Raw genomic sequence first — 57,671 nt, 5'->3', positions numbered from 1 at the left:
CCACCATGCGCTTCCACCACGGCATTCCAACACCTTTGGTGATGCGGCCGATAAAGTCTCCCAGACCACCAGCTTGCTGCAGGCATTGCGGGCCGAACTCTCTGGTGTCCCGGGTAATCGCGCCCCATTGCGGCGGTGCTGAGGGCGCAGCCCAGCGGCGGGCCGTGGCGTAGGGGATACCGTTATAGACCTGAATGTCCGGGTTATCAGCGTCGATGCCGCCCGTGATGACCCCTTGATTGATGCGCAACGGCTCAGTCTGCGCCATGGGCTCTTTTGGCTGGTTCAGCTGAAACCAGCCCCACACGGCTGCACCCAGCAAAACAAAGAAAACAACTATACTTACACGCTTCATGGATAAGACCCCGCCCATACAGACATGAACGCTATACTAGTTGAGTTAGAAAGTCACTTATCGCGACTGTTGCTCAGCGCAAAGTATCCAGCGCTTTTTCCGTTGCAATAACAAGGTCTTCTGTGGGCTCGATACCGCACGCCATACGCACGAATCCCTCCGCCACCTGATCGCCCCAGCGGATTCTGCACTCGGCAGAGGTATGGACCCCGCCAAAGCTGGTCGCCGGAACAATCAGTGGGTTGTTTTCAATGAACATTTCCGCAGACTTGCGGTCCTTCAGGGTAAAGCTGACGATCGGGCCATACTCCCGCATCTGGTGAGACGCGATGGCATGGCTCACGTCACGGGGCAGGCCGGGATAGCGCACAGACTGCACGGCTGGGTGCTTTTCCAGCATTTGCGCTACGGCGAGTGCATTCTCGTTTGCCCGAAAAACGCGCAGTTCTAGCGTCTCAAGCCCGCGATGCAGCAGCCAGGCGTCAAACGGGCTGACGATTGCCCCGCCCAATCGCCGATAGGTCCGGATCTGGTTGATCAGCGCCGTATCCCGGCTGGCCACATGCCCGCACAGCACATCGGAGTGCCCGGCCATGGCCTTGGTATCGGCCATCAGCACCATGTCTGCGCCGAGATCCATCGGCTGCTGGCAGATCGGCGTGGCGGTCGTATTGTCAGCCACCAGCAGGGCGCCCTCCGCCTTGGCCCGGTCCGCCACGGCGGCAATGTCGCAGACATCCAGCCCCGGATTTGACGGCGTCTCGATCATCACCAGCCGGCAGCCTGTCATGTCGGCCTCCGCCATTTCGGCGGTCGGGCAGGTCTCCACAATCACGCCGCGGGGGACGAAATGCTCCTCCAGCAGGGCGCGGACATTGTAATAGCCATCGGCATGGACCAGCACCTTGTCGCCGGGCTTCAGCTGCGTGTGGAGGATCGCCGCCACAGCCGCCATCCCGGATGGGAACAGCACCGCTTCGGCATTCTCCAGCAGGCCGATTTCCGCTTCGACGCTTTCCACGGTCGGGTTGCCATTACGGCCATAGAAATGGCTGCCATCCGGATCGCCGGGCAGCAGGAAGGTCGAGCTTGGCAGGATCGGCAGCGCTACAGGGTCTCCCTTGGACAATCCTCTCGCGCGGTGGTGCAGCAATTCGGAAATGACAGAGGGTTTCCAGGTCATGGGCAGTCTTTCGTTTGGACGAGTCAGGTCAGTTGGATGCGCCGGACTGTGCGCTGTCTTCCAGCGGGAGGAAATAGAAATCCTGCATCAATCCATCGGAAATCCATGGCGTCTGGGTCTTGCGGGATTCGAAATAGACGGTCCGCTGCGCCGTCTTGAACACATCCGTTGCGTCCATGCCAGGCTGGCTCAGTGCATCTGCCAGCGCCTTGGCATAGGGGCCGACCGTTTCTTCGGGCGCATCGAACGCGGTCTCGCCCGGCGCGGTGGCATAGGCGACGAGTGCGCCGCCGACCCAGTCCACACGCGACAGGCCCTTGCTGGCGCTGACGCTTTTGGTGCCACCCGCTGCGGGCAGGCCCGGATCATTCCGGCAGGCATCCAGCACATAGAACGCAAAGGAGGGTTCAAAGGCCTGCACATATTCAATCACCTTCTCAATCGAGAGGGCGCGGATCAAATCCGTTTCCGAGGTCAGCTTCATCCCCACCGGCGCCAGATAGTTCGGCCCGGTCGGGTCGGGTGCAAATCCGTGTCCGGAATAGTAGAAGAAAACCGTTGGCGGCATCTCCTTGGGCTCCTTTGACAGGCGCGTTGCCAGACTGGAGAGGGACAGCCCCATCTGGTCCGGATCTGCATCCCGGTAGAGAAACACTTCAAAGCCCGCCTCTGTCAGCCGGTCCTTCATGAGGAGAACATCATTGTGCGGATTGGTCAAATCGCTGAGGTTTGGTGCATAATTCCGGTTGCCGATGAGCAGCGCGATCCGGGCCGGGCCGTCCATCTTGCGGGCAGGCATGTAATGCTCAAACCCCGCTTGCGGCTTGGGCTCTGTGGGCGCGCGCTGGCTGAGAGCTTTCAGGCGCAGCCTTGCCTGGTCAATCAGAACACTGTCAGGGAACTTCTCGATAAAGTCCGACATTGCCTCAATCGAGTTGAGGCTGACAGCTGACTGCCAGACGGCGAGTTCCAGGGCGAGGTCCTGAGACAGGCTTTCGGCCCGGGGCGCACCGGAGGCGCTGGATTGCACGAGCGGAACAGATTTGGTCGGCGCGGCCTCACTGCCTGCATCCTTTTCCCCTTTGCCCTCATATAGGATGAGGGGGCGGGATGTGCTGATGATCGCCTCAGGGAATTGCTGGCCCTCTGACGCCTCGATGGTTTCCGATTGCACGCGCGCGAAGATCTCCGTCACGGTCAGCCCTGGCTCGCGCAGCGCGTCTGCCAGCGCCTGGCTGAAATATGAGCCCTGCGGCGTCTCATAGGCATAGTCACCAATGCGCGTGGCCCACAGCTGATAGATCTCCGGCTGCTTCATGTCTTCCGCGCTGGCCTGCTTGCCTATGCCTTTGGATCGCTGGCCGATATAGGCGCGGTTCGTATCAAAGGCGAGCACCAGCTGGCGGCGGCCACCAAACACCATTTGGGCCAGTGCCTCCTCCACCGACACGCTCTGCGATGTCATGTCTTGGCCCTGGCTGAACAGGTCAATGTTCAGGTCAATTGGGATAAAATAGTCCTGTCCCGCGCCACTGCCGATGCCGTGGCCTGTGTAATAGATAAAGCCAGTCGAGTCCTCCGGAGCGTCGGCCAGCCTTCGCCGGAAATCCGCAAATGCCGCATGCATTTGCGCCTGCGTGCCATCGGCCAGAACGGTGACATCAAAGCCGATCTCTTTGAGGGCGGTCTCCATCTTTTCCTGGTCGTGCGGTACGCCGGGCAGGGTGCCGACATAATCATCCAGATATGCCGAATTCGCGATCAGCAAGGCCAGCTTTTCAGGCGCGTCGTCTTCTGAAATGGCGGGCCCCGCCAGCAGTAATAGCGCGCCGACCAGGCTCACGGCCCAGCGTCTTAATATCTGCAGAGTACGACTCATGCCTCGTATCCTCCGTCCCCCAGGAGAAGGGAAACTATACGCGGCTTGTCGTGCAAATCCAGAGGCGGGCTTATCCCGCGCCAGCATCCAGGATCGCCGCGTTCGGGCCGATCAGCTCCGCCGCCTGTTCGCGCGTCGCTTCGTCCAGCCGGTGCCACGCTGCCCGTAGGGTCTGCAGGCATTTTACCTGATATTTGAACACGCCTTGCTCATAGCGGCCGCCTTCGATCTCCAGGGAGAAACTGTCTTCTTCGGAATTCAGCGCGTCTTCATTGGCCTTCAGGAAGGGCAAATAGGTGTCGCCCACAATGGCCATCAGTTGTTGAACGGGCTGGCTGATACCTTCAGTCCAGTCGCCTTCAATGCCGCTGGTATCATCGGCATGGTCCAGCCAGCGATAGAGATATGGCGTCTCCGCACGAAGCCACGCCATCGGCGTCGGGTCCACGCTCATCACTTTCAACTGTCCGTAAAAGCCAAGATCGGCCAGCGAGATGCGGTTGCCGAACAGAAAGCGGGTTGGTCCGGTCGCCATGGTTTCCAGAAGTGTGCAGACCCGCTCCCAGCTCGCTTCGATCAGCGGCCCGGTGGCAGGTGTGCATCCGACCAGTGCCATACGGCTGATCTGCCGCTCACGGATCGTGGCGGCGGCATCCTCCACGCCTGAGCGGCCTGCATTGGGCAGGCTGTCAAACATCAGCCAGTTGGCGCACCATTCGGCGTCTTCCTCATACGCCCAGCGATAATGGAACATTGCCTTCATGAACCATTCGTCCGCCATATCTTCCAGCAGCAGACAGGCAAAATGCTGAAGCGGTTCTGGCGGCAACAGGCCTCTGCCTTCCTGTTCAATACCCAGAAGAAACGGAGTGGAGTCATTGGTCCAGCTGCCATCCGGGCGCTTGATGACGGGGATCACAGGTGCCTTCACATTTGGCATCACCTGCTGGCGGTCTTCCGCCGTCATGCCTGCCCATGTATGCACCAGCCGTTTGGCGCGCATCGCACCGCGCACCTTCATGGAATAGGGGGAGCCAAGTGCTCCGTAGACTTCATAATGGTCCATGCGTCCCTCCCGTTTTTATTTTATAGGGCTTTTGCCAGATCGATCAGTTTTGTGACCGTATTGATATTGCGCGCTGATCCTGCTGCTGCGGCGGGCACGGACAGCTTTGTGCGGGCCTGCCCATCCGGATAGTGGATATAAACTTCGCGCTGTCCTGCCGAAATCTCCTCGCTGGCCTGGTTCTTTACGCCGTCCATCACATCGCCCGGCGCTGTGGCCAGAAACACGGCGACCACCTTGTTGGGCGCGCCATCCGGGAACGGGTTAGCCGCGAGGATTGCCACCATCTCTGGCAAGGTGCGCACGAAGACGGGGACAGGCTTGCCAAAATAGGCTTCAACGCGTGCCTCCAGCTCGGCCTTTACCGCCTTGGCCGTCAGGTCGCTTTTGAAAACCACATTGCCGCTGGCGATATAGGTTTTCACGCTTTCAAAGCCCGCATCCTCGCACAGGGCTTTCAAATCCGTCATCGGCATCTTGCCCGTGCCGCCAACATTTATTGCTTTCAACAGGGCAATATACGCCGTCATTTTGTAAAGCCTTCTGCGCGTTCAACCCGTGTTGTAATCAGTTCCTGGCACAACAGGCCCGCCTCCCGGTGCCGGGCCATGGACTGGTAATCCTTGTGGTTCAGCGTGGCGATGAAGGCCTGCCGGTTCGGAAAGTGCATCACCATCACAGCGTCCCAGTCGCCATTGCCGATGAAATAGCGCTCTGCCTTGCCCATCAGCAGGCAGGCGCCCCCCACTTCCGCCGCCGCAACGCCAAACGCATCGGCATAACGCTGATAGGCGTCACGCCCGGGCTCGTCATTGCCGTATTCCGGATCGTCCTTCTGGTATTCCGCTTTCACCCGGAACTTCAGCAGATTTACCTGCGCGATGGGGCCATCATACGGATCATCGCGAAAGGCGCGGAACTGGTCGGCGGTTGGCTGGAAAGCAGGCATGTGGCGCTCCTTTAGGGTCTCAGATGAGGATGTTTCCCGAAATACCGCTCGGTGTAAAACAATGCCGCCGCGTGAAGCGCATGCTGGGCATCCAGATTTTCATAGGCCAGGAAGTCCTCATAGGGCATCTCGACCACTTCGATTTCCTCGTTCGGGTCCAGCGATTGTCCATGTGTCAGCGTGCAGCCCAGCGCCAGGAAATAGTGCAACTGATTGTCCTGCACCGCAGGGTTCGGATAGCAGGTGCCGACCGGAAGCATCTCGCGCGCCGTATAGCCGGTCTCCTCCCGCAGCTCGCGCACCGCCGCGCCTTCCGGGTCGGTTTCGCCAGGGTCCATCACGCCGCCCGGTATGCCCAGCAGAACCACTTCGCCCGCATGGCGATATTCCTTTATCAAAACGATATTACCTTCATCCGTAATGGGAATGATTGTCGCCCAGTCGGTAAACTCCAGCACATGATAGGCGGGTACGATGTGGCCATCCTCGCGCTCGCATTTATCTGTGCGGACCGACAGGAACTTGTCCTTGAAGGTCTGCCGGCTCTCCAGAATTTTCCACGGCTTGATCATTCTGCGTCTACCTTCAGATAGCGGTTCAGGAATTCCATACGCGTCTTCATCAGATGGACCTGCAGGGCTTCTCCACGAATGCCGTGGCGTTGGCCCGGATAGGTCATCAACTCGAACAGTTTCCCTTTTTCCTGCAGCATCGCCATCATGCGCGTGGCATTGTCAAAGGTGACATTGTCATCCGCCATACCGTGGACCAGCAGCATCGGCGTCTCCAGATTGTCGACATAGGGAAACACGCTGGAGGCGTCATAGCCGTCCGGATTGTTTTCCGGCGTGCCCATGTAACGCTCCGTGTAGAACGTGTCATACAGGCTCCAGTCGGTCACGGCGGCGCCTGCGACCGCGGCGGCGAAGGTGCCTTCCGGGGCCTGCAGAATGGTCATCAGCGTCATGTAACCGCCATAGGACCAGCCCTGAATGGCAATCCGGTCCGCATCCACAAAGGGCTGCGCCTTCAGCCATTTCACGCCTTCCAACTGGTCCGCCACTTCAGGCTTTCCGGTCCGGTGATAGATCACGTCCTCGAATTTCTTGCCGCGGTTCCAGCTGCCACGATTGTCCAGGCGGAACACGATATAGCCCTGCCGGGTGAGGTATTGGTCAGACAGGCTCTCCCAGTCCCGGTCCACCGTCTGCACGTGCGGGCCGCCATAGACTTCGACAATCACCGGATACTTTTTCGACGCATCGAAATCGGGCGGCGTCTGGATGGAATAATACAGCGTCTGCCCGTCATCGGCGGTCAGCGTGCCATAGTCAGGTACGGTATGTTGCTCCAGATACGGATAATAGGGGTGGCTCTCGTCGAGTTTGTTCTCCAGCAGCCAGGTGATCAGCGTGCCGTCTGCCTTGTAGAGGCCGGTCTGCGGCGGCTGGTCTGGGGAAGAGGATGTGCCGACAAAGCTCTTGCCGTCTGGCGCCATAGTGATGGACCAGCTCTTGCCTGCTTCGGTAATACGTGTCGGCTCGGGGCATTCCGCCTTCAGTAGGGCCGCCTCCGGCATCAGGTCCACGCAATTACTGTCCGGCAGAGGGCGGGGCCTGGCGTCCGTGTCGACCTCATCGTCATGTGTTGCCATCGGGATGCTGTAGAGATGCTTTTCCAGCGGCGTGTCGGCAAAGCCGGTGAAATAGACAAGGCCCGCATCGGCATCGACGCCCTCAATCGCACTTACCACCCATTTGCCACGTGTTAGCGGGATCAGGTTTCCACCCTTTTCGGGCAATTCATAGATCTGCCGGAAGCCTGTCTTCTCAGTAGTCTGAAGAATACGATCCTTCAGGGGCAGGAAATCGCTGGACAGGTTTACCCATGTGTCCTGCGTCTCCTTGAAGGGGCTCGAAACGCGCCAGTGCTTTCCGTCGGAGCGGTGATAGAGGATCTCGGTCTGGTCGCGGTTGACCGTCTGGAACCAGATGCCGTCATCGGTCCAGTTGACCCGTGCCAGATAGGTATCCGGCCCCACGGAATAGAGCTTCGTTGTCTCGCCTGTTTTGATGTCCAGTACGAACAGGTCGACGATCGCGTTGGGCCGGCCCGCACGCGGATAACGCTGTTCGATCACCGTCACATCATCTGCGGAAATGTCGAACCGGGGCACGATATCCACCGGGCTCTCATCGACGCGAGTATAGGCGACATAGCGGTCATCCGGGCTCCACCAATACCCCGTGTAGCGGCTCATCTCTTCCTGTGCGACAAACTCCGCGACGCCATAGGAAATGGCCTTCTCGGGCTCGGCTTCGGGGGAGAGGCGTTTTTCTTCCCCGGTCGCCAGATCGATCATCCACAGGGCGCCATCGCGAATGAAGCTCGCATATTTGCCGTCTGGCGAGATATTGGCGTCATATTCGAATGTGTCGGTCTCGGTCAGCTGACGGGTCTGCGGGCCGTTCGGCGTCAGGGTGACCAGGTGCAGGTCGCCGCCCAGCGGGATCAGAATGGTGTCCGCCGTGCCCCAGGAATAATTCAGAATGCCTTTCTTGCCAGCGGTCCGCTTGCGCTCACGCAGGGCCTTTTCCTCTTCTGACAGTTCGACATCTTCCGGCTCCAGCAGTCGCGAGTCGACCAGCAGTGATTGTTCGCCGGTTGCCACATCGAATTGCCACAGATCATAGCGGGCCTGATCGGTTTCCTTGCCTTTCAGGAACGTCACACGTTTGCCATCCGGGGAATATTTCACCCCCATCGGAGAGGGGCCATTCAGCGATGGCGAGGCGTAAAGACGTTCAAGGGTCAAATCTGTCATGGGCTGGGAAACTGCCTTGGCGGGAGGGGATTCGGCGAAAGATGGCGCGGCGGCCAGGCTGGCAAAAATGGCCAATCCTGTAGCCGTAACACCACTAAGAGCGATATTTCGAAGCGATATTTTCATGAGGGGAACTTAGCCGTCTGGATTGTCCTGTCATCTGGTCTGATGACACGATTTAGCTTTTTTAGCGGTAAAACTGCGAATACGCGCTAGGCAAAAGCTCTGTTTTCCATATCGTGCTCCTCATGGTGGATGGGCAATCTCTGTTTGAAAAAGCCTTCGCCTTGCTGATTGACGGCGAGGGCGGCGAGAGTTTGCTGAAGGCTTCGGCACTCATGCGCAAGGCCGCCGATGAAGGCCATGCCGCCGCTGCCAATAATTTCGGGGCCATGCTGCATCATGGGCGCGGCGTCCATCAGGATTTTGCTGCAGCCCGGGCGTATTATACGCAGGCTGCTGAAGCAGGCCTCCCAACAGCCATTTTCAACCTCGGCTTCATGTATCTCCACGGCCTCGGCGGTGCGAAAGATGAAGAGAAGGCCCGCGAACATTTTGTGCGCGCGGCTGAAATGAGCGTTGTTGATGCCATCACCTATCTGGGTGCCATGCTGATGACCGGGGCCGGTGGCCCGCAGGCTCATGATGCGGCGCGCGAATGGTGGGGCAGAGGCGCCAATCTGGGGGACAGCCGCTGCGCCTTCAATCTGGGCATCGCCAATGCTGGCGGACATGGGCAAAAGCCGGACTATGTTGAAGCCTGGCGCTGGTTCTCCCGCGCGCATGATATGGGCAGCCATGGTGCCGCGACAGAGCTGGAGCGTCTGGCCATCGTCATGACGGAAGAAGAGCGCCGCCGCGCCGACGTGTGATGACTTCGTAAATCTGTCTATTCAGGTTCTGTAATGGGGGCTGGCTCGCCGGGTATTTCGGTCGCCGTAGCCGTCTCCTGCTCATGAAGTTCATCCAGCGTCCGCCCCACATCCTGGCCGACCCAGAAACCTGCCACTGTAGATGCGGTTGTCGGCGCCAATATACCGACGATTGAGGTTGCAAAGCCAAGAAGCAGGGCGCGCCAAAGCCTCGCCCCTTTTGTATGAACAGACTTCAGTCCGCGCCATGTGGTCAGGGAGTCGAACAGGAAGGCGACCAGCAACGACCCGGAAGCAATGATCATCATCAGGGAAAAAGGCAATTTGGCTGTGGTGATCATCATAATGGTCAGCAGGGTTGTGCTGGGAATGATGGCCGCAAAGAACAGGCGGATCCGTGTGATAGTGGGGGTGCCTTTGCCCCAGATGCGCATCAGCAGCGCTGTCAGCGTATACCAGAAGCCTACGGCAAACGGATAGATCAGCCAGTTCTTCTCCATCATGTCGTCCACCATGTCATCAAGATCCAGTCGCGTATCCAGCTCGCGAAGCCCTTCCGCTGTGGTCTCAAAGGCGATTTGCATCATCGAATTGTCACTGGCCCAAAAGAATTTGAACAGGAACAGGATGGCGATCAGGGAAAAGTAGACGCGGAATGAAGGTGTGTAAGCGCCGTTCATCCAGTCAGGGGTTCGGGCTGCTGAGAAGACTTTGGCGGGTCGGCGAAACAGGTCCCAAACCGTCTTGCCCGCGCGGATATTCAATCCGAACACGTCTTCCATCATGTCGTCCAGGTCAGGTTGCCTGCTGGAGTCCGTCTGGTCCGGCTTGGGGGCGTGAAAGTCTGACATCTGCGCTCTGCCTTATGAACAGTTCACCTGTCGGAGTACAGCGCATCGGTGCCGTAATCCACAAATCATCTCAAATGCAGGATGTCTTCACCGCGGACGGGTGCATCCTGCGGGAAATTCGGGCAGGCTGGTCACCCGCATACGAAAGAAGGGCACATAGATGAAACTGTTTACCCACGAAAATCGCGATCAGAGCCCAGAGACGCGGCAGGCGTATGCGCTGTACGAAATCCTCCACACGGCAGTCGACTTCATCGCCGCGATCTGCTTCCTCATCGGCTCTGTGCTGTTCTTCTGGTCAGACACCTTGTTCGCGGGGACCTGGCTGTTCGTCATCGGGTCCATCTTCTTCACGATGAAGCCAACCATACGCCTCGTGCGGGAGATACGCCTCTATCAGATGGGAAAGAAACAGCGCCTGGCGGACCAGGTCGAGGCCTAGGTTGCGTCTGCCCGCTTGATTTTCCCCCGCGCCCGCGTAACTGAGGCGACGTATTCCCCCTAAGTTTCAGGAGACGCTTCCAATGGCCGGTCCCCAATACGTTTATCACATGCAGGGTCTCTCGAAGACCTATCCCGGCGGCAAGAAGGTGTTCGAGAACATCCACTTGTCCTTCCTTCCGGACGCCAAGATCGGTGTCGTCGGCGTCAACGGTGCCGGTAAGTCCACCCTGCTGCGCATCATGGCCGGTCAGGACAAGGAATTTAACGGCGAGGCCTGGGCCGCGGATGGCGTGAAAGTCGGCTACCTGCCGCAGGAGCCGCAGCTCGACCCCTCCAAGAACGTGTTCGACAATATCGCCGCCTCCTGCCCGGAAAAGCAGATGCTGGACAAGTTCAACGAAATCTCCGGCAAGCTGGGCGAGGATTATTCCGACGAACTGATGGAAGAGATGACCGCCCTGCAGGAGCAGATCGACGCGGCAGATGCATGGGACATCGATTCCAAGATCCAGATGGCGATGGAGGCCCTGCGCTGCCCGCCGGACACGGCGGACGTGAACAATCTTTCCGGGGGTGAGATTCGCCGCGTTGCGATCTGCGCGCTGCTGCTGTCCAAGCCTGACATGATCCTGATGGACGAACCGACCAACCACCTCGACGCCGAGACGGTTGCCTGGCTCCAGAACTATCTGATCAACTTCAAGGGCTGCGTCATCCTCGTGACCCACGACCGTTACTTCCTGGATGACATCACCAGCTGGATTCTTGAGCTGGACCGCGGCCGCGGTGTGCCCTTCCAGGGCAATTATTCCGGCTGGGTCGAGCAAAAGGCCAAGCGTATGGAGCAGGAAGCCCGCGAAGAGCGTGGCAAGCAACGCTCCCTCGCCAAGGAACTGGAATGGGTCCGTTCCAGCCCGAAGGCCCGTCAGGCAAAATCCAAGGCGCGTATCCAGTCCTACGAACAGAAGGCTGCCGAGGCCGAGAAGGAAAAGGTCTCAACCGCTCAGATCCGCATTCCCCCGGGCCCGCGTCTCGGCAACCTGGTTCTGGAGGCCGAAGGCCTGCGCAAGGGCTTTGGCGACAATCTGCTGATCGAGGATCTGGAATTCAGTCTGCCGCCAGGCGGCATTGTCGGCGTAATCGGTCCGAACGGTGCGGGTAAGTCCACCCTGTTCAAGATGATCCTCGGCCAGGAAGAGCCGGATGCCGGCGCGCTGCGGGTCGGTGATACGGTGAAGTTCGGCTATGTCGACCAGAGCCGTAACAAGCTCGACGACAACAGGAATGTCTGGGAAGAAATTTCCGGCGGAACGGACGTCATCGATCTCGGCGGTGTGGAAGTGAACTCCCGCGCCTATGTCGGCGCCTTCAACTTCAAGGGCTCTGACCAGCAGAAGAAAGTCGGCCTTCTCTCCGGTGGTGAGCGTAACCGCGTGCACCTCGCCAAGATGCTGAAACAGGCCTCCAACGTCCTCCTGCTCGACGAACCGACCAACGACCTCGACGTGGAAACGCTGCAGGCGCTGGAAGAGGGCCTCGACGCGTTTCCGGGCTGCGCCGTGATCATTTCGCACGATCGCTGGTTCCTGGACCGTATGGCAACGCACATCCTGGCTTTTGAGGGCGATTCCCACGTAGAGTGGTTCGAAGGTGACTTTTCCTCCTATTTGGAGGATAAAAAACGTCGCCTCGGAGAGGACGCTGTCAATCCTAAGCGCTTGAAATTCAAGAAGTTTGCGCGATAGAGCAGAGTCCGGCGCTCCCATGGGCGCCGGAAATTCTCCAAAATGGAGCAATCTCGAATTAACACATTTTCTGTATCAGATTGGTCAGGGTAGGGGTTATCAACCGACGCGGCCGAAGGGGAGGTCGTGCCAAAGTTACGGTGACCCGCATTGGCTCAGGCACAGGCGATACAGAAAATGGACGCTCCATCCGCGGCAGATCGCCCGGTTAGGGCGGCGCCGTCTGATGCAGATCTGGTCCATCAGGAAGGGCCGTCCTCTTCCAATTTCGACAATATCATTGCGTTGCTTCGCAGCATGTTGATGGTCGAAACGGTCACGATTTCCATTGCGTATGGCCAGCATGAGCACCTTCTGGCATCCTCGGCCCTGCCGCAGGACGATATTTACAGCAATGTCCAGTTCTTCGCCGGTGTCCCGATCTATTCCTATGAGAAAGAGATCATCGGCACATTGTCGGTGATGGATTCCCGCCCGCGTGAATTGACGCCTAACCAGTTGACCTCGCTGGAGGATGTCTCACGGGTTGCGGCAGACCTGTTTGAGCTGCGCAAGCTCGCCTCGATTGACGGCCTGACCGGCCAGATGACCCGCCGCGCCTTCGAGCAGGAAGCCTCCCGTGTGCTGCAGCTGTCTTCGCGCCACAAGCACAAGGTTTCGATGATCGGGCTCGACGTTGATCACTTCAAATCGATCAATGACACCTATGGCCACGCTGCGGGTGATGAAGTGCTCAAGAAAGTCGCCCAGACCTGCGCCGAAACGCTACGGACCAGCGACATGTTGGGCCGGCTTGGCGGCGAGGAGTTCGCTGTTCTCCTGCAGGAAACGGATCATGAAGGCGCCACCCAGGTGGCCGAAAAGCTGCGCAAGGCCATCTCTCTGCTGCGCTTCGAATTCGACGGAAAGACTGTCGGCGTCACCGCCAGCTTCGGCATCAGCTCCAACGCGCATGCCGATTACGATCTTTCAAAGCTGTTGGAGCAAGCCGACGCGGCAATGTACAAGGCCAAGCAGACGGGCCGGAACCGCTGTGTGGCCTATGGCGACGAAAAGCTGCCTGAGCGTGTTGTCCGCCGCCGCGTGTTGAAATCCGGCCAGATCCAGTTTGCCGGAAACGCAGCCAACATTGACTGCACCGTCCGCCAGCTCGGCCAGGATGGTGCGGGGCTGGATCTGGTGACCACCGCGAATGTGCCGAATGAGTTTCGCCTGCACATTCGTTCCGATGGCCTGACGGCGAATTGCAAAGTGATAGAGCGTACCCAGACGCATCTGGACGTCGTCTTTCGCTAGCGCGGCAAACACCGTTTCCTATTCGACCGGGCGGTTCTCATCCAGCAGGTCGCCTTCCTTGCTCTCGGCGCGCTCCTCGGCGACTTTCTGGTCGATATGCTCGTCCGGTTTCACATCTGCTGCTTCGGTCGTATCGACCTGTACGGATGATTTCGGCTTTGGCTCAGGTTTGGGCGTTGTCACCTGGCCGCTCGTCAGGTCCGCACCATTGTCAAAACGCAAACGATAAATTGGCTCGGGCAGGGTGAAGCCTGCGTCTTCAAGCACATCCTTGGCTGCGCTGATGGCCAGTCCGCGCGCCTTGGCGAAATTCGTCTCCCTCTGGTCCACCCAGCCCATGAAACGCAGCACAATATTGGAATCGCCCACTGTCTGGATAAACGCCTCCGGGTCTGGCGTCGCCAGAACGAAGGGCAGGCCCTTCAGCGTATCAAGGCCCAGCTGCATGGCCGCTACCGGATCATCTGCGGCGTCCACGCCCAGATCAAACTCGAACCGGCGTTCCGGATTGCGCGTATAGTTCAGGATCACGGCCTTGAAGACAGTCGAGTTCGGAATGCGCAGATGGTTGCCGTCCAGTGTCATCAAAACGGTGGAGCGCGATGTCAGGCGCACCACCTTGCCTTCGTGCTGGTCGATCACGACATGCTCATTCGCCCGGAAGGGCTGGCGTACGCTCAGCATGATGGACGAGATATAATTCTCCAGCGTATCGCGCACCGCAAAGCCGACCGCGATGCCTATGACGCCTGCGCCGCCCAGCACGGTGCCCATAATGGCTGTCGCGCCCAGAAAGTTCATTGCCACGACGAGGCCGACCAGCAGCATGATGATGCGGAACGCCCCCGCGACGAGTTCCGACAGGAACGGGTTTGGCATGATGACGCGCCAGAACGCCTTCCACGAGGCCAGCAAATGGCCGATTAGGCCGATCAGAAGGAACACGGCCAGCGCCACGCCATAGAGGGGCAGGGCGCGGTAGAAATTCTTCAGGCGGCTGGACGTGGAATCCAGAAAGGGGCTGACATTGTCCTGCACGGCCAGCGTGCGCTGTATCTGGTCTTCCACCGTCACGACGCCCTGCAGGCGCAGGGCAATCTGCTCGGCCCGGTTGGCGGCGGCGGCATTGGCCACATCCCCGCGCAGCGTCACGACGCCTTCGCGTACCTCCACGGTGACGGCCTTCAGCGTGTCGATTTCCTGAAAGATCGCCGTGATCCGTTTCTGGATGTCGGCGTCAGTCGCTGCCGGGTCTGGCGTCTGAATGATGGGGGCCGGGTCTTCCGGCGCGGCCTGATCCGGTGACTGCGCCAGCGCGTTCGGCGCAGACATGACAAGACAGAGCGCCAACAGTGCCCGCCCCAGCCAGTTCTTCAAATGGTTGGATCTCATACAGTCAGCCTCCCCGGGGTTCTGGCCTAACAACCTAGCTTGACCGCATCAGTTCCCAAAGCCCGGTATATGTTTCAGCAAGAGCGCCCCAGATACCAACCTATCCTGAGCGAAGTCGTATGCTTCGTAAATTCCGGGATGACGCGAATGGCCACTTATCCCACAAAAAATCCGCCCCAATCTGCAGCAAACATTGACGCGAAAATAAACTTGTCCGACACCCTCCGTTCCCGGTGTATATTGGGAACATGACTGATCCGCGCTTTGCCCCGGCTTTTGCCTATGTCCACCCGGTCTTCTGGCCGTGGCTTTGGCTGCAGCTTTGGGCCATCGCGAAATATCAGAAAGAGACCGGGCAGCACTTCCTGTTGCGCATCACACGCTACGGCTCCGTCCATTTGAAATACGCGTCCGACCGGCCAAAACCAAAGACCCTTTATAAATACGAGGCGCCTGCTGTTCCCGCATGGGAACGCCCGGCGCTGGGCAGCGATATGCCGGCCGAGTTGGCAGAGGATGCGCAATCGTACATCTTGAGCGCGCTCGCGGATGTCCTGCAGTCTGATCTCGCAGACTTGCGTGTCGTTCACTCTGCGCCCGCTATCGACACGTCCTGATACGGAACTTGCAACCAGAACCCAGCTCCCTCAACCGGATGGCCCTCGCCATGCCGGGCAAAACTGCTGGCCGAAGTGAACATGTCCGGCCACTTAACGTCCCGCATGTCTCTGTGCGCCTGATATTGCTGATCAGACTTCGCGAACGGGTTCGTAAGTCAGTCTTGTAAATTTCAACCTGTCATGCCCTAATCATTGTTTGCCTGGTGAGAGAATCCAAAGCGCAGAGCCGGATATCTGGCCGCCGGGCAGCAAATTCTGAATTCAGGGGAGATCATGACGGACCAACCACCCGCCACGACGCAGAAGGGCTTTCTGGGCTTTGTTGAGCGCACCGGAAATCGCCTGCCAGACCCGGTTTTCCTGTTCTTTTACCTAATCCTCGGCTTGATGGTCGTCTCCCAGATTTGTGCCTGGGCCGGGGTGTCGGCCTTCCACCCGACCCAGGTGACAGATCAGGGCGTGCCGCTGCAGATTGAATCGCAAAGCCTGTTCTCGCCGCAGAACATCCAGCGGCTGTGGGTCGATATGCCGGCCACATTCACGCACTTCCATCCGCTCGGTTATGTTCTGGTCGTGATGCTGGGCGCGGGCGTCGCAGAACGCTCGGGCCTGTTCTCCAGTGCCATTCGCGCGGCCGTGCGCGGGGCCCCGAAAGCCTTGCTGACGCCGCTGGTTGCCCTTGTGGCTATGCTGTCAAACCATGCTGCTGATGCGGGCTATGTGGTGATGATCCCGCTGGCAGGTATCCTGTTCGCCTCGGCGGGCCGTCATCCGCTGGCTGGCATTGCCGCGGCCTTTGCGGGCGTGTCTGGGGGCTTCTCGGCCAATATCTCGCCGGGCCAGCTTGATGCGCTTCTCTTCGGCATTACGGAGTCTGCCTATGAGGCCAGCGGTATTGATGCCGGCTGGACCATGAATATTGCGGGCAATACTTTCTTCATCATCGCGTTGCTGGCCATCTATCTGCCCGTGATCTGGTATGTGACGGACAGGATCATCGAGCCGCGCCTCGGCAAGTGGACGCCCTTTCCAGGAGCCGCCGTTCAGGCTGGCGATGAAGACAAACCGCTGACAGACGATCAGCGCAAGGGCCTGCGTAATGCCGGCCTTGCCTTGTTGGGGGTCTGTGCCCTGTGGGCGCTGATGACGTTCGGTCCGGGCACGCCCTTGCTGGCGGATGGGCCGGGTACCGAAGGCAATCCCTGGTACCAGAAGGCCGGGCCGTTCTTCCGGTCGCTCGTGGCTGCCTTTTTCGTCCTGTTCCTTGCGGCAGGCTGGGCCTATGGCGCCGCAGCCAAGACGGTCAATAATCACCGCGACCTTGTGAACATGATGACCGAGTCCATGAAGGATCTGGGCTATTACCTCGTGCTCGCCTTCGCTGCGGCGCACTTCGTCGCCATGTTTGGCTGGTCCAATCTGGGGCTGATTTCTGCCGTCCATGGCGCTGACGCGATCCAGAATAGTGGATTGCCATTACCCATCGTGCTCGGCCTGATGGTGCTGCTTACGGGCTTGCTCAATCTGTTTGTCGGGTCGGCCAGTGCGAAATGGGCGCTTCTGGCGCCGGTGCTTGTCCCGATGCTGATGCTGCTGGGCGTCAGTCCGGAAGGCGCCACGGCGGCCTATCGTGTGGGCGATGGCGCGACAAATATCATCACCCCGCTCATGGTCTACTTTCCGCTGATCCTGGTTTTCGCCCAGCGCTGGCAGAAGGATTTCGGCCTTGGCAGCCTGACGGCGATGATGATTCCCTATTCGCTGTGGATGCTGATTAGCGGTGTCGCCTTGATGATGCTCTGGATTTTCCTGGCTCTCCCGCTTGGGCCGGGCGCGCCGGTGCATATCGAGCTGCAGGAAATCGCTACCCCATAAACCAAAGCGCCCCCGGATCTGCATCCGGGGGCGCTGTTTTTCTGGGTCAGGAGCGGCCGTTTATTTGCGCTTCTCGTTGTCCAGATTATCCGTCATGCTTTGGATCTTGTTGATCAGCGCATCGGCAGATCCATTCGTACGGTCCAGCAGGGCCAGGAACTGGGCGCGCTGTTCAATGGCCAGCCAGATCAGATTGCCATCCAGGTTCAGGGCCACATCGACGACCTGATACTTGCCGTCACGGGTCAGAACGCGCCAACGGACATCCATGTCCTTGCCGTCCTGACGCTTGATCACGGTATTCACAATGGAATCAGTAGGGGAGCGGTCTACAGAATCCTTCACGACCACGGCTTCGCCGCGATAGTCGTCGAGTTCGTTTTCATACACGGCCAGGGCGTATTCGCGGAAAACCTTGCGATAGCGAGCCAACTCGTCATCGGTGAAACGACGGGCATATTTGCCGATGGCAAAGTTCGACACCGCCGTCATGTCGGTGAATTCGTCCATATAGGCGTTGAACTTCTCCGTCCGCTCTTCAGCGTTTAGCGACGGATCGTTCAGTGATGCCAGCACTTCACTGGCATTCTTCTGGACGTAAGCTTCGGTTTTGGCATCCGCAAAGGCGGACGGCACGGTCATCATCACCACCGCGCCGGCCACAGCGAGGTGTCGGAATAGGTGAGTCACTTCATTGCTCCTGTATCTGGGCTGATGCCAGAGTTAGTCTTCATATTCGTCAAAATCAGGGAGATCTTCGTACGCTTCTGCCTCATTCAGACGACCATTACGGATTTCCGCCTGACGCTGAGATGAATAGATGCGACGAAGCGCGACATAAGGTTCGGGCTGGGCGTTCAATTGTTCGATCTGATCGTCCAGGGCAACACGGGCATTCAGACCGCCAAGAACGCCGCGTCCGATGGCGATATGGTCATCCAGGTCCGGGTTATCGGCGAACTCGGTCCATGTGAGGGGATCCATTGCCCGGTCCACGCCGCTGCCGAACAGGTCACGCGGTGTGGTAGGCCCTAACAGCGGCATGACGAGGTAAGGGCCGCTATCGACCCCCCAGACGGCCAGCGTCTGTCCGAAATCCTCACTATGGCCTTCGATGCCATTATAGCCGGCGACGTCCCAGAGGCCGGCAATGCCGAAGGTTGTGTTGACCATGAAGCGGCCCAGCGTGGTGCTCGCACGGTCGCCTTCGCCTTGCAGCAAATCATTCACGAAGATGACGGGGGACTTCAGATTCTGGAGGAAATCGCCCACACGATCACGCGCAAATCTTGGCGTCACGGTTTCATACGCGCTTGCTGCGGGGCCCAAAGCGTATTTGTCGACTTCATTGTTGAAGGCGAACATCTGGCGATTGAACCCTTCATAGGGGTCATTCACCACACCTGTTTCTGCAGTCTGTGTAGAGGCGCAGGCGGTGAGACCGGCAACCATGGCGCATGCTAGAATCCGCTTGGACATATCGTTAACCCCGCTGGTGGAAATCGCTAAATGGTTGCTTTGAGTATCACCTTCAACACTTAATTTTCTAATGTGTAATTAAAATTACATATGCAAACTGCTGTTGCCAGAACATATAAATCAATGTTTATATCATTAAATGAGTTCTCGGCTTTTCCCTTTGATAGACTGTCTTCGCGCGGCAGGCGAACCTACGCGTCTGAGAATACTGGCTTTATTGCGCCAGAGAGACCTTTCTGTCGGGGAATTGGTACAGCTTCTGGAGCAAAGTCAGCCCCGCTTGTCGCACCATTTGAAGGCGCTGACAGCTGCCGGTCTGGTCGAAAGATTACCCGAAGGCTCCTTTGTTTTTTACCGATACGCAACGCAGGGCATGGGCAAAACCTTCCTTGATTCGCTCTTCTCACAGCTTTCGGAAGACGATGTGGAGCTCTCAAAGGATGCCGAGCGCCTGGAAGAGGTCAGTGCTGCGCGCGCCACCTCGGCTGAGGCTTATTTCTCGTCCATGGCAGAGAATTGGGACCGGTTGCGCTCAATGCACTCGCCAAGCGAGGCCATTGAAAAGGCGCTGCTGGAACTGGCCGGACCGGGCCCGTTCGCACACATGCTGGATTTCGGCACCGGCACGGGCCGGATGCTCAGCCTGTTTGCGCCTCTGGCGGAGGAGGCTGAAGGCATTGATCTCAGCCACCACATGCTGACCGTCGCCCGCGCCAATCTGGAGCGTGACGGCGTCGAGACCGCACGTGTGCGCCAGGGCAATGTCACCTCTGTTCCCTTCGAGACAGCGAGCGCAGACCTCGTGATCATCCATCAGGTGCTGCACTATATGGACGCCCCGAATCGCGCGATTGCCGAGGCAGGCCGTGTACTGAAGCCCGGTGGGAAACTGCTGATCGTGGATTTTGCGCCCCATGACCTTGAATTCCTGCGCGCCGAACATGGCCATCACCGTCTGGGCATGTCGCATGAAGCGATGTCGGCCTGGGCCAGTGATTCCGGCCTGGCGATTGATCCCCCGCTTTCCTTCGCGCCGCCTTCTGGCGAGGAGGAAGGCCTTACCGTGAATATATGGAAAGCCGTAAAACTGGCCACTTCCGTGGAGAATGCTGCATGAGCCCGCTGTCATCTACCGCTAAAGGGGAAGCGCCGAACGTTTCCTTTGAATTCTTCCCGCCCAAGAGTGAGGCCATGGCCAACCGCCTGTGGGAAACTGTTGAGCGCCTGCAGCCCATGGCTCCGGACTTCGTTTCTGTCACCTATGGGGCCGGTGGCTCTACGCGGGAGCGGACGCATGATACCGTGCGCCGGATCGCTCAGGAGACCAGTCTTCGCCCCGCAGGCCATTTGACCTGTGTTGGGGCGACCAAGGAGGAAGTCCTCTCTGTTGCTGAAGACTATTGGGATGCCGGCGTGAAGCACATTGTTGCCCTGCGCGGGGACCCGCCAGCCGGCATGGGCGAAAAGTTCGAGCAATACCCGGGCGGCTTCCAGGATTCGATTGATCTGATCCAGGGCATTCGCGAACACCGTCCGGAGCTGGGCCGCTGTTTTGAAATTTCCGTTTCCTGTTATCCGGAACTCCACCCGGAAAGCCAGGGCTGGGACGCCGAGATTGCTTTCCTGAAAGCCAAACAGGATGCCGGCGCAGACCGGGCGATCACGCAGTTTTTCTTTGAGCCCCAAATCTATCTGAACTTCCTGGAGAAGGCGCGTGCGGGCGGTGTGATCATGCCGATCGTGCCGGGCATCATGCTGCAGCCAAACTTCAAAGGCCTGAAGCGCATTGCCAAGCTATGCGGCTCCAGCCTGCCGGACTGGCTGCATGAGCTATATGATGGCCTGGATGAGGATGAAGAGACGCGGGAGTTGGTCACGGCAAATGTCGCGGCCGATCTCTGCCGTCAGTTGTCGGATGAAGGCGTGCGTAATTTCCACTTCTATACGCTGAACCGGGCCGGGCTGGCGCTGTCCACATGCCGCCTGCTGGGCCTGAAACCCAATTCCGCAAAGGCAGCCTGACCATGGCAGACAATTCGATCCATATCACGCTGGTCACGCTCGGCGTGGCAGATGTGCAGGCGTCTGCATCTTATTACGAGGCGCTGGGCCTGAAGCGGGCCGAGGCTTCTCAGGAGGCTGTTGTCTTCTTTGACATGGGGGGCGTTGCCCTCAGCCTGTTCGGAAGGGACCCTCTGGCAGAGGATGCCGGTGTGCCGGCAGGTGGCGTCGGCTTTCGCGCCGTGACATTGGCCTGGAATCAGGCTGACGAGGCCTCTGTCGACGCAGCGATTGACCGCGCAGTGGCAGCTGGCGGAACGCTGGTAAAGGCCGCCGAGAAAGTCTTCTGGGGTGGCTATTCCGGCTATTTTGCCGACCCGGACGGCCACCTCTGGGAAGTGGTCTACAACCCGTATGCGCCTTTGCGCGACGACGGATCAATGGAGCTTTAGACGATGAATAGACAGGACCGTATTGCAGCGCTGAAGGCGGCTGCAAAGGAACGCATTCTCATTCTCGATGGCTCATGGGGCGTGATGATCCAGCGCCGGGGGCTTGAGGAGGCTGACTATCGCGGCGACCGCTTTGGGGAGGCTGAATATCCCGGCCAGATGAAGGGGAATAATGACATTCTCTGCATCACGCGGCCAGACATCGTGACGGACCTTCACAATGCCTATTATGGTGCGGGTGCGGACATTTCGGAGACGAACACGTTCTCCGCCACCGTCATTGCGCAGGATGACTACAAGCTGGACCCGCAATCGGTCTGGGATATCAATCTGGAAGGCGCGAAGCTGGGCCGGGCAGCGGCAGATGCATGGACCGAAAAGGAACCGCACAAGCCGCGCTTCCTCGCCGGCTCCATCGGGCCGCTGAACAAGATGCTGTCCATGTCGTCCGATGTGAACGATCCGGGCGCGCGCTCTGTCACCTTTGATGAGGTGTATGAGGCGTATCGCCAGCAGATCCGTGCGCTGAATGAAGGCGGCGTGGACCTCTATCTGATCGAGACGATCACCGACACGCTGAACTGCAAGGCCTGTATCAAGGCGATCATGGATCTGGAAGAAGAGGGCATGGACAAGTTGCCGATCTGGATTTCCGGCACGATTACGGACCGGTCAGGCCGCACGCTGTCTGGCCAGACGGTCGAGGCGTTCTGGAATTCCGTGCGTCACGCGAAGCCCTTCGCGATTGGCTTCAACTGTGCGCTCGGCGCGGATTTGATGCGGCCGCACATCGCGGCACTGTCGCGCGTGGCAGACACGCTGGTCGCGGCCTATCCGAATGCCGGCCTGCCGAATGAGATGGGCCAGTATGATGAGGAACCGGAACAGACGTCCGGCTCCGTCGGTGGCTGGGCAAAGGACGGCCTGGTGAACATTCTGGGCGGGTGCTGTGGCACCACGCCGGAGCATATCGCGGCCATCGCAAAGGCCGTGGAGGGCGTGAAGCCGCGTATTCCGGCACCGAGCAAACATACAATGCGCCTGGCAGGGCTTGAGCCGTTCGAGGTGGCATCATGATGAAGCGCGACGTGGAGGCAGGTGACCTCTTTGTCTTCTATGGCCTGTTGAAGCTGGGCGCGGCGGGGCAGCCGGAAGATCTGCCGCTGTCAACGGCAGGCGCGTTTGGCGAGAGCTGCCGGTTCCGTGGGCGGATGGTTGATCTGGGTGGATTTCCGGGTATCACCGAGGGAGACACGCTGTGCCATGGTATCCGCTGGAAGATCAGCGATCCTACGATCATGTCGGCCATGGACGCTTTCGAGGATGTGACCGACGACCCGGAAACGAGCCTCTATATCCGCACACAGATTCCCTTGCTTGACGACGCAGGAAACGAGACAGGCGAGATGGCCTGGATTTATTGGTACAACCGGCCTGTGGACGGATTTCCGCTCATGGCCGATGGAAACTGGCCACTTGATGCCGGGAAAAAGAGAAAATGACTGCTCATTAAGAGCTTCAGTCCACCGAATTCGAACCGAAGGTATTTCCGAAATGATCTCGAGACGATTGAAGTCGGCGCTTGTAGGCGGGGGTTTCTTGCTTCCCGCCCTTGGTGCATCCGCTATCACCTGGGCAAGCGAAAAGGTGGATGATCCATTCTCCGACAAAATGTGCGAGGTTCACGTGCCGATGTCCTGGGGAGGGTACATCTACCAATACCCAAGCAAATGGGATGGTGTGTATTGGCCGCAGACAGATGAAGCCTGGCTATGGTCGTGTCCGAGCGGGTTTGTCTCTTTTGGGCAGGACATCGCATTTGACGAAGATGGTGCAAAGCTGCCGGAGGATGAGCGCGCCCGCATCGCTGCGGTACTCGAAGGCTTTGGAAGCCGTCCAAGCAGCGAAGCAGAAAAACGCCAGCGCCTGATTGCGATAGAGGCGGTCCGGGAGCGTGGCGCAATCTTCCGCGCAGAGCTGGCCCGACTGAAGGTGTATTGGGCGGAGGAGCAGGATAAGGCCGAACTTCGGCAAGCTGCCCGAGACCTCACCGTGCTTGCCATTCCGGAGGCCGAAACCGGACCGGAACGAATCCAGTTGTATTTTGTCCTTGGGGTCTATGACGACGTTGCCGGTGAGTACGCATCCGCAGACAGTTGGTTCGAAAAAGCCCGGACCGAGATTTGGACCGACGAAGACGGTAAAGAGAATGTCGGACTCGATTATTTCAATGCACTGATCGACGAGACTCTAACCAACCGCAAAGAACAGCCAGAATGACTGCAGCGTCCCAATCTTTTGTAAACGTCGGTGAGCGTACAAACGTCACGGGTTCCGCCGTATTCCGCCGCATGATCACGGAGGGCCGCTATGCTGACGCCGTGGAAGTGGCCCGCCAGCAGGTCGAGAATGGCGCGCAGGTGATCGACGTCAATATGGACGAAGGCATGCTGGACGGTGCCGAGGCCATGCGCACCTTCCTCAATCTGATTGCTGCCGAGCCGGATATTGCCCGCGTTCCTGTTATGATCGACTCCTCGAAATGGGAGGTTATCAAGGCGGGCCTGAAATGCGTGCAGGGCAAAGCCATTGTGAACTCCATCTCCATGAAGGAGGGGGAAGACCAGTTCCGCAAGCAGGCCCGCGAATGCCTGGCCTTCGGCGCGGCGGTCGTGGTCATGGCCTTCGATGAGACAGGGCAGGCGGATACCAAGGCCCGCAAGGTAGAGATCTGCCAACGCGCCTTCCGTGTCCTGACGGAAGAGGTGGGCTTCCCGGCAGAGGACATCATTTTCGACCCGAACATCTTCGCGGTCGCGACTGGCATTGAAGAGCACAATAATTACGCCGTGGATTTCATCGAGGCGACAAAGGTGATCCGCGAGACATGCCCGGGCTGTCACATTTCGGGCGGCCTCTCGAACGTGTCGTTCAGCTTCCGCGGCAATGAGCCGGTACGCCGGGCGATGCACTCCGTCTTCCTCTATTATGCCATTCCGGCAGGACTCGACATGGCCATCGTGAATGCCGGCCAATTGGATATCTATGATGATATCGAGCCGGAGCTGCGTGAGCGGGTCGAGGATGTCATCCTCAATCGCCGCGATGATGCCACCGAACGCCTGGTCGACATCGCCGAAGGCTTCAAGGGCCAGAAAGGCAAAAGCCTTGAGAAGGATCTCTCATGGCGCGAGGCCCCTGTTCAGAAGCGTCTGGAACATGCGCTTGTCCACGGCATCACGGAATTCATCAATGATGATACAGAAGAGGCGCGCCTGGAGGCAGAACGCCCGCTGCACGTTATTGAAGGGCCGCTGATGGACGGCATGAATGTGGTCGGTGACCTGTTCGGATCCGGCAAGATGTTCCTGCCGCAGGTGGTGAAATCCGCCCGCGTGATGAAGCAGGCCGTCGCCTGGCTTGAACCCTATATGGAAGAAGAGAAGAAACGTCTCGGTACGGTGGATGTATCCAATGGCAAGGTGCTGATGGCCACTGTGAAGGGCGATGTGCATGACATCGGCAAGAATATTGTTGGCGTGGTGCTGGCCTGTAATGGCTATGAGATTCTGGACCTTGGCGTCATGGTGCCGGCGGAGACAATCCTCGACACGGCGGCAAACGAGAATGTCGATGTGATCGGCCTGTCCGGTCTGATCACACCCAGCCTGGACGAGATGGTCTATGTCGCATCCGAGATGGAACGCCGCGGCATGAAACAGCCGCTGCTGATCGGCGGCGCGACGACCAGCCCTGCGCATACGGCGGTGAAGATCGAACCGGCAATCCGCTGCGCGCCGGTTGTGCATGTGGCAGATGCGAGCCGCGCGGTCGGAGTCGTCAGCTCACTGCTGAGTGATGACGAGAAAGACAATTTCGTCACCCAGACCAAAGCCCGCTATGAGCGCATGCGTGAATCCCGCGCGGGCGGTCCGCCAAAGCCGCGCCTGCCGCTGGCCGAAGCGCGCGAGGCCCGGCTGAAGCTCGACTGGGATGCCTATACCCCGCCGGAGCCGACCTTTGAGGGCGCAAAGACCTTCAAGGATTTCGATCTCGCTACGCTGGCGCGTTATATCGACTGGACGCCTTATTTCTCCGCCTGGGACCTTGCCGGGAAGTATCCGCAAATCCTGAAGGATGAGATCATCGGCGAAGCGGCCTCAAGCCTCTGGCGTGATACGCAGGCCATGATGCAGAAACTGGTCGGCGAGAGCTGGTTCCAGCCGCAGGCCGTGGTCGGCTTCTGGAAGGCCAATGCCGATGGAGATGATATCCGGCTTGGCACGGGCGATGTGTTCCACACGCTGCGCCAGCAGATGGTGAAAGACAATACGCGTGCCAATTTCGCCCTGTCAGATTTCATCGCCCCGAAAGGCGATGACTGGATCGGTGGCTTTTGTGTGACTGCTGGTCCGCAGGCGGAAGAGATTGCCGAGGAGTACAAGGCCAAGGGCGACGATTATTCCTCCATCATGGTGAAGGCGCTGGCAGACCGGTTCGCTGAAGCCCTGGCGGAATACATGCATGAGCGTGTGCGCAAGGAACTCTGGGCCTATGCGCCAGAGGAAGACTTGTCGTGCGAGGAGCTGATCTCCGAGACATATCGCGGCATTCGCCCGGCGCCCGGCTATCCCAGCCAGCCCGAGCACACCGAAAAGGAAACCCTCTTCAAACTGCTGGATGTGGAAAACCGGATCGGTGTCTCCCTGACCAGCAGCTTCGCGATGACCCCGGCGGCCAGCGTTTCCGGCATGTATTTCGCGCATCCGGACAGCGTCTACTTCGCAGTCGGCCGCATCGAGAAGGACCAGGTTGAGGATTACGCCCGGCGCAAGGGGTGGGACACCCGCAAGGCCGAGCGCTGGCTGGCGCCGATCCTGAATTATGATCCGTTTGCGGTGGGCTAGTCTTCCAGATAGGGCATGACGTCTACCAGTTCGTAGCCCGGCATGTTCTCAACGAAATGGTGCAGCCAGAAATTATGGCCTGCGCCATAGATGACGAGGATGCGATCTCCGGGCTTTGCGGCTTCCAGCAGGTTTGAAAAGATCTCCGCATTGCGGGCATACCAGCCATAATTGAGCACCGCGCCGGCATGTTCTTCCGCGTCAGAGAGCTTGAGGAGTTCATAATAGAAGTCTTCCTGGTCTGACTGGATGACCTCGGGCCGGTTGAGGCGTGCGAGCAATTGGGAAATCGTCTCCGTGTTCTGGGCGGCTTCCAGTTCGGTGGAGTTTGCCCGGACCTTCGCGACCATGTCGTCGATCAGCTGTGTCTGTCCTGTGCGCTCCGCGAAGGTCTGCACACGCTCAAACGGGAAGAAGGGAATTTCGCCCTCGGACTCATCAATTGCGTAGACGCGATCCAGTCCCAGGTCCCCGGCGACGCGATAGCCGATCTGGATGATCTCGTTGCGCTTTTGGGTCAGGTCCTCAGGCGTGTAGTTTTGAAAGCCTGGATCGATCAGCGTATCGCCGGGGCGCTCTCGCTCAATCGCGATGGCTGTGGGCTGAAACTCTTCCAGGCGCTTGGCCAGTGTCGAGAGCTCTGCCTGGCGCTCCGGGGCGAGCACATCGTCGGCCTCGGTGTTCACGAGATCATGGCCCGGATTTGAGAAGTGGTACACGCCCAGCACCATGATCTGAACAGTATCTTCGTCAGCTGCCGGGGCAGGGGCGGAAGTTTCCACGGGCTGGGCAGACGCGCAGGCGGCGAGCATGAACAGCGCGGCGAACATGTATTTCATGACATATCTCTCCTTTTCGGGTGAGATGCGCCAACCCCTGCAGTTGGATGCAGGCCGCTGTAAATAAAATCGTGACGGGCGTGACTGGCTTGTCTGGCAATCCCGTGGCGAGTCGTATAAAAGAAAAGACAACCTTGTCATTGGGAGGCAGACATGGGCACGAAACGGCTAAGTGGCGAAAACGCCAAGATCGTTGCAACGCTTGGACCGGGCAGCCGAAGCCCGCGTGAAGTGCTCGCGCTGGCGTATGCTGGTGTTGATGTCTTCCGCCTGAATTTCAGCCATGGCGAACATGCGGCGCATCAGGAAGCGCTGAACGCGGTGCGCGCTGCCGAGAAGGAAAGCGGACGTCCGCTGGCAACTCTGGGAGATTTGCAGGGCCCGAAAGTGCGTGTGGGCAGCCTGCCGAATGGCGAACTGCGCCTGCGCTACAAACAGGAATATGCGCTCGTCGCCGCTGAAACGACCGATGCCGAAGACACGATCCCGGTCCCTCATGCAGAGATCGTCGATATGCTGGAAGAAGGCGATGTCATCCTGGTGGATGATGGCAAGCTGATCTTCACGGTGACGGCGGTGGGCGATGCCCCGAAAGTGCGCGCGGATGTGCCGGGCAAGCTGACGGACAAGAAGGGCTTCACGGTGCGCGGCAAGGCTCTGCCAGTACGGGCCCTGACGGAAAAGGATCGCAAGGATCTCGACTTCGCGCTGGAGATTGGCGTCGACATCATCGCGCTGAGTTTCGTGCAGACGGTTGAAGATGTGGAAGAGGTGAAGGCCATTATTGATGGCCGGGCGCCGCTCGTCTCCAAGCTGGAAAAGCCTGCGGCCATCACTGATCTTGAGGCCATTGTTGAGGCGTCTGATGCTGTTATGGTGGCGCGTGGGGATCTGGGCGTTGAGTTTGCGCCAGAGGAAGTGCCGATCATTCAGCGCCGGATTGTCCGGTGCGCGCGCGGCTTGGGCCGTCCCGTCATCGTGGCAACGCAGATGCTGGAATCCATGATCGAGAATGCCGCGCCGACCCGGGCCGAAGCCTCCGATGTGGCCACGGCGATCTATCAGGGCGCAGATGCCGTTATGCTGTCGGCTGAAACAGCTGTTGGCCGTCATCCGGCGACGACGGTTTCGATCATGTCGCGCATCATCCGTGCGACCGAGGAAGCCGAAGACTATCGCCGGTCTCTGTCGCAATTCTCAGGGGATGTGCCTGCCCGCAACGCCATCGATGTTGTGGCCGAGACAGCGCAAGGCATGGCAGAGGCAGAAGGCGCGACTGCGCTGGCCCTGCGGACAGGGGCGTTTTCGCGTCTGGCCAGATTTTCCCGCGTGCGGGGCTGTGCACCGATCCTGTACGGGTCTCTGGATGACCAGCGCCTGCGCACGGCGTGCCTGTTGTGGGGCGTGCATCCCCAGCGCCTGAATGCCGGGGCGGACTATTGGTACCGGGATCTGATGGATGCGGCAGGCCTCGATGGCCGGGTCGCCTATGCGCGATGGGCTGGCGACGACCAGCGCTTTGCCTGGGAAGTCGGGGTCGGCAAAGGCGAAGGCGGCGAGAAAATTACCGGCGTATGATGAGCTGGCTTTGCTTGAATTCGTAGGAATAAAGCTCGCTCAGAAACGTCATGCCGAGCAGGGACTGTTCCAACTCGTCGCGCAGGACCATCGCGTCCACATTCTCCACTTCGACACGGCCTATGCGGATACTGTCCAGTGTGACGGCGGCGCCGTGGGTGATACCGCCAGCCGTGCGGATCTCCCAGCGATAGTCCAGCTTTTCAGGGTTAAGGCCCATGCGCTGGGCGTCGCGATAGGTGAGGGCGACCGTGCTGGCGCCGGTATCGACCATGAATTTGACCGCTGTGCCGTGGACTTCGGCGCGGGTCCAGTAATGCCCGTCATTCTCGCGGCTGATCACGGCAGCATTGGCGAAGCTGACAGAGCTTGTTTTCTCGGTCGGGGCGGGCAGGGATTCGGGGGGCAGGGTTTCCACGCGGACGCCGCGATTCTTGACGCTCGGGACAACAAGGAACGACACGATGGCCGCGATGGCGCAGGCGGTCACAGCTCCGGCCACAAGTTTCCCTGCAAGCATCGCCTCTCTCCCTATCGTTTGCCGAGGTCTTCCAGGCGCGCAATGCGGGCCGGCAGCTCAGCCATTACCTTTTCGCGGCCTGCTTCCCCCATGGAGACCCATTTGCCGATCTCTGGCAGTGTGCGGCCACAGCCAAGGCACAAGCCTGTAGCAGCATCTACAGCACACACTTTTACGCACGGGGACTTTATTGATTGGACTGTCATAAATATAGGGTAACCAAGGCAGGCGGCAGAGCAAGTTATCTCATGAATGAGGTAATAAAACCTTGTCGCAAGGCTGCAGCTTTCTCTGTTATAGTATGAAACCCGTTACATAAGGGTATGGAGGACTAATCTTGAGCGAACCGGCCCGCGAAACTTCGCCGCTTGATGATGCGCGCTCGCTGATCCGTCAGCGTGTTGATCTGGACCGCTCTCCCGGTCAGCAGGTCCGCGAGGCATTGCTCGGCATGGGCCGGGAAGGCGATTTCGGCCGCCTGGGTGAGGCTGCTGAGTGGCTGGCCAATTGGCAGCATAGATTCCCGCCGCGTATCGAGAAGCCTATCCTGGCGGTTTTCGCCAGTTCGCACGGCCTTCAGGAAGAAGGCGTATCCATGTCTACCAAGTCCGACACGCGGGCTCATGTGGATGCGCTGCAGGAAGGCAAGGCGCCGCTATCGGCCATCGCGACACAGGCCGGTGCTGGTATCCGGGTATTCGACCTGGCAATCGACAAGCCGACTCCGAGCATCGCTGAAGAAGCGGCCATGTCAGAGCGCGAATGTGCGGCGACCATCGCCTATGGCTTTGAAGCAACCGAAGACAGGCCGGACCTTCTGGCCCTGGCCGTATCCGGCGCAGGTGTCGGCACGGCGGCCGCCGCTGTCGCCTGTGCGCTGTATGGTGGGTCTCCGGATTACTGGGTTCGCCCGAGCAGCCAGGCCACGGCAGAGCTGTCACGCCGCCGGGTGGATCTGGTCAGCCGGGCATTGGCTCTCCACCGCGGGCATTTGTCTGACCCTCTGGAAGCGCTGCGCTATCTGGGCGGACGTGAACTGGCCGCTTGCGTCGGGGCGATCATCGCGGCCCGCCATCAGGGTATTCCGGTTGTGCTGGACGGCTTTGCCACGACAATTGCAGCGGGAGTTGTGCATGCGATTGATCCTGCGGCAATCAGTCATTGCGTGGCCTCTCACGTGACGCGCCGGCCTGCACATGAAGCGGCGGTCGAGCGACTGGGCTTGCGGCCCTTGCTGCAGCTGGAATTCCAGACGGGAGGCGGGCTTGGCTCTGCGACCGCAATCAGTTTGCTCAAGACGGCGTGCGCACCTTTTATCGCAGAGCCCGAAGCAGGTTGACGCAGTTTCCCCGACGAGAACCTGACGTTTACGCGCACGTCACCTTGCCTTTGGGGCAAAATGACGGAAATAGAGTGTAGCATTCGACGCCTATAAAGGGCGCGCAGTGAGGAGCCGTCATGAATCTCGATTTTACACCGGAAGAAGTTGCCTTCCGAAATGAAGTTCGCGAGTTTATCCGCGAAAATTACCCCAAAGAGCTCGAAGGAATGGGCACGCGCGAAGATCTGACGCGCGAACAATTCCTGGCCTGGCACAAAGTGCTCGGCAAAAAGGGCTGGTCTGCCCCCAGCTGGCCGGAGAAATACGGCGGCACGGGCTGGACCTCCACGCAGAAATATATCTGGTCTGAAGAGAACGCGCGCGTTGATGCGCTAATGCCGCTTCCCTTCGGTGTCTCTATGGTCGGCCCGGTGATCTACACCTTCGGCAATGAAGAACAGAAAGAGCGCCACCTCCCCGGTATCCTGTCCGGTGATGTGTGGTGGTGCCAGGGCTATTCCGAGCCGGGCGCAGGGTCTGACCTTGCAAGCCTGAAAACGACGGCTGTGCGTGATGGCGACCATTATGTCATCAACGGCCAGAAGACCTGGACCACGCTGGCCCAGCACGCAGACTGGATCTTCATCCTGTGCCGCACAGACCCGAATGCGAAGAAGCCTCAGGAAGGTATCAGCTTCATTCTGGCCGACATGAAGACGCCGGGCATCGAAGTGAAGCCGATCAAGCTGATCGACGGCACGCATGAAGTGAACGAGACCTGGCTGACGGATGTCCGCGTGCCGGTCGAGAACCTCGTCGGTGTCGAGAATGAAGGCTGGACCTATGCCAAGTTCCTGCTTGCGCACGAGCGTTCCGGCATTGCCGGCGTTGCCCGTTCCAAGCGTGGTGTTGAGCGCCTGCGCAACATCGCAACCAATGAGCTGGTTGATGGTGAGCCACTGCTGGAGCAGCCGGAATTTGCCCGCAAGGTCAGCCAGCTGGAGATTGACCTGACTGCGCTGGAGTTCACCGAACTTCGCACGCTGGCGTCTGAAGCGGCAGGCAAGGGGCCGGGGCCTGAAAGCTCCATCCTGAAGGTGAAGGGGACGGAAATTCAGCAGCGTCTGACCGAGCTGACCCTGGAAGCCGTTGGCTATTATGGCGCGCCATATGCCTACGGCATGGAAGCGGATGGCAACAATGATTTCGGCGTAGGCCCGGATCATTCGAACTATGCCGCCGAGACCTATTTCAACATGCGTAAGACGTCGATCTATGGCGGATCGAACGAAATTCAGCGCAATATCATTTCAAAGATGATCCTCGGCCTTTAGGCGCACGAGGCAGGGAGGACCGAAAACATGGATTTCAATTTTACAGAAGAACAGACAATGATCCGCGACAGCCTCGCAAGGCTGATCCGGGAACAATACGACTTTGAGACCCGCCGTAAGGTGGTTGCTTCTGAATCCGGCTGGCGTCCGGAAATGTGGGCCCAGTTCGCAGAACTCGGCCTGCTGATGGCGCCGTTCAGTGAAGAAGACGGCGGCCTTGGTGGCGGCCCGATCGACGCAATGGTCGTGATGGAAGAGTTCGGCAAAGGCCTCGTGGTCGAGCCGTACCTGCCAAGCGTCGTGTGCGGCGGCGGCTTCCTGAAGCGTGGCTCCGATGCCCAGAAGGAAGAATATCTCAGCGGCGTGATGTCCGGTGAGATGATCTTCGCATTCGCCTATGCCGAACCGAAGGGCCGTTACAATCTGGCTGACCTTGAAACGACCGCGAAGAAAGATGGCTCCGGCTTCGTTCTGAACGGCCACAAGGCTGTCGTGATTGGTGCCCCTTGGGCGACGCACTTCATCGTTACGGCTCGCACCTCCGGGGATCGCCGTGACAAGAATGGCGTGACGGTATTTGTCGTGGCCAAGGATGCTGACGGCGTTTCCACGCGTGACTATCCGACGGTCGATGGCCGCCGCGCGTCAGAAGTATACTTCGAAAACGTCTCCGTCGGCGCAGAAGCCGTGATCGGCGAAGTCGACAATGGCCTGCCGCTGGTTGAGCTGGTGTCTGACGAAGCGATTGCTGCCCTGTGCGCAGAGGCCTGCGGCGCCATGAAAGTGGCCCATGCGATGACTGTGGACTACTCCCGTCAGCGCAAGCAGTTCGGCGTGCCGATCGGCAAATTCCAGGTTCTGCAGCACCGCATGGTCGACATGTTCATGGAGTATGAGCAGTCGATTTCCATGACCTATATGGCCACGCTGAAGCTGGACGAGGATGAAGTGACCCGCAAGAAGGCTGCGTCTGCAGCCAAGGTGCGGATCGGCCAGGGCGGACGTTTCGTTGGCCAGGAAGCCGTTCAGATCCATGGCGGCATGGGCATGACAGACGAACTGGCTGTCGGACACTACTTCAAGCGTATCACTATGATCGACTCCGAATTTGGAAACGTTGATCATCACTTGAAACGCTACACAGACTTGTCCAGCGCTGACATGGCAGCGGCCGCCGAGTAAGCGCGTCAAAGCCTGAAAACAGGGCATATCATCTGCCAGATGATATGCCAGTATTAATAATTAATATTTCCGGATTTGCATTCGGATAGCTCGCCCGAGACGTGTAATTCGCGTCTCGGGCGTTCGCTTGTGCGTTGTATTTCAAGAAAAATCCAAAGTCTGCCTTGTCTGTGCCCTAGTCCGGTCACGGTTGGGTGAGCAGGGGTACGTTTAATTTGACGGACTTTGCTTACGCGATGCACATCGTATTCAATTATCAGGGCATCACTCTTTCCCCGAATTGATGGTATGAGTTTTGCTTGAGGTTTAGGTGGAAATACCGGTTTTTGCCCGGAAAGATAATAATCCAGGGAAGTGATGGATATGTTGAGTGTTAAGCGTGTTAGCCTTGCGGGGGTCGCAACTGGCGCCATGATAACTGCAGTCGCGGGGACTGCCGTTGCCCAGTCAGGTGACTATTACAGCCGTAACAAGTATGAAGCTGTCAGCGAACGTCGTCAGCCGCAATATGATCCGGAACCGATCCGTCTTGGCGCGTTTCTGGTCAACTCCAACCTCAATGCGGCGGTTGCCTATACCAACAACGCGCTGGGAACATCGACAGGCGAAGAGTCTGACGTTGTGGCCCGTATTGGCGCAGAAGTCTCCGCACGGACCAACTGGAATGTTCACGAGATCGGTCTGGATGTTGCCGCGTCCCGTGACGAGTATCAGGATTTCAGCGATCACTCGTCGAACGATATCAGCGCCCGCCTGCGGGGCCGTCTGGACGTGACGCGTGAACTGTCCCTGGGCGCGGCTGCTTTCGTGCGGCAACGTGCAGACGACCTTACGAATCCGTCGAATGCCTCCGGTCTGTTGAAGCCTGTCGTGTCTACGCGCACTGGTGCTGAAGTCAGCGCCAATTATGGCAATGACCGTGTGCGCTGGAGAAACGTCGCAACAATCGCAGAGGTCAATTATGACGATGGCGAAACGGCTAACGGCATAAGGGTCAATCAGGACTTCCGGGACCATTCGAGCCTGCAGTTCCAGACGCGCCTGTCCTATGCGATCTCCCCCAATGTGGCCGTATATGGCCAGGGTGCGCTCAATGATCGTGACTATGACAATGAAGTTGTTCTGGGCGGTCTGCCACGTTCGCGTGACTCCAAGGGCTACACTGTTTCTGTCGGGACGGATTTCGAACTCAACACTCTGGTTCGCGGTGATGTTTCCGTGGGCTACCTGAACGAAGAGAAAGACGATTCATACTTTGAAGACGTAAGCGGACTGGCCGTGGATGCCCGCGTTATGTGGTTCCCGTCGCGCCTGACAACAGTCACCTTCACAGGCGGACGCCGTTCGGAAGACAGCGGTATTCAGACTGCGCCAAGTTCTGTCCGCACGAATGCGGGCGCACGTGTTGACCACGAACTCTATCGCAATGTTATCCTGTCGGCACGCGCTGATTATTCGACCTATGACTTTGAAGAAGTCGACCGCAGTGATGACGTGATCGATCTGGGGCTGACGGGCACTTACAAGATGAACAAGCGTGTTCATCTGAACGCCTTCTACCGCCATGTCGACCGGGACCGCAGCGGTAGTTTCTTTGCGGGTGATGAGGGCTTCACGGCTGACGTGATCGGCATTGGTATCCGCCTCTACCCATAACCTTTGTGATCAGCGACCGGCAGAACAGCCGGTCGCTCTTAACATCTACGCAACACGAACCGTTGAGATAGTCTCTTGTCCAAGACATTCAGTTTCGAACTCCCGTCTCAGGTGCCCGCAGAAGCGGAGACGACCGGCAATGCCATGCCCACAGACCTGAAGTCGCTTTTGGGGACTGTCTACAGACGGTTCTGGTTGATTGCGATCAGCTTCCTGACGGTTTTCATGCTGGTGGCCTATGTCACCTTCACTGCCACGCCGACTTACAGATCGACGGCGGTTGTGCAGCTGGATACCGAGCAGCAGAACGTCATTGACCTTGGCAGTGTCCTGAGCGGGCTGGTTGCATCCACCGCCGTGATCGACACGGAAGTGATGGTCATGCAGTCCAAGTCACTGCTGACGAAAGTGGCCGAGAAACAGAAGCTGGACGAAGATGCGGAGTTCAACTGGACTTTGCGTGAAGAAAAGCCTGGCATGTTTGACGGGCTGAAGCGGCAAATCAAATCTCTCTTCGGCATGAGCACGGCGAAAAAGGATCCCTTTGCCGGCATGAGCGTGGATGAGCGTAATGCCGCGATTGAGGATGCCGTCGTTGGCACACTGATGAGCAAGGTGAGTGTTGGCCGCGTTGGTACAACTTACCTGATCAGCGTAACGGTTACGAGCGAGTCTCCTGAAACGGCGGCGCGCCTGGCGAATGCGGTGGCGGACCAGTACCGCGTGCAGCAGATGGAAACCAAGCTGGACGCAACGCGACGCGCCACGGAATGGCTGACCGACCGGACCTCCGCTCTGAAGTCTGAAGTGGAAGATAAGGAAAACCGTGTCGCCAAGTTCATTGCGGACAATGACATGGAAACTGCCATGGGTGGCACGATCACCGAGCAGAACATTTCCTATCTGACGACCCAGAAGACCCAGGCTGAAGTCGAGCTGAACCGCGCCCGTTCGCGCTATGACAGCTTGCAGCGCCAGATCGCATCCGGCGCCGGTGTTGACGGTATTTCCGAAGTTCTGGAATCCCAGCTGATCACGAATCTGAAACAGCAATTGTCTTCCGTGCGCTCTCGTGTGGAAGACCTGAAGACACGTCTTGGGCCTCAGCACCCTGAGCTGATTGGCGCCATGGCCGAGCAGGACGATATTGAACGCCAGATCCAGGCTGAAATGCAGCGTATTGCCAACAACCTCGAAAACGAGGTGAAGGTGAAACGAGACCAGGTGAACCGCCTGCAGGGCCAGATCAATCAGGCAGGCTCAAAACTGCGTGGGAATAATCTGGCGAATGTACGCTTGCGCGAGCTGCAGCGTGATGCCGAGACCAGCCGTATTCTGTACGAAGAGTTTATTTCCCGCTCCAAGGAAACGCGCGAACAGAGCGATCTGATCGAGCCGGATGCTATTATCCTGTCCAACGCCTCTGTGCCGCACAGCCCGAGTGCGCCACGCACCAAACTGAACCTGCTGATCGGCGCTGTTCTGGGCGGCATTCTGGGGGCGGGCCTGGCCCTGCTTGCCGAAATGTTCGACATGAAGATTTCCTCCTCCGAGGATATCGAAAAGAAACTGGGCGTGAATGCCATCGGCACGGTACCGCTGATCAAGACGAGCAATGCGCTTGGCTTTGGCCAAATGAACCCGGCAGACTATTTGATTGAAAACCCGTTGTCGGCCTTCGCCGAGAGCGTGAGATATCTGAGGGCGGCGATTGCTTTCTCGGATCTCGATAGTGAGACCAAGACGGTTGCGATCACGTCCTCCCTTCCCGATGAAGGCAAGACCAGCTTGACACTCGCTTTGGGGCGCATGTCTGCCATGTCCGGCGCACGCACGCTGGTCATCGATGGTGACTTCCGCCGCCGTCAGCTGACGGATGCTGCGGGCCTGAAACCTGAGATCGGATTCATCGAATATCTGTTTGGTGCCGGCCAGCTGTCGGATGCGATCACCAAAGATCCGAAGAGCATGCTGGACATCCTGCCATTGTCTCTGACGGGGCACACACCGCATGATGTTTTCGGAACGCGCGCGTTTGATGATCTGCTCGTCCGTCTGCGGTCAATGTATGACCTTATCCTGATCGACACCGGTCCTCTGCTGCTGATGGCAGAAGCGCGGGTTGTCTCGGGCAAGACCGACAAGGCTATCCTGGTTGTACGCTGGCGCCACACGAACCGCTCTGCGGCTCGCCAGTCTCTTGGCTTGCTGAAATCCTTCAAGGCGGACCTGCTAGGCGTGACGCTGAACATGGTCAACCTGAACCGCCGTCGCCATTATCGTGACCCGGGTGCTGGCTATGATGCTTATCGCAAATACTACCAGATCGAGACCAAGCCTTCGCTGTTTGGCTTCAAGTGGAAGTCTGCGGGCAAGAAGGATGATGGAAGCGTGCGTCCGAAGGCCATTCAGACGCCGCCAAGCCTGGCAGAACACAGCAGCGAACCGCCAGAAAAAGTGGATGCTGAGTAGCTCAACCCGAACAGGGCTGGCGGACTGACAGGTGCCGCCAGTCAGCGCGGCCGGTAACGGCGGAATGGATACTTCGATGACCACAATCGCCTTTTTTGGTCATGATGCAGCAGACGCCGCCGTGCGCCGACGCGTGAAGGCGTTCCAGTCCGACGGGCTGAAGGTCATCGGGTTCATGATGCGCCGCCGCGAGGTTGTCCCGGAATGGGACAATGTTGATCTCGGCCTGACGCGCGATGGTGCTTTTACTCAGCGCTTCCGCCAGATTTTCGCTGGCGCACGCAAAGCCGCCGCAGAGGTAGATCGTCTTAAAGCGGCCGATGTTCTTTACGCGCGTAATCTGGACATGCTTGCCTGCGCCTTCCTGGCTAAGCGCTATGCCAAGCTGAAGACGCCAGTCATCTATGAAAGCCTGGACGTTCACCGCCTGCTGACCCGTAAGGATATTATCGGCAAGGTCTTTCGCGGCCTCGAACATGCGCTGCTCAAGCGCAGCAAGGGACTGGTCGTCAGTTCGCCCGGCTTTCTGAAAAACCATTTTGACCGCTACTATGCCGGTGATTTCAAGGCCTTCCTGGTCGAGAACCGTCTGCCTGCAGACAGTGATATGGGCGCACGGCCTGAGCCTGATGCACAGAATGGGGCAGGGCAGGACAAGCTGGTAATCGGCTGGGTCGGCATGCTGCGCTGTCAGCGCTCACTGGATTTGCTCTGCCAATTGGCGGACGCATTTCCAGACACCCTTGAAGTGCGTTTGCATGGCATACCTGCACGCACGGAGATCCCCGTCTTTGAGCCTGAAATCGACAAGCGCCCGAACATGACCTTTCATGGACGCTTCCAGTCACCGGAAGACCTTCGTGGCATTTATGACGCCCTTGATGTCGTCTGGGCGGGGGATTTCATGGAGGCCGGGTTCAACTCCGTTTGGCTGTTGCCGAACCGGATCTATGAAGGCGGCTACTACGCGACGCCGTCCATTGCGCCGGCAGGTACCGAAACGGCAGAATGGATTATCCGGAATGAATGCGGCTTTGTCATTGATGAGCCGCTGGAGGAAAGTCTGCCGAACCTGATATCGAATCTCGCTTCAGACCGCGGACAGATCAGAATATACCGTGAGAGACTGGCAGCCTTGCCAGACAGCACATTCATTCAGCCGCCAGGGTTCCTGCGGTCTGTGATAGACCGTACGCTTGCGCAGGAGGGCACCCGATGAACATTGCCATACCGCTCTCTGCCGGCAAGGATTCAGATCTTGTCTGGGTAAATGCGTACGAAACCCCGAAGGAGGCTCCGCTGTGGGAGCAGGGCCTCTATGTGATGTGGTTCGTGAACACGTTCGTGCCTCTGCCACTGGAAACACCTTTGCGATATCTGCTGATGTGTTTCTTCATGTTGCAGCTTTTCCGGCACAAGGAAGATGTTCTGCCCATCGTGCTGAAATCCTGGCCGCTATTTCTGCTGCCGATACTCGGACTGTTCTCGATTTTGTGGGCGCCATCCTTCAAGGAGGCCTTGCGAACAGGGGTTCTGTACCTGCTGACGCCGTTGGTGATCGCCGTCGTCGTGGCGCGGATGCGCGTCTCTACAATTCTGCGCTGTCTTTTTCTTGCGGGCGTGGTGGCTGTGATCGTGAGTGCGCCGACATATGACCGGATGCCATCTGGCGGTCCCTATCCGCAAAAGAACTACTTTGCGATGCAGATGCTGTTCGTGACCCTGTTGAGCTTCATGACCATGCTTAACGAAAAGACACCTGCATGGATGCGGTTTCTTGGGGCGGCTGTGTGGCCATTGGCTCTGTTCTTCATGCTGAGAGCTCCCTCGGCTACGGCGCTGGTTTTTTCCATTGTCGGTATCATCGGCCTGTTAGGCGTGAAGTTCCTGTGGGTGACAATGAGCCAGATACGGCATCTTCGCTCGATGGTTATTTTGAGCGCGATATCGCTGGTCTTGTGTGGCGCAATATACATACTGAGCCAGCCCAGCCAGGATTATATCGGGCAGTTCCTGGGGCTGGTCGGCAAGGACCGCACACTCACTGGCCGTACCCATATTTGGGAGGCCGGAAAGGTCGTGGCGTCCCAGCATCCGTACCTGGGGGTCGGACTCGAAGGTTTCTGGCAGATCTGGAATGGCGCGGCACAATCGATCAACGAAAATGATTTCAAGCCTTACGGCACGAAACTTTCGTTCCACAATGCCTATCTGGAGGTGCGCGTACACCTCGGCTACATTGGCTGGGCGCTATACATATTTTCCTGGGTCTGGTGCTGGTACCGGTTGTTGAAAACCTGGTTTCAGAGCTCGACTCTGGATACGTCAGCCCTGCTGGTTTTCGGGGCGATTGTGTTTGTCTCAACCTTTACGGAATCGATCGCGTGGTCGACATTCAACACGCCTCTCAACCTACTGTTTGTTGGTGTGATGGGCAGCTATTCGCCCATGACACGCAAATTTGCCGGCAAAATTCCAGTATTCGTGAATGGTTCAGGAGTGCCAAAGGTCGGGGAACGCGCCTAAAAGGCCTTATAAAATCGCCATGAAGGCAGCAATAATTCCCGCCCAGAGGCTGCAGCTCAGGGTCATGATGATAAGAATGCGCACCCAAACCGGGAATTTGTCGTCCCTGCGGTGATCTGCACGTGCTTCACCAGAATAGATGCGAACAGTATTGCTGTCTGTTGCCACATGAGCCATGGGACTGGTTCCTATCAGAGACGAGTTCACGTCTTTCATGCTCACTTTTTGGTCTCAAATACTTAAGGCCAGTTTAAGAACTGATGTTTGCCGTGAGCTGGCATTGAGTCTGAGTTTACCGTGGAATTCGGCGTTAATGTGTTCGAACTATCGCGATAAGTTGAGGTAGGTTGCGCATAGCCAAAAAGGGCACTCATTTTGCATGGTGCAGGACTGCCGCAAATAATCCGCAACCTGGAAGCCGATGACAACAAACTCCCATACGCCGGAACCTGTTCCGATGACTGGTATGCCAAGCACGCTGAGTTCGGCTGGCCGGTCTGCTGCATGGGTGGCGATCAGTAAGTGGCTGGGTCTGATAAGCGGTCTGGCTTCTCTGGTATTTGTGGCCCGGCTTCTTACGCCCGCAGATTTCGGGATTTACGGCTATCTGTTGCTGGTTCTGGTGGTTCCGGAGATCTTTACGAGTGATAGCCTCAACGAAGTTCTCATCCAGCGCGGCGAATTGCGACGGGAGCATGAAGCCTCCGTACTGCTTTCTTCCCTGATGTTTGCGGGGCTGTTTTTCTCCATAATTCAAGTTTTTGCGGGCCCGATTGCAGGACTTTTCAATACGCCTGAATTGGAAATGTACCTTCGCGTCATGTCGATCGTTTTGTTCATTGGGGCATTGACCGCAGTGCCAGCGGCCTTGCTTCAAAGGAACATGCAGTTTCGCCAGGTCGCGACCGTCGATGTCATAGGGTATGTCGTCGGGGCGGTAGTCGGAATTAGCTCGGCACTCATTTTCAAGAACGCTTGGGCGCTTGTTGCGATGGAGCTGTCACGCCGGTTGGTAAGATTGGTCTTTTTCGCGGTTTTCGCGCGTTGGACGCCTTCGTTCAGGACGACACTTGAAGACTTCCATGGCCTTGTGAGGTTCAATCTTGCGTCCCTGGGCTTGCGCATGATTGCGGTCAGTGAGCTGGCCATACCGCGTTTTTTTGTGGGTCTGGTGCTTGGGCCCGCCGCGCTCGGAATGTTCAATCTGGCGATGCGTGTGCAGGACCAGGCGATGCAGGCGCTGGTCTCTCCCTTTGGGGCAATTGCTTTTCCTGTGGCGTCCCGGACGCAAGATGACAGGCCCGCGCTATTCCGCACCATGACCGCGGCGATCTGGATCGCAGGCTTCATTGCATATCCGGCGTTTATCGGCGCAGCGGCCATCGCGCCATTGGCCATACCCTTTGTGTTTGGGGAGCAATGGACCGGTGCAGTCACCGCGATTCAGCTTTCACTGCTGATGGGACTTCGACTGCCCACGGCATCTTTTAATGGCGGTGTTCTGAAGGGCGTTGGCCGTCCGGGATTGTTGCTGAAGGTAAGCTGTTTCAGCGTCGTCCTTTTGTTGATTACCATTCCGCTCGCATCCACCTTGAACCTCGAATGGGTGATGCTAGCGCTGACCGCGCAGAAATTTGTGAGCTGGGGCTTAAGCGGATGGGCTGTCTATATTGCCATTAAATACCCGATTTCCAATCAGGTGTTGGCAGGCTGGTCTGTATTGATCTCGGCGCTTGTGATGGGCGCTGGAATTTACTGGCTTCAGATGACGCTGCCGACGGAACTGGCGGTTGTCATAAGACTGTTGGCGGCCATCAGTGCCGGGATCTTGCTTTACTTCGCAATGCTTAGTCTGACAGCCCGTTCGGGCTTTTTTAGAGGATTGCGGGTCGCGAAGCTCTTCATGACTGGGAAAAGCGGACCAGCAATGGAAATGCTGAAAGGTGCGATATGAGCTGCACACTTGATGAGAAAAAAGTGGCAATTGTTATTCCGCTTTACAATGATGCGCCGAATATTGAACGGGCAATCCGGAGTGCGTGCGAGCAGAAACTTCCGGATGGATTGTCCGTGGAGGTCATAGTCGTTGATGACTGTTCACAGGATGGTGGCCCGGATATTGTGGACTCCCTGACTTCGGAATTCTCCAATCTGAAATTTTATCGGCAAAGTAAAAATGGCGGGCCATCAGCGGCGAGAAACCGGGCCTTAAAGGAAACAGATGCGGCTTGGTTTACCCCACTGGACAGCGACGATTTCATGGAGCAGAGCCGAATAGCGGATCTCCATGCAATTGCAGAAGAGAAGCAACTGGACCTGGTTGCAGATAATCTCCTGATGTCGTCTGAGGCGACTCCAAACCAGGTCGAACGCGAACTTTGGCCAGACAAACCCGCAGGGCCAATACAGCTAAGTGCCAGTTTCTTCGTAAACCGGTCCTATGATGTGGATGTTGAACGCTCCGAGCTTGGTTTCATAAAGCCGCTAATCCACCGCGCCAAACTGAAGGATCCGTCTGCTCCGTATGTGGAAGATTTGCGCTTCGGTGAAGATTTCGAGCTGTATACACGAATGCTGTTGGATGGTGCGTCCGCAATGCTGGTTGATCCGGCCGGGTATTATCTTGTGCGCCGTTCCGGATCGGCGTCCCATTCCCAGGCAGGTAAAGATCATCAGCGTTTAGCCCGGATTTGCCGGCAGATGCTCAAGAGGCCTGATTTGAGTGCGCTGGAGCGGCGCGCCATACGCGGGCATTTGGACTACTCCGAAAAAGAGTGGGCGACGTGGACGTTGATTGAGGGCGCGCGGAAAAGAGACATGATGGCCTGTGCGAAGGCGCTGTTTATCTCGCCTGTGGCGGCAGGACACGTTATACAATTGCTGGGACAAAAGGCCTTGAAACGGACTCCGGTGAACAATTGAGGTAAAGCGCACAAGGAATAAAACTCTTTCGAGCTTTGCGACGAGGTTGAAAAGTCGATGGGAAGGGTGAGGGAATTTAACCCGAATTCCATTGGTGCGATGGTATAAGTCGAGGCTATAGCCCGAAGGGATCATCTGAAGGTGGCAAGAATGTCCGCACAGAAATACATGCCAGATAGCGAGTGCGCGACTCCTGTAGAGGTTTTGCGGAAATCCCGTTCGGCGATTATAGCGGTTGGCGTTTTCAGTGTCTTCCTGAACCTGCTGGTATTAGCGGGTCCGCTTTACATGCTGCAAGTGTATGATCGTGTCCTGATTAGTGGATCCATGCAAACGCTGGTCATCCTGACTATTCTGGTGGCAGTCATGTTCGCGGTCTATTCATTTATAGAGTCCGTCCGGTCCGGCTTGCTTGTTCATATCTCAGCCCGGTTCGAGCGTGAGTTGGCGCCGGTTGTCTTTGATATTGTCCAACATCAATCGCTAGTGAGCTTTGGCGCCAGGGAAGGGCGTCCGGTCCGGGATCTTGCAGAATTGCGCCAGTTCATTGCCGGGCCTGCCTTGCGCGCTTTTTTTGATCTGCCGCTGGCGCCCATTTTCTTCCTGGTATTGTTTCTGATGCACTGGAGCCTCGGTCTGTTGGCACTTGGTGGGGCGGTCATTCTTTGCGGTCTGGCGCTGTACACACAAAAGGCCAGTCGGCCTTTGGTGGAGCAGTCAAACGATCTCACGAATGATGGGGCTGTCTTTGCGCAGGCGACATGGCGAGGGGCGGAAGTGGTACGCGCCCTGGGCATGCAGAGGACGCTTCGCGGGCGCTGGATCGAGAAGACCTCGCAAGCCGACGAGATGGCTGTTCAGGTCTCCGGTATCATTAACGACGCGAGTGCCGCGACCAAGGGATTTCGCATGTTCCTGCAGTCGGCATTGCTTGGCGCAGGTGCTGTCCTTGCGCTGAAGGGCGTCGCCACTCCAGGTGTCATCATAGCGGGCTCAATTATTGGGGCGCGGATGGTTACGCCAATTGAACAGATAGCCTCGCAATGGCGGCAGATTATTCGTGCACGCGCGTCATGGCGGCGGCTTAATACGTGCTTTGACGGACTTGAGCCTGCGTCTGGATCGAGGATAGATCTGCCTCCCATCAAGGGGGCATTGCATGTCGAGAACATGTTTGCCCCCGCGCCAGCGCAGACAAAACCATTTTTGCAAGCCGTTACCTTTTCTATGGAGCCGGGCGAAGTGGTCGGCGTGCTTGGGCCCAGTGGGTCGGGTAAAACCAGTCTTGCGCGTGTTGTCTCAGGCATTTGGCCTTATTCTCTTGGGGCTGTTCGGATCGATGGTGCTGAACTCTCGGCCTATGATTCAGATACCCTTGGCCGGCAGATAGGTTATTTGCCTCAATCAATAGAATTGCTGCCAGGCACTGTGGGAGAGAATATTGCCCGCATGAAGACCGGTGAAACCTCCCAAGGAGTTATTGAGGCGGCAGAGGCGGCGAATGCCCATCAAATGATCCTCTCCCTTAAAGGCGGATATGAAACCCCTGTGGGCCCGGGTGGCCTGGGGCTCTCCGCAGGTCAGCGGCAGCGGATCGGTTTGGCGCGGGCCCTTTATGGCGATCCGAAACTTGTTGTCCTGGATGAGCCGAACTCCAATCTTGACCATGACGGCGATGAAGCGCTCAGCAAGACAATCGCCTCTTTGAAGGCGAATGGTGTTGCTGTTCTGATCATCGGTCACAGACCGTCGACCCTACGGCATGCCGACAAGATTCTTGTTCTCAAGGAGGGCAAAGTGCAGGCATTTGGCGGCCGTGACGAAGTGCTAGGCCGTGTCCTTGCCGGGCAGAACAGGGGGGCTGCAAGGGTTCAACTGGTCGACAAGAAAGGTGCAGAAACATGAGGTCTCAGGCGACGAATTCAGCCGTAGACAGAATGACTGCGCTGGACGGAGGCGTTCATCGCCTGATCGTGCGCGGAACAGTAGTGCTGGCAGGGCTGTTCGGCGGCCTTGTGCTGTGGTCTGTCGCCGTTCCCATTGAGAGCGCTGTCGTAGCGCCTGGCCTTGTTCAGGTCTCTGGTTCCAACAAGGTCATCCAGCATCTTGAAGGGGGCATTATCGACGAGATCCTCGTCGCAGATGGCGACAGGGTTGAGGTAGGGCAGCCTCTGGTAAGGCTGGACACATCTGAAGTTGTCGCCAATTTGGCAAGTATTGACGCACGCCTATTCACACTGGCGGGAGAGGAAGCAAGATTGATCGCGGAACGCGACAAGCTTGATGAGCTGCCGCAGACCGATACGCTTCAACTCTTGGAAACACTCGACGAAGCGAGAACGCGTCGGACACTCTTGGCGCAGGAGGCAATTTACAAGACGCGCGCAGATGCGGTGGAAACGGATGAGAAGCTGCTGATGTACAAGATACAGCAGCAGAGAGAGCGCGTTGAAGGTCTGCAAGACCTGATCACATCCAATAATGAGCAGATCGCGATCCTTGAGGACGAGATTGTCGGTCTGGAAACGCTTTATGAAAAGGGCCACGTCCCCAAAAGCCGCATGCTCGCATTGAAGCGTGAAAAAGAGCGCCTGAACGGTCAGCAAGCCGGATACAGAGCGGAAATCGCCCAAATTCGCACGTCTATTGCCGAGGGTGAACTCCAGATATTCCGATTGAAGAATGAAGAGCGCGAAGGAGTTCTGAGCGAACTGAAAGAGGTCAGCCTAACCATACAGGATCTGAGAGAGCGCCGACAATATGCGGTTGATCGCCTGGAACGAACAGAGGTCACTGCTCCGTATGCTGGGGATATAATGGGCGTCAATGTACACGCCATCAACGGTGTTGTCAGTCCCGGCTCTCCTCTGATGCACATTGTGCCCGATGGGGAAGATCTGGTTGTCATTGCCCGGATACGACCTGCGGATATTTCTCGCGTGGAGGTGGGTGATCCTGTGAGGGTTCGTTTCCAGAACCAGAATTCATCCACTACGCCTGAAGTTGACGGAACGCTGGCAACTGTCTCGGCCGACATACTGGTAGAGCAGGATAGTGTTGCCCCTTATTATAGGGCGGTTATTCAACTGGATCAGGAGGCGCTTGAGCGAAGCGGCAACCAGTTGTCTCCAGGCATGCCCGCAAGCGCCCTGATACACACGGGAAACCGTACGGCTATTTCCTACCTAACGAAGCCTATGACGGACTTTATGTCGGTTTCCATGAAGGAAGAATAGCGGCGTAGCGCTTTCGCTCCTCGGTGAGGAAAAGCTCGTTTCGATCAAACTCAATTGATGGCAGATGGTGTCTCCGGAGCAGCGGTGGTATGTGGCTTCTGCTCCTTGGATGACATGGCTTGGAGCTTCCGGGAATATTTCCGCCCCATATTTTGCAGAGGCTTCTCCAGAAAATAAAATGTTGCGGTCGCCAGCGGTATTGTCACCAGCAGGGTTAGCAATCCAACGCCAAACATGGCTGCAATCGCGAGTTCAGGAGAGGGGGCCGCACCGAGATACGGTGCAAGGAGTCTCATGAACATAAAAAGTATGATGAAATGCAGCAGATACAGGCCGTATGAGATTTCACCGAGGAAAATCAGAGATTTGGAGTTCAGCCAACCGTTCTGACGCCGCCCGTAATAGGTGACCGTAACAATGAACGCGGCTGCCAGCGATACGACCAGTACCGATGATGGGTCCACATGTATCCATGGCCGAAAAATCCGTTGTGTGAACATGCCAGCAAACACTGCGCCGATAACCGATGCATACCTCAAAGCAATGGGCGCCGATGCATATATGTTTGCGATTGTCCGGCCATAGACCGGAATCAACGCGCCAAGGAAGAACGAGATCATGTACACATTTACGTGCCCGATCTTGAGGGGCGCATACATCAGGGCGAGCAGCACGGCAAAGGTCGCGCAAATGTAAATTGGTCGTCTCGTCAGGAAAATGAAGAGCGGCATCAGTACCGATGCAACAATCTCGATACGAATTGTCCATGCGGGAGAATTGAGGCTGTTTGAGTACCCCACTGCGTTCAAAACGATTTCCTTCAGGTTCGGCACATGGGTGAAATAATTGTTCATCCAGGATGTGCCGATATCGATCGGTTTGTCAGTGAACCAGAACCAATGCATCGCCGCAGAGAAAAGTGTAACGGCGATCAGAAGCGGATAGAGCCTGAACGCCCGGCGAACATAGTAGGCCAGCAGATGAAAGAGTTGGCTGCCGCTTGAGCGTTTGAACGACAAGGTGAGGACAGTGCCGCTCAAGACAAAGAACAGCACGACCGCTGCAGGCCCATTGAAAAAGCCGATCAGGGCATGAACGATCACGCGATAAGGATCCGAAAAGTCCAGCGCCTGGCGCTGTGGGAAGTCAAATCCGTTTACACGCAGCAGAAGGAAACCATGATAGATCACGACGAAACTGGCTGCCAGGCCCCGAAGACTTGCGAGACTGTTCGAAAACACAGGGTGATCCTGGTTTCCTAAGTTCGGTGCAATAGGTTCCGTTGTCATATTGATCGCCTTTCTGGCGTGCCACGAGGCTCTTCTGGAGCGGGCATCTAGTCGAAGTTGGCAAAGGGGTTGAGGCAGACCGTCATGGATCCGAGATAGGTGATGGTCTCAGCCTCTGGATGCTCGAAGAATGTGTAATCCGTACGGGTTACAAAGGCGGTCAGCAGGCTGCGCTCAAATTCAATTTGATGGTCCGCCAGCTTTGAAACGCCAGACTTGCTGATTGTGGGCCCCATTCCGATAAGTTCCAGACTGCGAAGCACGCTGGCCTTCAGATAGGAGGGGGCCTGTTCTGCTGCCCTGAAGTCGGCAACGAATGCGCTGAAGTCTTCATCCGACATTTTGAAAGGACCAACCAGTCTTTTCAGTGTACGGCGGATATGCCCCCGGTCGGAAAGTGACATGACGCCAGCGCCGGCTGCAACGGCAACCGTCGCGAAGCCAACGAGTATTGTGCGCCGGGAAAGATTGATCGGGCCCATGCTCAGACCTCCTGACTGGATGTAAGGCGGTCGGCCGCGCGTAGACTTAGCGCGGCAACAGTGAGGCTCGGGTTTCCTGTGCCGCAAGTCGGGAATACTGAGGAGCCCACGACGACAAGATTGCGGTATTTGTGATGGATCAAGTCGCTGTCGACAACCGAGGTATCCGCTGTCTTTCCCATGCGCATGGTGCTTTGGAGGTGGGATTCCGTCTGGCGATAACGCTTGAAGACAATCTCTTCCACGGGCAGTGGAGTGAGAATGTTAGAAAGGCCGTCAATGGCCGCTTGCAATCCTCGTTTTGCGTAGTCGGACGGTCCTTTGAACTGAACGAGTGGCTCGTTGTTTTCATCCAGCTCTACCTTGTTTTCATCTTCGAGAATTTCTTCGGTGACAACCGAAAGCGGCAGGGATTCCTGCCACCGTGAGCGTTCCGGACGTAGCCCGAATTTCCAGCGGTTTTCGAAATAGATAAGCGATGCTCCGCGTTCGGATCGGAAGTCTCCATCCGCAAAAGAGTAGTCTAGGCCCGTCGTGATAGTGGACCCGTCGAAATTGTTCATCCCATCAAGAAGAACTTCCAGGTCCGCGCCATATGTTTCATTGAGACCTAGGCCTGTGAAGCCGTCAGCCATTCCGGATGCAAGCATGATCGCCGGACTGTGTATCGCATTGGCTCCAAGCACGAAAACATCTCCGGTTGCGGAATATGTTTTGCCATCCTGTTCGAATGATACGCTCTTTACCGCGTTGGAGCTGGAGTCGAACCCCAGCACTCTGCAACGCAGAGCAACGGTCACCCGGTCGTCATTGAAGACATCCATCAGACCATTCTGGGCTGTGAACTTTGCATCTGCCGGACAAATCATGCATCGCAGTGATGCGCAGCAACGATTACGATTTTCCGTTGAGATCCTGGCTCTTGCGGTAGGAATTATGAAGTGCGTGTCGGGGTGCGCTTCTTTCATCACCCGGTCTGGCGTTGAGGGATGATGAGGCGGCTGAGGGAATGGCCGGGAGCGGGGCGCGATAGAGGCCATGTCATCGTCGCCGGAGATGGACATGATGTCCTCGGCGTCGCAGTAATATGGTTCCAACTCGTCATATGAGAGAGGCCAGTCTGCGCCCACTCCATATAGGGATTTCAGGCGAAAGTCGTTTGGCAGGAAACGCGGTGACTGGGCGAACCAGCAATTGGTGCCACCGCCGAAACCGATTGTGAAGTTCCACGGCTTGTCACTGTTGGACGTATAAGTGTCCGCACGATTTATCGAGCTGTTGCGCTGTTCCTCAACCTGCCATTGGTGGGGATTGAAGTCCCCGCGTTCCAGAACGAGAATGCGCCCATTCGTGGTTTCGAGCAGCTTCTTCAGGAAAAAACCGCTGCCAAACCCGGACCCGACGACAATATAGTCGAAATGCTCCCGGTTGATCGCTTCCGGCGAAGCTAAATTCTTGAGCATTTTGAAGTTCCTCAGCCTTTGGTCGCAACTTTATTTCAGCGTTTAGCTGCATAAAAGTCAGGCGCGCCAGTCCCCCGAAAAGTTATTCCTGTGGCTCCGTATTTGCAAATAACATGCTAGGTGCAGCGATCCTAATTTATATGCGCCGTCTTGTTGTCACTCTCTTCCAGAATGCCTTCTCTATGCGCTTCGGTGTCGAGGCGCTGAATTTGGGGGCAGAAGGCGGCACAAAGCGGGGCATATGCGGCATTGGGTGTGGCTGGGTCACAAGATCCTGATGTTTCACTTTGGAACATCCCAATTCAGAACAAGGCGTCCAGGCGAAGAAATATGTCGACCGATAAAGTAGCCAGCCCCGAAGATGATGATCTGAATGGTATCAATACGTCTGCTGCGGGGCTTGCGAGCGGCGCTGCCTATACGGGGGTGGCCCAGGGCCTGAGAGTCATTCTGGGCTTTGTGCAGGGCGTTGTCCTGGCAAGGCTGCTGTTGCCGGAAGATTTCGGTTTCGTTGCCATGGTCGCGCCGGCGGTTGCCTTCGCTTCAATGGTGAAGGAACTCGGGCTTAATCAGGCGACCGTTCAGAGAGAGAATATTTCCGCGCAGGTCGTGAGTAACCTTTTCTGGATCAGCTTGGGCATGAGTGCCGTATTGGCCGTCCTGCTTGCCCTGTCGGCCCCTTTGCTGGCGAGCTTTTACAAGAGTCCGCAAGTAGAGACGCTGACGATCGCCTACGCATTCACGATCATAATCTGGGCGTTGCAATCCCAGCCCGCGGCCCTTCTGGCCAGGCGCCTTGCGTTCAAGACGCTCGCGCTCATCGAAGTGTTGTCAGTTTTTATCGGTTTCGTTGTTGCGGTCGTCTTTGCCTATTTTACCCGCAGCTACTGGGCTCTGTTCTACGGGACGTTGGCAACCGCTTTGTCGTCCACCTTCATTGCGTGGGTGACCAGCCGGTTTAAGCCGATGAAGATCCGAAATGCGCAAAGCATGCGGGAGATCGTCGGGTTTGGGACGAGTATAGCTGGTTTTGACCTTCTGAACTTCGCGGCGCGGAATGCGGATAATATCCTGATTGCGCGTTATCATAATGCAGTTGAGCTTGGTCTGTATGACCGCGCCTACAAATTGCTTCTCTTTCCGCTGCAGAAGATAACCTACCCATTGTCGCGTGTGATGGTTCCGTTCCTGTCCAGGAATATAAACCAGCCGGAGCGTTACAAGCGTGCTTATTTCACGGCCGTTTCGCTTATTCTTCTTGCTGCGCAGCCTGGTATCCTTGTCGGTGTGATTTTTGCCGATGACGTTTTCCGCGTTCTGCTCGGTGTGGAATGGCTGGCGGCAGCGCCGATCTTTATGTGGCTGGGGATTGCGGGTCTTGTTCAGGTCATGACCTCCACGATGGGGTGGTTGTTCGTCAGCCAGGGCCTTGGAAGAAACTATCTTATCGTGGGCGCTGTAACCGCCTTCATTTCCATCGGCTCCTTTGTGATCGGCTTGCCTGGCGGGGCAGTCGGCGTTGCGATGGCCTATGCGATCGGGGATCTGCTACTGAAGACGCCCTTTGTGTGGTTCATGGCGGGGCGCCGCGGACCTGTGCGACTGCCTGACCTGCTACGACTGGCGCTGCCGCATGCGATCGCGCTGGCTGCTGCTGGTGCGAGCCAGGTGGCTTTGGCCCATTATCTGGACAAGGTCGGTTTCCTGACATTGTGTCTTTTGGGGGCGCTATCCTATGGCATGTACCTTGCTGTTCTGATGCTATTCAAAGACAAGGTGGCTATGGCCGGAGAGCTGATTGCCCTTGTCAGAAACAGTTTGAAGTCAATACGCCCGAAGAGCGCCTAGAGGACAGGATTGCGGAAATGAATTATCGATCGCTCGCTGATATGTACGACGCTCTGACAATGGGGCTGGGCAAATTGCCGGATGATATCGATCTTGTCGTGGGTATTCCGCGTAGCGGGCTCATTCCTGCAAACTTTCTCTGCCTGATGCTCAACCTACCCATGACGGACATTGAAGGTCTGATCGAGCGGCGCGTACTCGCTGCAGGGCGCACCCGGCGTGGCGAAGCGGTCAACAAGCAGTTTGATGACATGAAGAATATTCTGATCATCGACGACAGTGTGTTCCACGGAAACTCTGTACGGGCGGTCAAGCAGCGTCTGGAAAGTGAGCTTTCCGGCCGCGACTACAAGATAACCTATTGTGCCGTTTTCGGACCGAAGGCTGAGCACCCTGATGTTGATGTCGTGTTTGAGGCTGTGCCTCAGCCACGAGTGTTTCAGTGGAACTTGTTTCACCACGGTTTGCTGCAGGATTGCTGTGTAGATATCGACGGAGTGCTCTGTCTGGACCCTACGCCTGAGCAGAATGATGATGGGGAAAAGTATCGCGAGTTTCTGCTCAATGCCGTGCCGTTAAACCGCCCAACAAAACCGATTGGGCATCTTGTCACGAGCCGGCTGGAAAAATACCGGCCGGAGACTGAAGCGTGGCTCAAGAAATGGGGCATTGAGTACAAAAGCCTCAACATGTTGGACCTGCCAACCAAGGAAGCCCGGCAGAAGGCAAACGCCCACGGCAGCTTCAAGGCAGAAGTATATCGCCAGAAGAGTAGTATGCTTTTCATCGAGAGTGAGCACGGGCAGGCCGAAGACATTGCGCGGCTATCCGGAATGCCTGTCCTGTGCGTGGAGTCCCAGCATGTCTTCACTCCCAACAAAGGAGATCTCATCGCGATAAAGCAGTCTGTGAAATCTTTGCCGAGGCGGATCGTGCTTATGAAAACGCCTATTTCCAATAAGCAGTCCATGAAGAATTTCTTGCGATCTATCGTCGGCGAGCGTCGTTATGCCTGGATGAAGAAAGCGGCAGGTCGATCTTGAGACGGCCAGCATAATTACGCAGAAGTACTTATTTTAGAGCTAGCGCAACTGATTTATGATAGGTTCCTTTTGGGACGCACAAAAATACCAGCGGCGCTTTTCTATAGTTGAATAATGAGGCGAGCTTTCCAAAGCTCGTCCAAAGAGGGTGGTGGCATGACCAACGGAAAGCCTTTGGATGGCAGAGATATTAAACTTAAGGGTGCGAATGATCTGCTGCCCTTTTTTAAATTTGGGGCCCTTATTGGCGTAGTGGCCGTCGCGCTGGCGCTTGTGCCGATCTTTAACTTTTTGTCCTCTTACTCGACTGCCTGGCACCCAGAGCGCTCGCTTCTCATCTTTCTCGCGGTAACGGCAATCGCCTTATTTACGGCTGTTGTTTCGTACAAGAATGTCCCGAAGTATTTGAAGATCATCATTAAGGGCCTGGCCGTTATTCTTGGCATCTATGGTCTGTTGCTCGGTTCCGATTTCTCTTATCTTAGTGTCGAGTATGAGGGCGGTGTCCGCGCCTTCTTGATGGTAACGCCTTTCATTGTTGCCGCCGCAACGATTGGTGCGCTGTTCAGGCCATCTCTGGCAATGGTGCCGGCGCTCTATTTGCTTATTCACAAGGATATGACGCGCGTCCTTTCAGGCGCACGCGAGCTTGGGCGCAACGATTACGCGCCGTTGGTTGAGGTGCTGGTGTTCACAGCCGGCGCTGTAACCGCCATGGGTCTGTTCGTGCTGGCATTCGACTTTGTGAAACGTCGGTATAAATTGTCAGCAGAGCAGGTTGGCGCAGTGGAAGAGGCTATCAAGCTCCTCCCGATGGTCATTCTCTGCATTGCCGTGGGGGCCCATTTGGGCAACTATTTCATGTCAGGCGTCGCGAAAATCCGTCTTGACGGTGGAGTTCTCGCTTGGGTGGCGAGCAATCCTACCAGTTCCCTGATGTTGGCCGGATACAATGTCGGTGCAGCGCCCGGTAGCTACGCGCCTGGACTGTTCGGGTTTGCCTACCAAATTCTGAAAGCTGTAGAGCCCTATCTGAACTTCGTAACGCTCTGCGCCCAGTTCTTCTGCTTCCTGGCATTTTTCCGTGTTCGTTTGATGCTCGGCTTCACGCTCTTCTTCGATTGCATGCACATCGCAATCTTCCTGCTGACTGGCGCGCTCTTCGTGCCGTGGATACTGCTCAACAGCCTTCTCGCTGCTGCTTTCATCGCGATGAAGACAGATCGGCTTCCAAAAGAGGCAATCATTGCGGGCGTTCTTACCACTGTTGTCGGCCATACGATTTTCTACAATGCGAGACTGGGGTGGTATGACAGCCGTGAGTTGCGGGATTCCTTCTTTACCGCAGTGACTGATACAGGGGAGGAAATGCGGGTTCCCAGCAGTTACTTCCGTCAATCATCGTACCTCATGTACACGCGCAATTTCGGTTTTCGCGAGCATTCTCGCCCGTCGCGGCACGTTCCGACGTCTCAGTGGGGCCAGATCGGGATCGGTGTGAAGTCCAGCGAGATGCCTAATTACAAAATCATGCAAGAGACACGGAAGTGTGAATATCATTCGCCGGTTGAGGCAGATGAGACTATTTACGATTATGATGTTGATAGACCGGCAGAGTTTGTCAGCTCATATCATCAGATGATGATCGAAAAACAAAGAAAGTCTGGACACCGGCCCGGATACCATTTGTATCCTCATCACCATTACTCAATGCCAGTTCGGTATAAGGCTTTTGAGGGCACAAATCTGGAAAACATCCGCGGCTATTACTATAATGTACAGACAGTATGTCTTGGCTGGAAGGATGGACAATTCAGCCGCGACGTCATGGTAAGCACGAAATCGGACTTCATTCCGGTCAAATAGGCGGTTGCAATGTTAGAGAACATTATTGTTTACGACGGCGAATGCCCGTTCTGCAGCCGGTATGTGACCATGTTACGGATCAGGGAATCTGTCGGGCCGATACGCCTGATAGATGCCCGGTCCGATGATCCGGATGCAATAAGCGCTCGCGGCCGGTTTGACCTTGATGAGGGAATGGCGGCGCGTATTTCTGGCGAGTGGTACTATGGCGATGATTGTGTGCACATATTGTCCATGATCAGCAGTCCTGTCACAACTTTCAACAAGCTGAACGCCTGGGTTTTCAAAAGCCCAAAGCGGGCCAAGGCAATCTATCCGGTCATGAAGTTTGGTCGAAATATAGTTCTGTCAGTGCTCGGCCGAAGGAAGATTTCCAGCATGGCGTCCAAAAGCGGATAAGACGTTGGCCCAGTAGGGCCAATTATGCCGATCTGGACGTCACGCAGATATCGTAAAAAAAACTTGGTGTGATTTATCCGCTTAGCCTGCGGATTTCCAATTTTCGCGCGCTTTTTCGCAGGCCCCCAACAGCGTATCCAGTTGGTGATCCTTGTTCAGCGTGGGGCGCTGGGAATAGGTTAGAGCCTGTTCGCTCATATGTTTATAGTAATTCTGATCGTCCCAAAGCTTGCGAACAGCGTTTACCCATTCCTCGATAGGGGCATCGGGTTCTATGAGAATGCCGCCATCTCCGACGGATTCTGACAGGCCTCCAATTTTAGTCGCCACACAGGGAATGCCCGAGAAATGTGCTTCGGAAGCGATCCGTCCCCAGGCTTCCCGCCACTGACTGGGGATCAGTAAAACTTTCGTTCTGCCATAAATCGTCTTCATATCATTCGTACGCGGCTTGAGCGTCACGTTACCGCACTTCTCCGCCAGCTGAACATTTTCTTCCCGAATAGCATCAGGCAGGGGCCAGCCTTCAATGAATTCGAATGGGATGTCAGGGCAACGTTCGGCGATTTGGAATGCGACGTTTCTCCCTTTGTCAGGGTGCGGGTTAATGAAGGAAACGACCTCCGGCTTCCTGTTTTCACACCGGTACCGCTCTGCCATGAACATCGGCGGTATTGGCACGGCTTCTATGCCATATTTCTCCCGGTACGCATTTGCTGTAAATTCTGAATTGGCGACATATACGGTATTGTCTGGAAGATCGTCCGGGCTTGCTTCATACTTGTGAAACTCGACATCCCGGACATATACCACAAGCGGTATGCCGAACTGGGCGAAATGTTTTGCTGTCTTGAAAGGCTTGCCGGCGGACACAATTATCACGTCCGGTTTCGCCCGGCGAATGATACGGTCACCATCTTCCCATACAAACCACTTCCGATATACAGGGTATCCGGGCAACGTGTCGCGAACGAATTTTTGGCCGGTCAGTTTGAGGTAGGCCCGGATAAGAAATCCCAGGCGGTCCTTGTGGTAAAGTCCTGAAAGGACGGACACATTATGGCCGCGCCCTCTTATTTCCAGAGATAATTCGTGCGTGCTGGATTGCGATCCACCCGCAATTTGCGGTGTGTGCGGATGGGCCGTAACAAATAGAATGTTCATAAAGTATTTCCGATGCGGTGGCGGTTTAGCGTGTCGCGCTTTGTACAGCGCACCGAAGAACTTCCTCCAGGCTGCTCAATTGGTGGCCAATTTGAACAGACGGCCGTGAGGCATAGTCCAGCGCGGCCTCTACCATTTCAGCGTAATATTCCTCGTCCGACCACAGCTTGTTGATGGCATCAGCCCAGGCAGAGGCTGGTTCCTCAATATCGATCAGTACGCCGCCCGTGCCTACGGCTTCAGGCAAGCCGCCCTGGCGCGATGCAACGACTGGTATGCCGCTTATTTGCGCCTCGGTAGCGATGCGGCCATAGGCCTCTTCCCAGCGGCTTGGCGCAAGAACGATTTTCGTTTCGGCGTAGACTTGTCTCATGTCTTCAGTGCGCGGCTGGATCCGCACATTCGGCAAGCTGGACAACGCTGCATCCAGTTCGTCCTTGTCTGCCTTGGACAAGGTCCACGTCATCTGAAAAACGAATGGAATGTCGGGGCAGAGACGCGCCGTCTCCAGCGCGATGTCCAATCCCTTGTGCTTGTGCGGATTAACGAACAGAACGTTCCGTCTCAGGGTCTCGGTTTTGTAGAGTTCCGGTTTGATAAGCGGGTATATGACTTCTGATGAAATTCCGAAACAGTCCTTGAACTTGTTGGACGTGAAGTGGGAGTTTGCAATGTACAAGCTGTCCTTGAATTCACGAATATCGCCGCCGAGATCCTCAAATTCAACATTACGCAGATAGAATACTGTGGGGACATTTTGGGAGCGGAACTGCTTTGCCAGACGAATGGGAAAGCCGGACTGCAGAAGAACAACGTCCGGGTTGAACGCCTCCAGAACCTCGTCAACTGACTGAGCCGGATGCCAAGCGCGATACGTTGTATAGCTGCAGTAATCATCCTCAACGATTTTCTCGGGCAAAACCTTCAGGGCGACACGGTGCTTTAGGCCGAGCCACCCTGTGCCGGTTAATCCTGAAAACACAGCGGCCTCGTGGCCTCGTGCTTTCAGCTCGATGACCAGTTCGTGCGTACTCGACTGTGCGCCGCCCGCAATTTGGGGAATATGCGGATGCTCGCTTGCGATCAGTATTCGCATCTACAAAAAGTCCTCAAGCAGCTTTCAAGCTTAATCTATGCAAGGGTCAGGCCAAGGTTCCCCCTGTATCCGTAAGAATGTCAGCAATGTTCTCAGCGAGATCTTCTGCAATCAGACCAAAACCTTCGACATTGAAGTGTATGCCGTCATCCATCTGCTGGTCTACGTCCGTAGTCGACACACCCACATAAACATTATCGTAAAGGGAAGCGATGTAGGCCTGCGCATCGCGTATGCTGTCGAGTGCACCTTCAGGACCGTCCAGCCAAGGGCCGAGTTCCGGAAAGTCTCCCAGCTCCTGGATGAAGATCGGCACGTCACTGCCGAACTTTTCCCAGAAGTACTCAAACACGTTGACTGTCGATTCAATAAGGGAGTCGACGATCAGCTCAGTATTGCCCCCAGTGATCGCCCGCGCGTCGTCCTCACCCTGAGCCCATACGATTGCGTCAAGGTCGTCACCGGCGTCCAGGGCGGAGTTGATCTTGGAAATCGCATTCAGCAGTGCAGGGCCGGGTGAGTCAGTTTCCAGGTTCCACCAATAATTGTTTGCGTCACCGAGTGGATTGGATGCGGAGCCGCCGCGGGCCGCATTGATAGCGGTCGTTTCACCGCCCAGCAGCGTGTCCATGGCATCTTCAAAGACGACCGCGCCGATGTCGCCAGGGCTTTCATCGTCAGCATGCCTGTAGAAATAGCGTTCTGCGTTCGATTGACCCGTGAAGGCGACAAAATCAAAATCTTCCGGCGAAAGAGTATGTGACAGGGGCTGAAGTGAATCGTCTGTCGACACTTCAATCCAGTCAACTCTGGCTTTCTCGCCAGAATCGTAAACGGCTTCAATGCTGATTTGATCGCCGGTGTGCAGTGTGACAGAGGCGCTATGAATGTTGAAAACATCATTGTCTGCGTCAGCTACCCAGGTCGTGACGACGTCATCATTCACGCGGACCTGATATGACGAAACACCGTCGCTTTCGTCCAGATGCGATACTTTGACTACATAATCCCCATCCGGACCATCGAACACGCCACTTGCGCTGCTGTGGGTGGAGTTATCGACGGCGCGGATAACGGTGTCATTAGAAGCCGTTGATCGCGCTTCCGTACTGAACCCATCTCCCAGCGATAGATTTTCGGCCTCTGTTCTGCCGATTGATATCGTTGAGGCCGGAGGCGGAGGCGGTGGTGGAGGCGCGAGCGTTGCGTCAGTCACGGTGAGGCTGTCGATGCGGGCATACTCGC

Annotated in this window: 51 protein-coding genes (1 of these 51 running past the window's edge); 29 read left to right on the top strand and 22 right to left on the bottom strand. The window is 56.9% G+C overall.

The window, feature by feature from the left end; all coding sequences use genetic code 11:
- From HY29_RS09335 to HY29_RS09300, 8 genes are all read right to left on the bottom strand, one after another.
- Window positions 1-355: the start of a carboxylesterase/lipase family protein gene (locus HY29_RS09335; RefSeq protein WP_034796053.1), read on the bottom strand. The gene continues 1,433 nt to the left of window position 1, outside the view; the window shows 355 of its 1,788 coding nt (coding positions 1-355); it begins with the start codon at window positions 353-355; its stop codon lies beyond the left edge, outside the window.
- A 73-nt stretch (window positions 356-428) separates the two neighbouring features.
- Window positions 429-1,538, bottom strand: a complete 1,110-nt coding sequence (locus HY29_RS09330) for a cystathionine gamma-lyase (RefSeq protein WP_034796051.1) — start codon at window positions 1,536-1,538, stop codon at window positions 429-431.
- Window positions 1,539-1,566: 28 nt separating this feature from the next.
- Window positions 1,567-3,417, bottom strand: coding sequence for a caspase family protein (locus tag HY29_RS09325; RefSeq protein WP_034796050.1), 1,851 nt, complete (start codon window positions 3,415-3,417; stop codon window positions 1,567-1,569).
- A 70-nt stretch (window positions 3,418-3,487) separates the two neighbouring features.
- Window positions 3,488-4,483, bottom strand: coding sequence for a glutathione S-transferase N-terminal domain-containing protein (locus HY29_RS09320; protein WP_034796049.1), 996 nt, complete (start codon window positions 4,481-4,483; stop codon window positions 3,488-3,490).
- Window positions 4,484-4,503: 20 nt separating this feature from the next.
- The gene (locus tag HY29_RS09315; RefSeq protein ID WP_034796048.1) at window positions 4,504-5,013 is read right to left on the bottom strand and encodes a DUF1697 domain-containing protein; all 510 of its coding nucleotides are present in this window, start codon (window positions 5,011-5,013) and stop codon (window positions 4,504-4,506) included.
- Window positions 5,010-5,432 (bottom strand): DUF1330 domain-containing protein, encoded by a 423-nt coding sequence (locus HY29_RS09310; RefSeq protein ID WP_034796047.1) that lies wholly within the window; start codon window positions 5,430-5,432, stop codon window positions 5,010-5,012. The genes HY29_RS09315 and HY29_RS09310 overlap by 4 nt, the downstream gene beginning before the upstream one ends.
- An 11-nt stretch (window positions 5,433-5,443) precedes the next feature.
- The gene (locus tag HY29_RS09305) at window positions 5,444-6,004 is read right to left on the bottom strand and encodes an NUDIX hydrolase (protein ID WP_051601370.1); all 561 of its coding nucleotides are present in this window, start codon (window positions 6,002-6,004) and stop codon (window positions 5,444-5,446) included.
- Window positions 6,001-8,256 (bottom strand): S9 family peptidase, encoded by a 2,256-nt coding sequence (locus HY29_RS09300; RefSeq protein WP_155838277.1) that lies wholly within the window; start codon window positions 8,254-8,256, stop codon window positions 6,001-6,003. Before HY29_RS09300 ends, HY29_RS09305 begins: the two co-directional genes overlap by 4 nt.
- Window positions 8,257-8,504: 248 nt before the next feature.
- Here HY29_RS09300 and HY29_RS09295 point away from each other — a divergent pair, with 248 nt between their 5' ends.
- Window positions 8,505-9,128, top strand: coding sequence for a tetratricopeptide repeat protein (locus HY29_RS09295; RefSeq protein ID WP_051601368.1), 624 nt, complete (start codon window positions 8,505-8,507; stop codon window positions 9,126-9,128).
- Window positions 9,129-9,145: 17 nt separating this feature from the next.
- Here the strand turns inward: HY29_RS09295 and HY29_RS09290 are convergent, their stop codons facing one another.
- Window positions 9,146-9,979 carry a hypothetical protein gene (locus HY29_RS09290; protein ID WP_034796044.1) on the bottom strand — a complete coding sequence of 278 codons (834 nt, stop codon included), beginning with the start codon at window positions 9,977-9,979 and terminating at the stop codon, window positions 9,146-9,148.
- A gap of 160 nt (window positions 9,980-10,139) precedes the next feature.
- Between HY29_RS09290 and HY29_RS09285 the strand changes: the two genes are divergently transcribed.
- From HY29_RS09285 to HY29_RS09275, 3 genes are all read left to right on the top strand, one after another.
- Entirely contained in the window at window positions 10,140-10,421 is a 282-nt protein-coding gene (locus tag HY29_RS09285; protein ID WP_034796043.1) for a YrhK family protein, read from the top strand.
- 82 nt (window positions 10,422-10,503) lie between these two features.
- The gene (gene ettA, locus HY29_RS09280; RefSeq protein ID WP_034796041.1) at window positions 10,504-12,168 is read left to right on the top strand and encodes an energy-dependent translational throttle protein EttA; all 1,665 of its coding nucleotides are present in this window, start codon (window positions 10,504-10,506) and stop codon (window positions 12,166-12,168) included.
- 177 nt (window positions 12,169-12,345) lie between these two features.
- Complete coding sequence (locus tag HY29_RS09275; RefSeq protein WP_051601367.1) at window positions 12,346-13,464, top strand: GGDEF domain-containing protein; 1,119 nt, start codon at window positions 12,346-12,348, stop codon at window positions 13,462-13,464.
- An 18-nt stretch (window positions 13,465-13,482) separates the two neighbouring features.
- Here the strand turns inward: HY29_RS09275 and HY29_RS09270 are convergent, their stop codons facing one another.
- Complete coding sequence (locus HY29_RS09270) at window positions 13,483-14,856, bottom strand: mechanosensitive ion channel domain-containing protein (protein WP_081811317.1); 1,374 nt, start codon at window positions 14,854-14,856, stop codon at window positions 13,483-13,485.
- 248 nt (window positions 14,857-15,104) lie between these two features.
- Here HY29_RS09270 and HY29_RS09265 point away from each other — a divergent pair, with 248 nt between their 5' ends.
- Both HY29_RS09265 and HY29_RS09260 read left to right on the top strand, forming a co-directional pair.
- The gene (locus HY29_RS09265) at window positions 15,105-15,473 is read left to right on the top strand and encodes a hypothetical protein (RefSeq protein WP_034796040.1); all 369 of its coding nucleotides are present in this window, start codon (window positions 15,105-15,107) and stop codon (window positions 15,471-15,473) included.
- 276 nt (window positions 15,474-15,749) lie between these two features.
- Entirely contained in the window at window positions 15,750-17,351 is a 1,602-nt protein-coding gene (locus HY29_RS09260) for an AbgT family transporter (RefSeq protein ID WP_034796037.1), read from the top strand.
- Between the two features lie 60 nt (window positions 17,352-17,411).
- On the opposite strand, the gene HY29_RS09255 is transcribed toward HY29_RS09260, so the two are convergent.
- Window positions 17,412-18,041: an MlaC/ttg2D family ABC transporter substrate-binding protein gene (locus tag HY29_RS09255; protein WP_241765177.1), complete on the bottom strand. Its 630-nt coding sequence runs from the start codon at window positions 18,039-18,041 to the stop codon at window positions 17,412-17,414.
- 33 nt (window positions 18,042-18,074) lie between these two features.
- Window positions 18,075-18,830, bottom strand: coding sequence for an MlaA family lipoprotein (locus HY29_RS09250; protein ID WP_034796032.1), 756 nt, complete (start codon window positions 18,828-18,830; stop codon window positions 18,075-18,077).
- 139 nt (window positions 18,831-18,969) lie between these two features.
- Between HY29_RS09250 and HY29_RS09245 the strand changes: the two genes are divergently transcribed.
- The 7 genes from HY29_RS09245 (at window position 18,970) to metH (ending at window position 26,190) form a co-directional block, all read left to right on the top strand.
- The gene (locus HY29_RS09245) at window positions 18,970-19,947 is read left to right on the top strand and encodes an ArsR/SmtB family transcription factor (protein ID WP_034796030.1); all 978 of its coding nucleotides are present in this window, start codon (window positions 18,970-18,972) and stop codon (window positions 19,945-19,947) included.
- Window positions 19,944-20,852, top strand: coding sequence for a methylenetetrahydrofolate reductase [NAD(P)H] (gene metF / locus HY29_RS09240; protein ID WP_034796028.1), 909 nt, complete (start codon window positions 19,944-19,946; stop codon window positions 20,850-20,852). Before HY29_RS09245 ends, metF begins: the two co-directional genes overlap by 4 nt.
- A gap of 2 nt (window positions 20,853-20,854) precedes the next feature.
- Window positions 20,855-21,283 (top strand): VOC family protein, encoded by a 429-nt coding sequence (locus tag HY29_RS09235; protein WP_034796021.1) that lies wholly within the window; start codon window positions 20,855-20,857, stop codon window positions 21,281-21,283.
- Between the two features lie 3 nt (window positions 21,284-21,286).
- A complete protein-coding gene (locus HY29_RS09230) occupies window positions 21,287-22,360 on the top strand; it encodes a homocysteine S-methyltransferase family protein (RefSeq protein WP_034796020.1) in 1,074 nt (357 codons plus the stop codon).
- A complete protein-coding gene (locus HY29_RS09225) occupies window positions 22,357-22,785 on the top strand; it encodes a gamma-glutamylcyclotransferase family protein (protein ID WP_034796019.1) in 429 nt (142 codons plus the stop codon). The genes HY29_RS09230 and HY29_RS09225 overlap by 4 nt, the downstream gene beginning before the upstream one ends.
- A gap of 97 nt (window positions 22,786-22,882) precedes the next feature.
- Window positions 22,883-23,563, top strand: coding sequence for a hypothetical protein (locus tag HY29_RS09220; RefSeq protein WP_155838276.1), 681 nt, complete (start codon window positions 22,883-22,885; stop codon window positions 23,561-23,563).
- Complete coding sequence (metH, locus tag HY29_RS09215; protein ID WP_051601365.1) at window positions 23,560-26,190, top strand: methionine synthase; 2,631 nt, start codon at window positions 23,560-23,562, stop codon at window positions 26,188-26,190. The genes HY29_RS09220 and metH overlap by 4 nt, the downstream gene beginning before the upstream one ends.
- Here the strand turns inward: metH and HY29_RS09210 are convergent.
- Window positions 26,187-27,029: a DUF5694 domain-containing protein gene (locus HY29_RS09210; RefSeq protein WP_034796017.1), complete on the bottom strand. Its 843-nt coding sequence runs from the start codon at window positions 27,027-27,029 to the stop codon at window positions 26,187-26,189. The genes metH and HY29_RS09210 overlap by 4 nt on opposite strands.
- A gap of 153 nt (window positions 27,030-27,182) precedes the next feature.
- Here HY29_RS09210 and pyk point away from each other — a divergent pair, with 153 nt between their 5' ends.
- Window positions 27,183-28,607 carry a pyruvate kinase gene (gene pyk, locus HY29_RS09205; protein WP_034796016.1) on the top strand — a complete coding sequence of 475 codons (1,425 nt, stop codon included), beginning with the start codon at window positions 27,183-27,185 and terminating at the stop codon, window positions 28,605-28,607.
- Here the strand turns inward: pyk and HY29_RS09200 are convergent.
- The gene (locus tag HY29_RS09200; RefSeq protein WP_051601364.1) at window positions 28,594-29,127 is read right to left on the bottom strand and encodes a retropepsin-like aspartic protease family protein; all 534 of its coding nucleotides are present in this window, start codon (window positions 29,125-29,127) and stop codon (window positions 28,594-28,596) included. The two genes, pyk and HY29_RS09200, sit on opposite strands and share 14 nt — an antisense overlap.
- Before the next feature lie 11 nt (window positions 29,128-29,138).
- Window positions 29,139-29,333: a DUF1289 domain-containing protein gene (locus HY29_RS09195; protein WP_051601363.1), complete on the bottom strand. Its 195-nt coding sequence runs from the start codon at window positions 29,331-29,333 to the stop codon at window positions 29,139-29,141.
- Window positions 29,334-29,464: 131 nt separating this feature from the next.
- Here HY29_RS09195 and HY29_RS09190 point away from each other — a divergent pair, with 131 nt between their 5' ends.
- The 7 genes from HY29_RS09190 (at window position 29,465) to HY29_RS09160 (ending at window position 39,618) form a co-directional block, all read left to right on the top strand.
- Window positions 29,465-30,466: a nicotinate-nucleotide--dimethylbenzimidazole phosphoribosyltransferase gene (locus HY29_RS09190; protein WP_034796012.1), complete on the top strand. Its 1,002-nt coding sequence runs from the start codon at window positions 29,465-29,467 to the stop codon at window positions 30,464-30,466.
- A gap of 119 nt (window positions 30,467-30,585) precedes the next feature.
- Window positions 30,586-31,782 carry an acyl-CoA dehydrogenase family protein gene (locus HY29_RS09185; RefSeq protein WP_034796010.1) on the top strand — a complete coding sequence of 399 codons (1,197 nt, stop codon included), beginning with the start codon at window positions 30,586-30,588 and terminating at the stop codon, window positions 31,780-31,782.
- Window positions 31,783-31,809: 27 nt separating this feature from the next.
- Window positions 31,810-32,964 (top strand): acyl-CoA dehydrogenase family protein, encoded by a 1,155-nt coding sequence (locus HY29_RS09180; RefSeq protein WP_034796008.1) that lies wholly within the window; start codon window positions 31,810-31,812, stop codon window positions 32,962-32,964.
- Between the two features lie 363 nt (window positions 32,965-33,327).
- Window positions 33,328-34,620: an outer membrane beta-barrel protein gene (locus tag HY29_RS09175; RefSeq protein ID WP_162176707.1), complete on the top strand. Its 1,293-nt coding sequence runs from the start codon at window positions 33,328-33,330 to the stop codon at window positions 34,618-34,620.
- A gap of 75 nt (window positions 34,621-34,695) precedes the next feature.
- Window positions 34,696-37,092, top strand: coding sequence for a GumC family protein (locus HY29_RS09170; protein ID WP_051601362.1), 2,397 nt, complete (start codon window positions 34,696-34,698; stop codon window positions 37,090-37,092).
- A gap of 76 nt (window positions 37,093-37,168) precedes the next feature.
- Window positions 37,169-38,311 (top strand): glycosyltransferase family protein, encoded by a 1,143-nt coding sequence (locus tag HY29_RS18450; RefSeq protein ID WP_051601361.1) that lies wholly within the window; start codon window positions 37,169-37,171, stop codon window positions 38,309-38,311.
- Window positions 38,308-39,618 (top strand): O-antigen ligase family protein, encoded by a 1,311-nt coding sequence (locus tag HY29_RS09160; protein WP_034796005.1) that lies wholly within the window; start codon window positions 38,308-38,310, stop codon window positions 39,616-39,618. The genes HY29_RS18450 and HY29_RS09160 overlap by 4 nt, the downstream gene beginning before the upstream one ends.
- Window positions 39,619-39,624: 6 nt before the next feature.
- Here the strand turns inward: HY29_RS09160 and HY29_RS19190 are convergent, their stop codons facing one another.
- Entirely contained in the window at window positions 39,625-39,795 is a 171-nt protein-coding gene (locus HY29_RS19190; RefSeq protein ID WP_155838275.1) for a hypothetical protein, read from the bottom strand.
- A 280-nt stretch (window positions 39,796-40,075) separates the two neighbouring features.
- Between HY29_RS19190 and HY29_RS09155 the strand changes: the two genes are divergently transcribed.
- From HY29_RS09155 to HY29_RS09140, 4 genes are all read left to right on the top strand, one after another.
- A complete protein-coding gene (locus HY29_RS09155; RefSeq protein WP_162176706.1) occupies window positions 40,076-41,572 on the top strand; it encodes an oligosaccharide flippase family protein in 1,497 nt (498 codons plus the stop codon).
- Window positions 41,569-42,540: a glycosyltransferase family 2 protein gene (locus tag HY29_RS09150; protein ID WP_034796002.1), complete on the top strand. Its 972-nt coding sequence runs from the start codon at window positions 41,569-41,571 to the stop codon at window positions 42,538-42,540. Before HY29_RS09155 ends, HY29_RS09150 begins: the two co-directional genes overlap by 4 nt.
- Before the next feature lie 150 nt (window positions 42,541-42,690).
- Complete coding sequence (locus tag HY29_RS09145) at window positions 42,691-44,445, top strand: type I secretion system permease/ATPase (RefSeq protein WP_051601360.1); 1,755 nt, start codon at window positions 42,691-42,693, stop codon at window positions 44,443-44,445.
- A 32-nt stretch (window positions 44,446-44,477) separates the two neighbouring features.
- Window positions 44,478-45,776 (top strand): HlyD family type I secretion periplasmic adaptor subunit, encoded by a 1,299-nt coding sequence (locus tag HY29_RS09140; protein WP_051601359.1) that lies wholly within the window; start codon window positions 44,478-44,480, stop codon window positions 45,774-45,776.
- Window positions 45,777-45,826: 50 nt separating this feature from the next.
- On the opposite strand, the gene HY29_RS09135 is transcribed toward HY29_RS09140, so the two are convergent.
- Genes HY29_RS09135 through HY29_RS09125 form a run of 3 tightly spaced genes read right to left on the bottom strand, consistent with a single transcriptional unit; the run spans window position 45,827 to window position 49,010 of the window.
- A complete protein-coding gene (locus HY29_RS09135; RefSeq protein ID WP_034796000.1) occupies window positions 45,827-47,065 on the bottom strand; it encodes an acyltransferase family protein in 1,239 nt (412 codons plus the stop codon).
- 47 nt (window positions 47,066-47,112) lie between these two features.
- Window positions 47,113-47,547: a hypothetical protein gene (locus HY29_RS09130; RefSeq protein WP_034795999.1), complete on the bottom strand. Its 435-nt coding sequence runs from the start codon at window positions 47,545-47,547 to the stop codon at window positions 47,113-47,115.
- 2 nt (window positions 47,548-47,549) lie between these two features.
- The gene (locus tag HY29_RS09125) at window positions 47,550-49,010 is read right to left on the bottom strand and encodes a GMC oxidoreductase (RefSeq protein WP_034795998.1); all 1,461 of its coding nucleotides are present in this window, start codon (window positions 49,008-49,010) and stop codon (window positions 47,550-47,552) included.
- 330 nt (window positions 49,011-49,340) lie between these two features.
- Here HY29_RS09125 and HY29_RS09120 point away from each other — a divergent pair, with 330 nt between their 5' ends.
- From HY29_RS09120 to HY29_RS09105, 4 genes are all read left to right on the top strand, one after another.
- Entirely contained in the window at window positions 49,341-50,858 is a 1,518-nt protein-coding gene (locus HY29_RS09120) for a lipopolysaccharide biosynthesis protein (RefSeq protein WP_051601358.1), read from the top strand.
- A gap of 17 nt (window positions 50,859-50,875) precedes the next feature.
- The gene (locus tag HY29_RS09115; protein WP_034795997.1) at window positions 50,876-51,901 is read left to right on the top strand and encodes a phosphoribosyltransferase family protein; all 1,026 of its coding nucleotides are present in this window, start codon (window positions 50,876-50,878) and stop codon (window positions 51,899-51,901) included.
- A 156-nt stretch (window positions 51,902-52,057) separates the two neighbouring features.
- Window positions 52,058-53,767 (top strand): hypothetical protein, encoded by a 1,710-nt coding sequence (locus tag HY29_RS09110; protein ID WP_034795995.1) that lies wholly within the window; start codon window positions 52,058-52,060, stop codon window positions 53,765-53,767.
- Between the two features lie 9 nt (window positions 53,768-53,776).
- The gene (locus tag HY29_RS09105) at window positions 53,777-54,166 is read left to right on the top strand and encodes a DCC1-like thiol-disulfide oxidoreductase family protein (protein ID WP_034795994.1); all 390 of its coding nucleotides are present in this window, start codon (window positions 53,777-53,779) and stop codon (window positions 54,164-54,166) included.
- Between the two features lie 81 nt (window positions 54,167-54,247).
- Here the strand turns inward: HY29_RS09105 and HY29_RS09100 are convergent, their stop codons facing one another.
- From HY29_RS09100 to HY29_RS19365, 3 genes are all read right to left on the bottom strand, one after another.
- Entirely contained in the window at window positions 54,248-55,330 is a 1,083-nt protein-coding gene (locus HY29_RS09100) for a glycosyltransferase (protein WP_034795993.1), read from the bottom strand.
- A 25-nt stretch (window positions 55,331-55,355) separates the two neighbouring features.
- Complete coding sequence (locus HY29_RS09095) at window positions 55,356-56,426, bottom strand: glycosyltransferase (protein ID WP_034795991.1); 1,071 nt, start codon at window positions 56,424-56,426, stop codon at window positions 55,356-55,358.
- Between the two features lie 46 nt (window positions 56,427-56,472).
- On the bottom strand, window positions 56,473-57,671 hold a 1,199-nt coding region (locus HY29_RS19365), incomplete at its 5' end, for a hypothetical protein (RefSeq protein WP_034795989.1).

Origin of the sequence: Hyphomonas beringensis, assembly GCF_000682755.1 — a bacterium.
GTDB lineage: Bacteria > Pseudomonadota > Alphaproteobacteria > Caulobacterales > Hyphomonadaceae > Hyphomonas > Hyphomonas beringensis.
Note: the sequence above shows the minus strand (reverse complement) of the source record. Positions and strands in the feature narration are given on the sequence as shown.

Coding starts and splice junctions, on each gene's coding strand:
- HY29_RS09330 (WP_034796051.1), bottom strand. CDS start 1,538: ATGACCTGGAAACCCTCTGTCATTTCCGAATTGCTGCACCACCGCGCG.
- HY29_RS09095 (WP_034795991.1), bottom strand. CDS start 56,426: ATGCGAATACTGATCGCAAGCGAGCATCCGCATATTCCCCAAATTGCG.
- HY29_RS09135 (WP_034796000.1), bottom strand. CDS start 47,065: ATGACAACGGAACCTATTGCACCGAACTTAGGAAACCAGGATCACCCT.
- HY29_RS09195 (WP_051601363.1), bottom strand. CDS start 29,333: ATGACAGTCCAATCAATAAAGTCCCCGTGCGTAAAAGTGTGTGCTGTA.
- HY29_RS19190 (WP_155838275.1), bottom strand. CDS start 39,795: ATGGCTCATGTGGCAACAGACAGCAATACTGTTCGCATCTATTCTGGT.
- HY29_RS09320 (WP_034796049.1), bottom strand. CDS start 4,483: ATGGACCATTATGAAGTCTACGGAGCACTTGGCTCCCCCTATTCCATG.
- HY29_RS09230 (WP_034796020.1), top strand. CDS start 21,287: ATGAATAGACAGGACCGTATTGCAGCGCTGAAGGCGGCTGCAAAGGAA.
- HY29_RS09100 (WP_034795993.1), bottom strand. CDS start 55,330: ATGAACATTCTATTTGTTACGGCCCATCCGCACACACCGCAAATTGCG.
- HY29_RS09300 (WP_155838277.1), bottom strand. CDS start 8,256: ATGACAGATTTGACCCTTGAACGTCTTTACGCCTCGCCATCGCTGAAT.
- metF (WP_034796028.1), top strand. CDS start 19,944: ATGAGCCCGCTGTCATCTACCGCTAAAGGGGAAGCGCCGAACGTTTCC.
- HY29_RS09160 (WP_034796005.1), top strand. CDS start 38,308: ATGAACATTGCCATACCGCTCTCTGCCGGCAAGGATTCAGATCTTGTC.
- HY29_RS09180 (WP_034796008.1), top strand. CDS start 31,810: ATGGATTTCAATTTTACAGAAGAACAGACAATGATCCGCGACAGCCTC.
- HY29_RS09120 (WP_051601358.1), top strand. CDS start 49,341: ATGTCGACCGATAAAGTAGCCAGCCCCGAAGATGATGATCTGAATGGT.
- HY29_RS09225 (WP_034796019.1), top strand. CDS start 22,357: ATGATGAAGCGCGACGTGGAGGCAGGTGACCTCTTTGTCTTCTATGGC.
- HY29_RS09145 (WP_051601360.1), top strand. CDS start 42,691: ATGTCCGCACAGAAATACATGCCAGATAGCGAGTGCGCGACTCCTGTA.
- HY29_RS09185 (WP_034796010.1), top strand. CDS start 30,586: ATGAATCTCGATTTTACACCGGAAGAAGTTGCCTTCCGAAATGAAGTT.
- HY29_RS09270 (WP_081811317.1), bottom strand. CDS start 14,856: ATGAGATCCAACCATTTGAAGAACTGGCTGGGGCGGGCACTGTTGGCG.
- HY29_RS09125 (WP_034795998.1), bottom strand. CDS start 49,010: ATGCTCAAGAATTTAGCTTCGCCGGAAGCGATCAACCGGGAGCATTTC.
- HY29_RS09260 (WP_034796037.1), top strand. CDS start 15,750: ATGACGGACCAACCACCCGCCACGACGCAGAAGGGCTTTCTGGGCTTT.
- HY29_RS09265 (WP_034796040.1), top strand. CDS start 15,105: ATGACTGATCCGCGCTTTGCCCCGGCTTTTGCCTATGTCCACCCGGTC.
- HY29_RS09150 (WP_034796002.1), top strand. CDS start 41,569: ATGAGCTGCACACTTGATGAGAAAAAAGTGGCAATTGTTATTCCGCTT.
- pyk (WP_034796016.1), top strand. CDS start 27,183: ATGGGCACGAAACGGCTAAGTGGCGAAAACGCCAAGATCGTTGCAACG.
- HY29_RS18450 (WP_051601361.1), top strand. CDS start 37,169: ATGACCACAATCGCCTTTTTTGGTCATGATGCAGCAGACGCCGCCGTG.
- HY29_RS09295 (WP_051601368.1), top strand. CDS start 8,505: ATGGTGGATGGGCAATCTCTGTTTGAAAAAGCCTTCGCCTTGCTGATT.
- HY29_RS09200 (WP_051601364.1), bottom strand. CDS start 29,127: ATGCTTGCAGGGAAACTTGTGGCCGGAGCTGTGACCGCCTGCGCCATC.
- metH (WP_051601365.1), top strand. CDS start 23,560: ATGACTGCAGCGTCCCAATCTTTTGTAAACGTCGGTGAGCGTACAAAC.
- HY29_RS09105 (WP_034795994.1), top strand. CDS start 53,777: ATGTTAGAGAACATTATTGTTTACGACGGCGAATGCCCGTTCTGCAGC.
- HY29_RS09110 (WP_034795995.1), top strand. CDS start 52,058: ATGACCAACGGAAAGCCTTTGGATGGCAGAGATATTAAACTTAAGGGT.
- HY29_RS09250 (WP_034796032.1), bottom strand. CDS start 18,830: ATGTCCAAGCGGATTCTAGCATGCGCCATGGTTGCCGGTCTCACCGCC.
- HY29_RS09305 (WP_051601370.1), bottom strand. CDS start 6,004: ATGATCAAGCCGTGGAAAATTCTGGAGAGCCGGCAGACCTTCAAGGAC.
- HY29_RS09175 (WP_162176707.1), top strand. CDS start 33,328: ATGTTGAGTGTTAAGCGTGTTAGCCTTGCGGGGGTCGCAACTGGCGCC.
- ettA (WP_034796041.1), top strand. CDS start 10,504: ATGGCCGGTCCCCAATACGTTTATCACATGCAGGGTCTCTCGAAGACC.
- HY29_RS09235 (WP_034796021.1), top strand. CDS start 20,855: ATGGCAGACAATTCGATCCATATCACGCTGGTCACGCTCGGCGTGGCA.
- HY29_RS09210 (WP_034796017.1), bottom strand. CDS start 27,029: ATGAAATACATGTTCGCCGCGCTGTTCATGCTCGCCGCCTGCGCGTCT.
- HY29_RS09315 (WP_034796048.1), bottom strand. CDS start 5,013: ATGACGGCGTATATTGCCCTGTTGAAAGCAATAAATGTTGGCGGCACG.
- HY29_RS09155 (WP_162176706.1), top strand. CDS start 40,076: ATGACTGGTATGCCAAGCACGCTGAGTTCGGCTGGCCGGTCTGCTGCA.
- HY29_RS09245 (WP_034796030.1), top strand. CDS start 18,970: ATGAGTTCTCGGCTTTTCCCTTTGATAGACTGTCTTCGCGCGGCAGGC.
- HY29_RS09325 (WP_034796050.1), bottom strand. CDS start 3,417: ATGAGTCGTACTCTGCAGATATTAAGACGCTGGGCCGTGAGCCTGGTC.
- HY29_RS09140 (WP_051601359.1), top strand. CDS start 44,478: ATGACTGCGCTGGACGGAGGCGTTCATCGCCTGATCGTGCGCGGAACA.
- HY29_RS09130 (WP_034795999.1), bottom strand. CDS start 47,547: ATGGGCCCGATCAATCTTTCCCGGCGCACAATACTCGTTGGCTTCGCG.
- HY29_RS09275 (WP_051601367.1), top strand. CDS start 12,346: ATGGACGCTCCATCCGCGGCAGATCGCCCGGTTAGGGCGGCGCCGTCT.
- HY29_RS09290 (WP_034796044.1), bottom strand. CDS start 9,979: ATGTCAGACTTTCACGCCCCCAAGCCGGACCAGACGGACTCCAGCAGG.
- HY29_RS09285 (WP_034796043.1), top strand. CDS start 10,140: ATGAAACTGTTTACCCACGAAAATCGCGATCAGAGCCCAGAGACGCGG.
- HY29_RS09310 (WP_034796047.1), bottom strand. CDS start 5,432: ATGCCTGCTTTCCAGCCAACCGCCGACCAGTTCCGCGCCTTTCGCGAT.
- HY29_RS09115 (WP_034795997.1), top strand. CDS start 50,876: ATGAATTATCGATCGCTCGCTGATATGTACGACGCTCTGACAATGGGG.